The following is a 57,671-nucleotide window of genomic DNA, read 5'->3' as shown; positions in this document are numbered from 1 at the left end:
CAAAATTTCCCGAATGATTGTACCAAGCGGAGTGCCCGACTAATCCCCAATCTTGATTTAGAGAAAGTGGCTTTCCTATTAAACAGTTCGGATGGTTACAATAGCCATCATAAATAATTTGGGTTTCTTGATTAGTAGACCAATAATCGTGATTTCCTGGAACAAAATATAAAGGGATGGTTATGGCTGCTTGTAAGTCCTTAATGAATGAAAAAACTAAAGACTGATGATTCGCTATGTCTCCAGCTATAATTAAATAAGACAAATTCCACTCATCAGTTTCTTTAGCCAGTAAATCAATAATTGTTTGAGCGTAGGGCTCTGCTTGTAAATCAATATGGAGATCAGAAATAACACCAATCTTCATTTTCTATCTCCTCACAATTAATTTAAACCACTTAGCGAAACACTTTCCCCGATCTTACATACTTCGGTTCTGCTTGATTATTAAGGTGGTTAACTAAGCGACCACCTACAAACAAATAATCGGAAAGCCGATTAAGAAATTTTAAGACATTCGGATTTAACTTTTCAGAAATTGGTAGGCTAACCAGCCTTCTTTCAACTCTACGAGCAATACTACGAGCATATTGAAGTTGACTGGCTTCCATGGTTCCTCCAGGCAAGATAAAAGATTCAATAGGGTCAACTCTTTTATCGTAAGCATCAATTCGTTCTTCTAACCAAGTAATAGCAGTCTCTGTGGTACGATAAGGAATCTTTTCATCTGCGTTTGCAACATCTGTCCCACAATCAAATAGTAATTGTTGAATTTCTAATAAATCTTGACGAATTTCATCGGCTAAATTAGGGCTTGCAATAAGGATACCAATATAAGAATTGAGTTCATCAATACTTCCATATGCCTCAACTAAGGGGTTGTTTTTGGCTACCACACGGTTGCCAATTAAACGCGTATTCCCTTGATCTCCTGTTCGCGTATAAATTTTCATTGTTTTCTCACCTCTTTGATAGTTACTGAATCAGGTCGTTAAAATATTTCCAATCATGATAAATTATTTTTTTACGTGTAAAAGTAATTTTTTTCTCTTGAGTTAAATCTTTAATGACTCTTCCTGCTGTCTCTCTTGTCGTACCGGCTACTGTCGCCGCTTCGTTAATAGTCAATGGATGTGGAATAACCACATGATCACCCATAAAACGCCCCATATCATACATCCATAAAGCCAGGGTCTGAATTACTCGGCTAGAAGCACTTGGTATAGCCGTCATTTGCACACGTTTTTCCAAATAATATTGGACACTGGCTAAATTTTCATAAAGAAATTTGAATTGTTCCGCATTTTTAAAGACAATATTTTCCATTAGGTTTTTGGGGATGTAAGCTAAATCAACATCTGTAGCTGCATAGGCATCATAAAGATGGTGGTCTTTAAAAAAGAATTCCGCATAAGGAAAAAAACTTTCCTCCGCCACATAATCTAAGTAACAAAACTCTCCTGAAGCATTTTCTCTTTCAAGACGAACCAATCCTTTAAAGACGAAATAACAATAAATATTTGGATCATCTTGAAAAAAGATTAACTGACCTTTTGGAATGTGATGAAAAATAGAGTTAGAAGTAATTTGATTGACTTCATCAATTGAAAGTCGATTGAAAAAATCATAGTTATATATATCGTTAATATAATTTTCAATTGCCCGATTAACCATAAAGACCCCTTTCTTTGTCAAAGTAAATTGTTTACTGACGATAAAAGGAGTCTTTTGTATAGAAATTTAGTTTTCAATTTTCAAAATTCAATTCAAAAGATGCCACTATATTTACTCACCTTTTATGTCATTTATTCATAGATATTATCTCACTTGTGAATATATAAATCAAACAATGAAAGGTGTCCAATAAATGTTAACAGGAGGTTCTCATTACATCTTTTCAGGAGCGCCAATACCTAACAATGATAATGCATCTTTTAGAACAATCGTAATCGCTTTAACCAATTGAATTCTTGATTCTAACTGATCATTTTCTTCCAAAATACGGACTTTGGCATAATACTTATTGGACAATTGTGCTAATTGAATAACATATTTTGCAATGACTGATGGTTCAAAATGCTCAGCTGCCTTAATAATGACTTCTGGATACTGTTTAATTAATTTAATGATTTCCCATGAGTGTTCATGATCTAAGTTCAACTCTTCCGTTGGCTTTATTTCCTTACTATATTTATTAAGCACTGTATTTAAACGCGCATAAGTATACTGAACATATGGACCAGTTTCACCTTCAAATTGAACGATATCATCTAAATTAAAATCAAAAGAGTTGAGACGATCTGCTTTTAAGTCATGGAAGACAACAGCCCCCACACCCACTTGTTTAGCAATCTCAGCTTTATTTTCTAAGTCAGGGTTCTTAGCTGTGATCTGTTTATCGGCAATTTCAATCGCTTCATTAAGCACTTTTTCAAGTAAAACTATCTTACCTTTACGAGTGGATAACTTTTTACCATTTAAAGTAATCAAGCCAAATGGAATATGGTGCATATTTTCAGCCCAATCGTTACCCATTTCATTTAAAACAGCTTTTAATTGTCTAAAGTGATCACTTTGCTCATTACCAACAACATATAAACTCATCACGAAATCAAAAGTACGCTTGCGATAGTAAGCAGTCGCTAAGTCTCTAGTCAGATACAAAGTAGCTCCATCTGATTTTTTAATTAAAGCAACAGGTAAGTGATACTTTTCAAGGTCAACAATTGTGGCTCCACGTTCGATTTTAGAGATATTATTATCTGCTAAATAATCTAAAACTTCGCCCATCTTATCATTATAGAACGATTCTCCAGTATAATGATCAAATTTAATATTTAAAAGATTGTAAACACGTTTAAATTCATTAATAGACTCTTCTTTAAACCAAGTCCATAGTCTATGATACTCTTCATTGCCATCTTCTAGGGCTCTGAAGACTTGTCTTGCCTGATCTTCTAATTCGGGATTTTCTTCAGCTTTTTCATGGAAATCAACATATAACTTTACTAATTCATTAACTGGATCTTTCCTTACTGTTTCTTCATCACCCCAACCTTGATAAGCAACAATTAATTTACCAAATTGCGTTCCCCAATCACCTAAGTGGTTAATACGAATAGGATTATAATTTAATTTTTCCAAAATTAAGGCAATCGAATTCCCTAATACGGTTGACCGTAAGTGTCCCATTGACATTGGCTTAGCGATATTAGGAGATGACATATCAATTGGAACGTTACCTCCTTTACCAATATCTGTTTGACCATAGCTTTCACCTTGTTCAAGTACTTCTTTTAAGACTTTGCTAGCCAAGTCGTCGCGCTTAATATAAAAGTTGATATAAGCTCCGACTACTTGAACTTTTTCAAATGCAGAAGTATCAATTTTTTTTGCTACTTCTTCAGCAATTTGATGGGGGGCTTTGCGAAATATTTTAGCCAAAGAGAAAACTGGAAAAGCATAGTCTCCGTGCTCATTATTATTAGGTTGTTCAATTAAATTTTCGATCTGTTCTTGGGTCAAGTGCTCTGATAATACAGGATATAAAGTTTCAACAATTTGCTTTTTTACTAACATAAAATCTTCCTTTCTATACAAAAAAGCCTCTAGAATTCCTTCTAGAGGCATATGGTTATACGCGGTACCACTCTAATTCACCTTAAATTTTAAGGTCTTAAATTGATAACGCAGTTGCCTACGTGATGAACTACTCATTTCATTCACCCAAATAATAAAGTGCGGTTCAATTAATTAAGACTCATCGGCTCCCATCATCCCAACTTGCTATTCAGTCTTGCATAATCTACTCTCTTTAAGATTTAATTATTAATTTTGTCTCATTGTATATTAATTTTAAAAAAATGACAAGCTCTTATTTTTTAATAATCGTTCCTGATTCATTTTCAATTAATGCTTGAAGATTTTCTAATGAAGTAATGACAGCCTTACCATGATCTGTATTTTCAACGAATGCAATAGCTGCTTCAACTTTTGGTAACATAGATCCCGGTGCAAACTGCTCTTCTTTAATATATTCTTTCAAGCTTTCGATCGAAACTTTTTCTAATTTTTTTTGATTTGGTTTGTTGTAGTTGACATAGACATAATCCACACCTGTTAGAACGATAAACAAGTCAGCTCCGAGATCGTTAGCTAGTTTTTGTGAAGCAAAGTCTTTGTCAATAACTGCTTCTACTCCAACTAATTGGCCATTGTCTTCAAGTACTGGGATACCGCCACCACCAGTTGCAACCACTACATTACCAGCATTTACTAAGGTATTGATGGAATCAACTTCTTTGATAGCAACTGGCTTAGGTGAAGCAACAACTTTACGCCATCCACGACCAGCATCTTCTTTAAAGCTAGCATCAGTTTCAGCCATTTGTTGTTTGGCTTCTTCTTCACTGTAGAATGGTCCAATTGGTTTTGATAAGTTATCAAAAGCTGGATCGTTTTTATCTACAATAACTTGAGTGACCAAACTAACTACTGGCTTATCGATACCTAATTTATTTAATTCATTTTGCATGGCATTTTGTAACCAATAACCAATTGAGCCTTCGGTCATAGCCACTAATGAATCTAATGGGAAAGCTGGGTTTTTCTCAGAATCAGCTGCAATATTTTGTAGCAATAGATTTCCAACTTGGGGACCATTACCGTGAGTAATAATAACCTCGTCTCCATTTTGAATTAATTTCACTAAATGTTTTGCTGTTTCTTTTAAAGCGTCTTTTTGTGCTTGAGCGCTTGGGTCGGAAGATAGAATCGCATTCCCACCTAAAGCGACAACAATTTTACGTTTTTTCATATATTCAATCCTTTCATTAGGCCTTAGTAACTAAAGCCTTCAATGCATGGGCATAGATTTCCATGGTTTGATAGAAATTATCGAGTGGCATTCTTTCATCTATTTGATGCATTGTATCTTCTACCCCTTCTTGAAGGGCACCAAATGCCACACAATTTTTCATTGTGCGAGCAAAGGTAGCGCCACCAGAAGAAATTGGTTCAGTCATATCGCCAGTTAAGTCGCGATATACTTTTAACAAAGTAGTTACTAACTCAGAGTCAACTGGAACATATAACGAAGCTAGATAATCAAACTCATTATACTTGAGTTTGTACTCTTTTGCTACTTTAGCTAATTGTTCTACCAATTGATCTTTGTCAGCAGTTACAGGAATACGCATATCAATACCTAGTTTAGACTCTTCTGCCGTAACCTCTAGGTTAGCAATGTTACATGTTAGGCTGCCAGATGCTTGGTCTTCAACCTCACCAAAGATACTCTTACCATTAACATCATTAGCAAAGTGATCTTTAACAAATTTTAAGACAGGATGGTCATATAATTCAGACATTCCTTCAATTAGATGCGTTAAAGCATTGTCTCCTTTTAAGGAGTCTTTAGAGTGAACGGATTTACCTAAAACGGTTAAAGTTTCACCGTCTACTTGGTATTTGTAGCCTAAATCCTCAAGAATTTGTACTAATTCATCTTTTTTATCACCCTTGTAAATAGCTTTATCAGGCACCACATTTAGGGCTCCTTTATTTTCCATTTCAAAAGCATCTGAACCTGGACCGGTGATGTGCAACTGTAGTAAGCCTTTTTCTGCATAGGTTAGAGGGAAAGATGAGTCAGGAACAATACCCATTGTTACTTGCTCTTCTTTTTCATTGTAACGGTTTAACCCACGCCACAAGTTCTCTTCGTCTGTTCCAAAGATAAAGCGAACACGTTTATTTAATTCATGTCCTTGGTCTAATAAAGCTTTTAATGCATACAAGGCAGCAATAGAAGGTCCTTTATCATCTTGTGTTCCACGACCAAATAAGGCTCCTTCACGGATATCCATTTCAAATGGAGGCGTTGTCCATTCATCTGGGTTTAAAGCTGGAACCACATCCAAGTGACATAGAACACCAAACAACTCTTCACCCTGACCCATTTCTGCATAACCATAATAACCCTCTGGATCAATATAGGTTTCCATGCCCATTTCTTGACAAGTTTTTAAAGCAAATTCTAGCATTTCTTGAATGGGTTGACCAAATGGAGTTTCCGCATCATTTTCATCTAATACAGATGGAATAGCAACCCATTGGCGCAAAGTTTCAATAGCTGGTTCTTGATGATTTTTAGTTAATTGGTAATCCATTTAAACACTCCTTTAAATTCCTAAGTAAGCTCCAATAAGTAGTAAAACAATGGTCACTACAAAGACTATGATAATCAAATTGCGCATAAATTTCCACCAAGTTGATAGGTCAATATTTGCAATTGCTAAAGCACCCATTACGACACCTGATGTTGGTGTAATTAGGTTAACAATACCACTGGCAGATTGGAAGGCAGTGACGACAATACTTTCTAATACATCAGCAAATTGGGCTAATGGCGCCATGATACCCATAGTAGCTGCTGCTAGACCAGAAGTCGATGGAATTAAGAAGGACATTGGGATATAGAAGATATAAGTTAAGACTGTGAAAACACCTTTTGGTAAATTCGCTAACCCTTGTTCTCCCCAGTGTAATACAGTAGCGGTGATTTGACCATCATTCATCACTACTTGAATACCACGAGCGACTGCAGCAATTAGAGCTACTGACATTAAATCTTTTACTCCCGCGATAAAGACTTCTACGAAACGATCTTCTTTAATTCCATAGTATGCTGCGATAATAACTGACATTAAGAAAAAGAGAACTGAAATCTCAACTAGATACCACATACCAAAAGGTAGGTCTTCTAAAGATTGTCCAATCAAATCTCCAATTACTGGTATGCCTAGTAGGAACTCATGAGCATTTTTAAAGAAAGTAAAGTTATTATTTAAATCTGTCCATGGAATTAAAGCTAAGATCATAATAACAAATGTAAGCGCAAATAACCAAAGAACGCCCTTTTGTTTTTTAGTTACTTTCGGTACATCATCTGGGACTTTCCATTTTTCTTTATCGGCTTCCATATGGTCAGCAATCATAGAGTTATTCTTATCAGCTAAAACTTTCTTAGCATAACGAGTTACATACATAGCTCCAATTACATAGGTAACAGCTAGGAAGATAAAACGTAGTAACATACCGTCAGCCATAGAAATTCCCGCCATATCGGAAGCAATAGTTGTTGCAAATGGGTTAACTGTTGAAGATAGAACCCCTAAACCTGCACCAACTAAAATGATTGCGACTGCCACCAAGGCATCCATTCCGATACCCACCATTAATGGAATTAAGAGTGGATAGAAGGCAATAGTCTCTTCGGCCATACCATAAGTAGAACCACCAATAGCAAAAATACCCATTAAAATCCAAATTAAACCTGTAACATTATTCTTATTGTTTTTGATGGTAGAGGCGATTCCGGCGTCAATAGCACCTGTTTCCGTAACAACTCCCAAAAATCCACCAACGATCATAACAAATAGCGAAACTTCAACAGCTCCCGGAGTGGTTTCAGTACCTAAAAACCCACGAATAGGTGCAGCAAATAAATCCCACAACCCTTGACGTGTACGCTCTACTGTGTGATAAGTTCCAGCAATAAAATTTCCTTCAGGATCCACCTCATAGGCGCCTGATGGAATAATCCACGTTAATACAGCGATAACCGCCGTAATAATAAATAGTATCGTAAAAGCATTCAGCATCTTTCGTTTCTTCATCTTTTCCATTTTCTTCCTCCTCCTTTTTAAAACAAAATCCGATTGCGGTTCATGGCCACAATCGGATTTCATGCCCCGTTTCACTTTTTATAGGGTAATGTTATTGTTATTAAGCTTTAGGAATGAACAAGTTCCCGTTAGTAACTGCCATAATCGCTTTGATTGAGTGCATACGGTTTTCAGCTTGTTCAAATTGACGGGCTTGTTTACTGCGGAATACTTCGTCAGTAATTTCCATTTCTTTAACACCGAATCTTTCTGCTACATCTTTACCATATTTTGTTTCTGTATCATGGAAAGCTGGTAAGCAGTGAAGGATAATATAATCTCCCTCAATTAAGTCAGTCAATTCTTTATTGATTTGGTATGGTTTTAATAAGTTAACACGTTCTTCGAACTTGTCTTCTTCACCCATTGAAACCCAAACGTCTGTATATAATGCATCAGCATCTTTAACAGCGGCTTTAATATCAGATGTAATTTCAATAGTAGCGCCTGATTCTTTCGCGTACTCTTGAGCTTTTGCTACCAATTCTTCATCTGGGAATAATTCTTCTGGTGAAGCGATGGTCACATTAACACCGATAATAGCCCCAGTGATGAATAATGAATTAGCCACATTATTACGACCGTCACCACAATATACTAACTTTTTGCCCTTTAGCTCTCCAAAATTTTCTTTTAAGGTCATATAATCAGCAATCATTTGAGTTGGATGCCATTCATCAGTTAAACCGTTCCACACAGGAACTCCAGCGTATTTACCTAAGTCTTCGACCATCTCTTGACTGAAACCACGGAATTCAATACCGTCGAACATGCTACCTAAAACGCGTGCTGTATCTTCTACAGATTCTTTTTTACCTAATTGAATGTCATTAGCACCTAAGAATTCTGGAGCCGCACCTAAGTCATTAGCAGCTACTGTAAAGGCTGCTCTTGTACGAGTAGATGTTTTTTCAAATAATAGACAAATGTTTTGTCCTTTTAAATACTCGTGTGGAATCCCACGTTTTTTCAAGTCTTTTAAGTGAATTGAGAAATCAATTAAGTAGTTTAATTCGTCGGCAGTAAAGTCGATTTCTTTTAAAAAGTTTCTTCCTTGGAACATAAATTCCCTCCTATATCTATGTGTTTATCAAAAAAATTAAATATCTTCGCGAACAAATGGCATTGACATGCAACGAGGACCACCACGACCACGTACTAATTCACTACCTTCGATTTGGTGAATCTTAATACCATTTTCAATCAATAATTTGTTGGTTACAGTATTACGGTTGTAAACAATTACTTCACCTGGTGCTACCGTTAAGGTGTTGGCACCATCGTTCCATTGTTCACGTGCTCCAGCTACGATGTCATCACCACCACAACGGATTAAGGTAACTTTTTCTAAACCTAAAGCTTCTGCTAAGATGTCTTCTAACAGCCCTTCTTTTTCAGTTACTTTGATTTCACCATTTTCACCAGGAGTTACTGAGAAGACTTTTAATTCGCCTTCAATTTCAGGGTGGATAGTAAATTTATCATAATCGATCATAGTAAATACAGTATCTAAATGCATGAATTTACGGTTGTTATCGATTAAGAATGCTAATACTTCTTTGAATTCAGTCTCTTTAAATAAGTTGCGAGCTAATTTCTCGATTGAATATTTATCAGTACGTTGAGAAATCCCAACTGCTAGAGTGTTTTTAGATAAAACTAACTCATCTCCACCTTCGATACGTGTATCTTCATCACGTTCATAATAAAGGGTAGTTCCTTTATATTCTGGGTGATAGTTAAAGATATATTTTCCATATAATGTTTCACGGTTACGTGTATCTGAGTACATGTGGTTAAGAGAAACACCGTTACCCATCGTTGCAAAGGGATCTCGGGTGAAGTATAAGTTTGGCATTGGGTCCACTAAAAAAGGATAGTTTGACAGCAATTCATCAAAACCATTTGATTCATGCTTAATCTCACTCTTCTTGAATCCTTCCATCGTTTTTAATACCATTTCATAGGTATCTTCCATATCCATTAAATACTGTTTAACTTGGTCATAATTTTGGCCTGGCTCTAACCCTGTTTCAGCCATCCACTCATCAACAAATTGTTCTTTCAATCCTTCTGCATCAATTGCTTCAGCCACTAATTTTTCCAAATAAAGTACTTCAACACCTAGGCTTTCTAATAACTTAGCAAATTCATCATGTTCTTTTTGCGCTGCTTCAAGATAAGGAATATCATCAAACAATAAGCGTTCGAGGTAATCTGGCATCAAATTTTCTAATTCTTTACCCGGACGGTGAAGCATTACTTTCTTCAAGCGACCAATTTCAGAATTAACATTAATACTGTGGGACATTTTATTTCCTCCTTAATTATTTGTTAACTCTAGTCTAACATACGATAGAAAACGTTTCCGTTAAATCGGTCACTTCGATAAATTGAATTGATAACATTCTAAATGAGATATTCATCACATTTATCCCTTAAATTTTAGAATACCACTATCTTTCGTCAGAAAGATAGTGGTATTAATAACTACTTCAAATTTTAATGGGAATTATTTTTTAGCTTTTAATTGTAAATATAACTCACCCAATTGATCGGTCGAAACATGACTTGGTGCATCTGTTAATAAGTCGTGACCACGACCATTCTTTGGAAAGGCAATGACTTCACGAATATTAGGCTCTTGAGCAAGTATCATCACTAATCGATCTAAGCCTAAAGCGATACCACCATGAGGAGGGAAGCCGTAATCCATTGCTTCTAATAAGAAACCAAATTGACTTTTAGCTTCTTCAGCAGTAAATCCTAATAATTCAAACATTTGATCTTGCATCTCACGTTGATAAATTCTTAGAGATCCACCTCCCACTTCATAACCATTAAGAACAATGTCGTAGGCTTTAGCTTTAGCATCCGCTGGATTGTCTTTTAATGCTTGGACATCGTCGTTTTGCGGAGCAGTAAACGGATGATGCATAGCAACATATCTTTGATTATCTTCATCATATTCAAATAATGGCCAATCGGTAACCCACAAAAAAGCTAACTCTTCAACATCGTATAAGGTGTGTTTCTTGGCTAAATGATTACGTAAAGCGCCTAAGGAATCAGCAATGACACTGGCTTGATCAGCCACAAAGAAGAGGATGTCTCCCTCTTTAGCTTCCAACGTCTCTTTAATCTGGTCTTGGTCTTCTTCAGTAAAGAATTTAGCGATTGGTCCATTAAAGCCTTCCTCTAATACTTTAATCCACGCTAAGCCTTTAGCTCCATAGGGTTTAACAACTTCTGATAAGGCATCTGCTGTCTTGCGTGTGTATTCATCAGCTAAGCCTTTAAGGTTTATGGCTTTGACTTGCCCTCCATCTTTTACAGCATTTTTAAAGACGCCAAATTCACTATGTTCAGCCCATTGAGAGAGGTCTTTTAATTTCATGTCAAAGCGAATATCTGGTTTATCTGACCCGTATTCTTCCATTGCTTGAGCATAAGTCATGGTTGGGAATGCTTGCTTAATTTCTACTCCTCTTGTTTCTTTGACAACTTCTTTTAGCATCTCTTCTATATATGATTGAATATCTTCTTGACCTAAAAAGCTGGTTTCAATATCGACTTGGGTAAATTCTGGTTGACGGTCACCACGTAAATCTTCGTCTCGGAAGCATTTAACTATTTGATAATAGCGATCCATGCCTGCACCCATCAGCAGTTGCTTAAATAGTTGGGGTGATTGAGGTAACGCAAAAAAGGATCCCCCTTCACGGCGAGTAGGTACTAAATAGTCTCTAGCACCTTCCGGAGTGGATTTGGTTAACATAGGTGTCTCAACATCAACAAATCCTCTTTGGTCTAAGAAATTACGGATTGTTCGCGTTACATTATGACGTAAGCGAATATTTGCTTGCATTTTAGGACGACGTAAGTCTAACATACGATTTCTTAAGCGAACTTCTTCATCCACATCCAAATCATTTTCAATATATATAGCAGGCGTTTTAGCTTTAGTATAGATGGTTAAAGCATTGGCATACAGCTCAAAACGTCCTGTTTTAACTTGCTTATTCATTTGATTGTTTTCTCTTAATGCCAATTCTCCAGTCACTTCAATAATGTATTCTGAACGAATCCGATTGGCTAGCTCAAAATCTTCTTTTGAAAGTCTCTCAGCATTAAAGACCACTTGACAAAAGCCTTCACGATCACGTAAATCAACAAAAATTAAACTCCCTAAATCTCTTCTTTTTTGTACCCATCCTTTTAATGTGATCTCTTTACCAAGGTACTGTTCATCTACTAATCCACAATATACAGTTCTTTCTGTCATTTTATTCACCCCTAAAATATTTATCAATTACACTCGTATCCGTTGTTAAACGGCGATAAACGCCATAAAAATCAGACCATAAGTCGCCTTTTGAAATCTCGGTCTCAGTCCCATTTTCTTGATTTTTAACGACTAATATCTCAGACTCAACTTCTTGCTCACCCAACATAATAGTTAATTTGGCCCCTAATTTGCCGGCTGTTTTAAACTGAGACTTTATGCTTCTAAATAAGTAATCTCTTTCTGCAATCAATCCAGCATATCTAGCCTTTTGAACTAACTCGGTTGCTAATTGATTAACCGACTCATCACGGCATAAGACATATAAGTCTAGAGGCTCATATGGTGGAATGTCAATCTTTTGTTGATCCATTAATAACATGAGACGTTCAAGCCCTAATCCAAAACCAAAGCCAGGCTTCTCAGGTCCGCCTATTTGTTGAACCAGTCCATCATAGCGACCACCACCACAAACCGTTGATTGAGCACCAATCCGATTATCATCTACTACAAACTCGAAAATAGTATCCTGATAATAATCCAAACCTCTTACCACCTTGTCATTGACTTCAAAAGGTATTTCTAGTTGCTTGAGCATGGATTGAACTTGTCCAAAATGGTCCTTACTCTCTTTAGATAAATAATCTAAAATACTTGGAGCCTCTTTTACATAAGCTTTATCCTTAGCATCTTTTGAATCTAGTACACGCAGTGGATTGTCATGCAGTCTTTTTTTAGAATCATCACTTAAATTATGAATATGTGGCTCAAAATAAGCAATAAGCGCTTGACGATAAGCCTGCCGATCGTTTGGCTTTCCTAGTGAGTTAATTTGTAAAGTAATATTTTTTAAACCTAACTCTTGAAAGAAATGCCAAGCTAAACTGATAACTTCCACATCCGTTGCTGGATTTTCTGACCCGAAAACTTCGACGCCCATTTGATTGAACTGTCGTTGACGTCCTGCTTGGGGTCTTTCGTAACGAAAGTAAGGACCTAAATAATAAACCTTAAAAGGCTGTGCATGTTCTGGACCAAACAATTTATTCTCAACGTATGCTCTCACAACACCCGCAGTCCCTTCGGGGCGTAAACTAATATGTCGTTCTCCTTTATCATAGAAGTCATACATTTCTTTAGAGACAATATCTGAAGTATTACCAACTGAACGTGAAAATAAATCATAGGACTCAAAAAGCGGTGTCCGTATTTCACGATACATATATTGATCAAATAAATCTCTTGCTACATCTTCGACATATTGCCAACGATAACTATCCTCTGGCAAGATATCAACGGTGCCTTTCATCTTTTGAATCATTCTACCCCTCCTAATATAAAAGCGCCCTAAGTTTTCACTTAGGACGCATTAACGTGGTACCACCTATATTTGTAATGAATTTATCCATTACCTCTTAATCGTAACGTGATTGACGGAATAACTTTTGATTATTCTTCTCCATAGTGTCTTCACTCTCAAATGCAACTTTTCACTCAACGTTGCTCACTGTATATTACAGAGCTACTTGTCTATTTCACCGAATTGATTAATTATGTTCAGATTACTCAATGATGATTGATTTGTCAAGTTGAATTAAAATTCTTCTTTAGTTTACTTTATAGCAAATGATTAACAATCTAGTTACTATTGTGTAACAGTCCATCTAGAGTTGACCTTTAATTCAATTAATCAACTATAATGCAATTAATAGAGGAATAGTGGAGGAATATAGGATGGCTATCGTTTGGACCAAAAATTTGAAACACTTAACTAAAAAGCGACTTACTCCTTTCTTATTAACACTTATAATTAGCGTCATAACAGTATGGGGAATTGTTAATCTTAGCAATTTAAAAGCTTTACCAATTGATCGTCAAGGAATCGTTCTGCACTCTTTTCCAACTACTAATTCCGAGGTTTTAACCGAAATTGATCCTGACTTTCCTATTGAAATTATTCAAGAACAAACCGGTTGGCTTAAAGTGCGCTATCAAGGGAAAGTTGAAGGTTGGTTACCCAAGTGGCTAATCGAAAACAAGGAACTTAAAAGTGACCAAGATTTAGCAGCCTCTTTTGAAAAATCAACGGCTCTTTATCAAAAAGCTGATTCTAAAAGTCCTATTCTCTCAAATATTCCTAAGGAAAGCCTCATCCCTATTAATTATATAGAAAAAAATTGGGCTCAAGTTAATTATCAAGGTAAACCAGCCTTTGTAAACATAAACGAGATAGAATTATTGAATCGACAAGACGCGGAGCGTTTAATTGCCGAAAAGAATGCTTTAGATAGCAGTATTAATAAAAAAGAAAAAGAAAAAGAAAGCTTGAAAAACAAGCTTATCATGCGCAAAAAAGAAGAATACTTATTAGAAGAAGCAGACTTTTTTTCTAATATGATTTATCAAACGAATTACTTACAAGAATTTACAAGGCTTGATTATGTTGAATATAGTCCTCAGGAATCATTTTACTACGTAGAAGATAGTCAAGGAGTTAAAGGATATATTGATTCCTTCTCTCTATCTGAGCCTTACTATTCAATTGACCATCGCTTTCTACCTATTAAATCTGAACTCCAACAAGCGACCATCATGCTAGACCCTGGCCATGGTGGAGAAGACCCAGGTACATTGAGTAAAGATCAAAAGTATGCTGAAAAAAGCTTTACCTATAAGATTGCTAAAGTATTAAAGAAAACACTTGAAGCTTTCGGGGCTAAAGTTATCTTAACTAATGAAAGCGACCAATTTTTAGACCTCGCTGAAAGGGTTAAAATCAGTAACCAAAAACAGCCAGACTTATTTCTTTCGTTACATTTCGATTCCTCCTATGACACTCAGGTCAAAGGTGTTCGTACATATTTCTATCATTTAAATGACGAAGAATTTGCGAAGACCTTACATTCTGGGTTGATAACATCTGGTCGACCTAATTTGGGTGTGGAGTATGGAAACTTTCATGTTTTACGCGAAAATACCGTCCCCTCCCTCTTGCTCGAACTCGGTTATATTACAAACAGCGAAGACTTGGAGTTAATGTTAACGGATGACTACCATCAAAAATTAGCTGATGCTATTACTGAAGGACTCTCAACTTATTTTAATCAAGTTGGAAATCAATTAGAAATAAATACCCCTGATAGATAAGGTCTCTATCAGGGGTATTGTTTACTCATTGGAGTCCAAAATTATTGTAACAGGTCCATTGTTTTCAAATTCAACTTTCATGTCAGCTCCAAAAATACCTGTTTTAGCTTTAAAACCTTTTTTGTCAAGCTCTTGGTTGAAATAATGGTATAATTCTTCAGCCTGGTCTGGTTTTGCAGCATTGGTAAAGCTAGGGCGATTCCCTTTCTTACAAGAAGCGTACAGGGTAAATTGACTGACTGAGAGAATACTGCCGCCAGTATCTTTCAACGATAAATTCATTTTTCCTTCTTCATCGTCAAAAATCCGCATAGTTACAATTTTTCTAGCACAATACTCACAGTCTTTAACCGTATCTTCAGGTCCAAATCCGACTAAAAGTAGAAGTCCTTCTTTAATGGCTCCTACTACTTCTTCATTAACTGTTACACTGGCATGGTTCACTCTTTGAATAACTACTTTCATTTGACCTCCTAATTGCCTTGACGTTTAACTTCGTAAACATCTGGGATGTTCTTTAATTTAACAATTAATTCATGTAATTGTTGTGTATCAGCAACTAAAACCTTAAGTTTGATGATGGCTTGACTTTGATCATCAATGCGCCCATTGACTGCTTTGAGGTTTTTGACCGTATGGTTGACAACGTTTAAAACGTCGTTAATCATACCCGACCGGTCAAAACCAATGACTTGTATTTCTGTTTCATACTCATGTTCTTCTTGCTTTTCTTCGGACCAATGCACTGCAATCGTTCGATCATCCAATTCAATTTCACTTTTTAAGTTGGAACAATCTTTGCGGTGAACAGAAATGCCTCTACCTCTTGTTATATAACCAACTATCTCATCACCGGGAACCGGGTTGCAACAACGACTAAGTCGCATCATTAAGTTATCAACGCCGTCAACCACTAATCCTTTTTCATTTCCTACTTTTTCTTTGTTAGAGTCAGTCTCCCTATCTTTAGAAATGACATTAGATAGCTTTACATTTTTGTCGACTTTCTTAATATTCCAAAAATGCATAATAGAAGTCGGTGAGATTTCTCCTAAGCCGATAGAAGCATAAAGATCTTCCATCTCATTGAAGTTAAATCTCTCAAGTAAGTCTTTTTCTTTGTTCTTTTTAAGTTCTATTTTTAAAGATGTTTCGTTTTCTTTCAGGGCTTTTTCAAGTATTTCCTGTCCAATTTCGCTATTTTTCTCACGCTCTTGCATTTTAAAATAACGTTTGATCCGATTGCGTGCTTTAGAAGTTTTAACAAACTTGAGCCAATCACGGCTAGGGCCAACAGAACTCGGATTGGTTAATATTTCAACAATATCTCCATTTTTCAAGCGATAATTAAGAGGAACGATATTACCATTAACTTTTGCTCCAACCGTCTTATTTCCTATTTCAGTATGGATATGGAAAGCGAAATCGACTGGACCTGAGCCTAATGGTAATTCAAAGACGTCGCCTTTAGGAGTAAAGATATAAACTTGATCTTTAAAAACATCTTCTTTAATAAATTCCATGAATTCACTAGCATTCCCTGCATCATCTTCATACTCAACAATATCATGAAACCATTTTAACTGTTGTTGAATGTTATCTCGTGGTTGCTCATCGACTGTTTTCCCTTCTTTGTAGGCCCAATGAGCTGCTAGTCCGTACTCTGCCACTTCATGCATAAGGTGCGTTCTTATTTGAACTTCAACAGGTTTGCCTTGAGGTCCAATAACAGTCGTATGAATTGATTGGTACATATTAGCTTTAGGCATAGCAATATAATCTTTAAAGCGTCCTGGCATCGGCTTCCATTTTGTATGAATAATGCCTAAGACTCCGTAGCAATCCTTAATCGAATCGACTAAAACGCGAACCGCTAATAAATCATAGATATCATCAAACTCTTTTTTCTGATCGACCATTTTACGGTAAATGGAATAAATATGTTTCGGTCTTCCATAAACAGTAGAGTCCATGGACAGTTCGTCAATCGCATCTTTTATCTGATCAATGACAACTTGAATATATTCTTCGCGCTCATCTCTTTTTTGGTCCATTTGATGGACAATATCATAATAGGCTTGAGGATTAATATATCTTAAAGAAATATCTTCTAATTCCCATTTAATGACACTCATACCAATTCGTTCAGCCAAGGGTGCATAAATATCTAATGCTTCTTGAGACTTTTCAATTTGTTTGTGGGGTTTTTGAAATTTCAAAGTGCGCATATTATGTAAACGGTCAGCTAATTTAACCATTACCACACGAATATCTTTAGCCATGGCAATCAACATTTTACGATGATTTTCTGCTAATTGTTCTTCTTTACTTTGAAATTTAATCTTACCGAGTTTAGTAACGCCATCTACTAAGAAGGCGACGGATTCTGAAAATTCTTCCTGGATTTTTTCCAAAGTGTAGTCCGTATCTTCCACTACATCATGTAAAAAGCCAGTAGCTACTGTATCAGGGTCTAATTTAATATTCGCTAAAATACCTGCTACTTGAATTGGATGATTAATATAGGGTTCTCCTGAGAGACGTTCTTGCCCTTCATGGGCCTTGGTTGCTACTGCTAATGCCTTTTTTACAAAAGCTACTTTACTGTCATTCATATAAGATCGACAAATTGCTATAACTTCTTCACCAGTATAGACATCATTTCTACCCATATTATCACCACTCTTTCTAGATAATTTTTCTACTATTATAACTTAAATACTCACTATAAAACAATATTAGCCTCTTTAATACTATCAATCTTAGCTTATGCTAAAAAACAACTGGTCGAAAGACACAGTTGTTTTAAAATTTTATTCAGAAACAATTTTAATCCCTTTAGAAGCACCAATACGGTTTGCGCCTGCTTCAATCATTATTAATGCAGTTTCTTTATCGCCAACGCCTCCAGAAGCTTTGACTCCCATTGTTTCACCAACAGTCGAACGCATTAGAGCAATATCTTCTTTCACAGCTCCTGCTGTTGAAAAGCCAGTGGAAGTTTTAACAAAATCTGCTTTGGCTGCTTTGGCTGCAAGGCAAGCTTTCACTTTTTCTTCTTTTTCAAGTAAACTAGTTTCGATGATAACTTTCACAATAATTTCTTCTGGAACAGCTTGAACGACTTGACGGATATCCTCTTCTACTGTTTCCCAATCAGCAGCTTTAGCCGCTCCGATATTGATTACCATATCAATTTCACTAGCCCCATTTTTCACTGCTTCTTTTGCTTCAAAAGCTTTAGTAGATGAAGTATTCGCTCCTAAAGGGAAACCAATCACTGTACAGACTTTGACGTCTGAATCCTTCAACAAATCACTCGCATAAGTAACCCATACTGGATTAATACAAACTGACATGAATTGATATTCCAAGGCTTCTTGACAAATTTGCTTAATTTGGTCTTTGGTTGCATTTGCATTTAATAAAGTATGATCGATATATTTATTTAATTCCATTTTAAAACTCCCTTTCAATTTCAGTGACATACGATAGGACACTTAAAAGATAAATAGGTGCCGTCTCTGCCCGTAAGATTCTTGGACCTAAGCTACAAATCTCAAAGCCATTTTCTACTAAGAAAGATACCTCTTGTTGTTCTAATCCACCTTCCGATCCAAATACCATAACTATCTTTTTATTCTTTTCGATATTTTTTAATATTTTGGCTAACAGATGGTGTTGACCTTCTTTAGCACTTTCTTCGAATGCCACTAGTTTAATGTCATGAGTACGATACTGATTAACAAAGTCTTTTAAATTTAAAAGCTGCTTAACTTCAACCTTTTTTAAACGTTTTGACTGTTCTGCAGCACTATCAGCAATTTTTTGTAGTCTTTCAACTTTTTTACCAGCTTTTTTCTGGTCCCATTTGACTACATCACGTTTTAAAGCTAATGGTTGAAAGCTGCTCATGCCGCATTCTGTAGCTTTTTGAACAATTGAATCCATTTTGTCATTTTTGGATAAACCACAAGCTACAACTACCTCGACCGGTAACTCCGTTTGACTGAGAGTCTCACTTAAGGGTGACATGATTTCTAATAGAGCATAATCATTCTTTTTTTTGAGATAAGAAGCTAGATACTTCTTTTGATCGTATACAACTATTAACTCCTTCCCTTGCTTAGCCCTTAAAACATTGACCAAATGATGACTGTCTGATGGATTCAAAACAACTTTCTTGCCAATTTCTACTATTTGATTCGAATCATCGATAAAATATTGATGCATAACTCACTCTTTCTTCTGAGCCGTGATACCAGCCCATCCTTTATAATAATTAATTTGGATTATTTCCCACTGATCTGTTGATAAAGAATCGATTGCTTGTTCTGCCTTCTCAGTCAGTATGCCTCCAAGAATGAGATAGCCACCCTTTTCTAAAAGCTGATAGGCATCCTGATAGAGCTTGAGTAATATATGAGGTAGGATGTTTGCCATGATGATATTTACTTTTTCTTCAACACCTCTTAATAAATCATTGACATGAAATGATATAGGTGGTTGAAAATCATCAGAATAGCCCATATTTTGCCATTTTTGATAAGTAAGATTTTGTTTAGCAGCTGCGATTGCTTGAGGATCAAGATCGTATCCCACCACTTTTTGTGCGCTGAGAGCAAAAGCTATCAATGCAAGGATACCAGATCCCGTTCCAACATCATAAACTTTCTCGTCACCTCGCATAACCATTTCTAAAGCTTGCGCGCCGAGTCGGGTTGTCGGGTGATCACCTGTTCCAAAGGCAACTCCTGGGTCTAAATAAATAACTTTCTCATCCTTATATTTTGGAGAATAAGCATCCCATACCGGAACAACTTTTATAAATCGTGAAATTTCTTGAATTCGGTAGTTTTTCATCCAATTTTTTTGCCAATTTTCCATTTCAATCGGCTCTTTTTCCCAACTATAATCGAAATAAAGGTTATCTTCTAAATAACTATCGAACAAGTCTTTTTCTATATCTTGTTCAAAAAAACCTAAGACAAGCCCCCGTTTATCTTGTTCTTTAAGGGATGGAGCTAAAGGAATTTCTCCAAATAAATTTTCTTTATTTTCCATATATCCATCGACATTTATAAGCTGCGTCCCTTTCGCCCCCCACTCAAATAAGAGATGAGAAACATATTCCACTTCATCAGGCTTCTTAGTTTCAAGATAGATAGTCACTTTTGTCCAATGAGTCATTAAACCCCCCCCAGTCAATGCATCTAAAAAATTTAAAGCTGAGCTTATTCACATTATGGAGGACTGTTTATCTTTTTTCAATCAAAAGAAGTTATTTTTTCAAGATTAAGTCTAGCTATTTTAATAAGGGCATGTAATAATAAATAATAGACTTTAGAATATTTGTAACTTTTTTTGAAATTTTCAAAAGAAAAGGATAAAATAGTAGTTGATATTCTATTTAATATAAAAGCTAATAAACGAGGTGAACTTCATGGCAGAAAAAAACTTAACAGCAAAAGATATCTTACAAAAAGAATTTTCTCGTTCCATGCGTGGCTATAATGCTGCTGAAGTCGATGAGTATCTCGATAGTATTATTCGTGACTATGATTCTTATCAAAAAGATGTAGTGTTCTTAAAGAATGAAAATGAGCGACTCATTGCTAAAATAGATGAATTAACTAAGCAGTTATCATTAGCTAAGAAAAACGTTTCAACAACTCCAGGTTCTGGCGTAACCAACTTTGATATCCTTAAACGTTTATCTAACTTAGAAAAACATGTTTTCGGAGCCAAAATTTCAAACACAGAGTATAGTCAAAATTAATGATCATAGTAAATTTCAGGTAATCGCGGTCAATTCATTTGGCTGAGGAAAGTCCATGCTCGCACAAGCTGAAACGCTTGTAGTGTTCGTGCTTAGCGAAACAATAAGCTAAGGTAGCCTTAAGGTGAACGGCGAGTGAATATTCTAAGGCTTAGCTAAGAATAAGTAATTCATAAAGTGCCACAGAGACGATCTTTTTGGAAACAAAAAGCTGAAACGCGGTAAACCCCTCGAGCGAGCAACCCAAATTTGGTAGGGGCACTCTCTGTATGGGAAAATGCGTAAGCATTGCTTAACTGAAAGAGAGACAAGTTATCTTGTAGATAGATGATTACCCTTTATTTATTCTTGCCTATGGAATAAATATTGACAGAACATGGCTTATCGAAATTTACTAATATAGGTATTTATAGATGCATATAGTCAACAACACGATTCTGAGCCTAAAAGCTTGTTGAATCGTGTTTTTTTAAAAGGAAGGATTATCCATGAAAACATATCACTTAATTGCTACAGCAGCGGCAGGTATCGAGGGAATAGCTAATCAAGAACTCAAGGATTTAGGCTATGAAACACAAACAGAGAATGGTCGCGTGCGCTTTAAAGGAACTGCAGAAGATATTGCTAAAACAAACCTATGGTTGAGAACAGCTGATCGAATTAAAGTAGTGGTTGGCGAATTTAAAGCAACCTCTTTTGAAGAATTGTTTGACCAAACCTATGCGATTGCCTGGGAAGACCTCTTACCCATGGATGGAGAATTTCCTGTTTCAGGTAAATCGGTGAAATCAAAACTTTATTCTGTCCCTAACTGTCAAAGAATTGTCAAAAAAGCCATTGCCAAACGGCTAATGGATCACTATGCTCGTAAAATGCCTTTGAGCGAAACAGGTGATTACTACCCTATTGAAATATCGATACTAAAAGATGTGGCGATGATTACTTTAGACACAAGTGGAAGCAGTCTATTTAAACGAGGTTATCGAACTGAAAAAGGTGGCGCGCCTCTAAAAGAAAATATGGCAGCAGCTTTAGTCAAATTGACTACTTGGTTCCCTGACCGTCCTCTTTATGATCCAACTTGCGGGTCTGGAACAATTTTAATTGAAGCTGCCTTAATGGGACGCAATATTGCTCCAGGATTAAATCGGTCATTTGCAGCAGAAAAATGGGAGTTCTTTAATCCAGAAGTATGGTCAAAGGAAAAAACAAAAGCACGTCAAAAAATTAACCATGAAATAAAACTCAATATCTTTGGAAGCGATATAGATGGAAGAATGATTGAAATCGCCAAGCAAAATGCAGCAAATGCCGGTGTGGGAGAAGATATTACTTTTAAACAAATGCAGTTAAAAGATTACCGTCCGAATGAAGAATATGGCATTTTAATCTCCAACCCTCCTTATGGGGACCGCTTGCTAGATGAAGATAAGGTACACCAACTATACCAGGACATGGGTACTATTTACCGTTTGATGACCACTTGGTCGAAGTATATTCTCTCAAGTGATGACTCATTTGAGAAATTTTATGGTGAAAAAGCTAGCAAAAAACGCAAGTTATATAACGGTGCCTTAAAAGTAAATTATTATCAATTTTGGTCTACAAATAAATAAGGGTCTAAAGTCTTTACTTTCCCTTGTTTACGTAAGGCTTGTTTTGCTGCTTGATCAGCTGCTCGATTTTCTTTTTCAGGAATCCATTTTAGAAAAAGTAAAGGATAATGGTCCATTTCAAAGAGAATAACTTTTAAAAGCTTGCTAAAATAGTCTTTTTTGGCAAAACGTTTTTCAATCGATTGGAAAACAATCTTAGAATCGGTTTTAATTTGAATGAGTTGATCTGTTTTTAATTTTTCTTGCTTGATCCATTGCATAGCTAATCTTAAAGCAAAAAACTCAGCTTGGTGATTATCCAGACATTCATTAATATAAAATTTAAAAGTAGCAACTTTTTCACCATTGAATACCAAAAAAGCTAGGCCCGCTTCTTTAGTTTTAGGATCAAAAGCGGCATCAATTTGTATCCACATAGGTTTTTCACCCTCTCTATTTTGAAAGGAGTCTCCTCAATTGACAGATCTTATTCATATGCCAAATAAGAGCGAATATTTCTATCGCAAAGCCATGAATGCGCTTGAACAAAATGATTATGCAAGTGCATCTAACTTTTTGAAAGAAAGCTATCAGATAGAACCTTCCCTTAAAGTGTTTAAAGAACTAATTTCTATTCATATTATTCAAAATAAAAGTCAAGCTGTCAAAAAGTTATGGCAAAATTTTCTTTCAGACCACTCCATACAAGACCTTGACTATGAATTAGCGATGCTTTATGTTCATTCTTTACCTTATCTTTTTTCTCATCAAAAACTATTGATTCAGTTATATGAAATCAAAGAATATTTTGATCAAAAAAAATGGGATATCTCTTTGATTGTTAAACAAATTGAAAAAATTAAAGAAAAAGAAGCTCTTTCTAAAGAACTTCAACTCCTTATAAATACGAAGAGGTTAGATTCAAAGTTGAAACAATTGAAAGAACTAACCTTATATGAATTTTTAAAAGAAATCAAAAACTTCTATAGTTTAGATTACTCCCTTAAACATCCAATCTTGACTGCATTATTGGCTGACAAAGAGATAAGTCAATTCGTTAAAAGTGATATATTGCATCATTATATAGTTCGAAATTACCAGGCCCATCTGAAACTGACATGGTTTGAAGAAATTAAAATCATCGATAGCCTATCTCTAGTCCCTTATAAAGAAGATTCGACCTATTTACAAATAAAAGCTCTTCTTGAAGATTATACGGTCAATAATAATCCTCATATTTATGATGGTCTACTAGAAGAAATAAATTTATTGGTGATGGTATACTATCCATTTATCAAAGAAAAAATCTCAGACCCTGTTGCATGGTTTAATAGCTTTTTAAGTTATTACCATATAGAAAAAAGTGAAGAATCCGATCAAAATGAGCGAATGGATGAAATTCTCCAACAGGCTATCGATGAAATCAAACAACTAAGTCTATAGATAGAAATTTAAAGAAAACTTTCTAAATAAATTAGAGCAAGTCTATAGTAGACTCGCTCTAATTTTACTTCTCTTCTTCTGACTGTGTATCATTTTCCTTGGTGTTTTTATGGTGCACGGTAGGTTGTGGATCTAGAATGACATGCTTATCCTCTTCTTGTGGTGGTAAGGATATAAAATCAATAATATCTTTGAAATTGACTATGGTCTTCTCTTCAATAATATCTTGCATCATCATATCTGATTCTTGCCAATAAATATCTACAACTGCACTATTAGAAAGCAATTTTGTAATTATTCCTGTCATGCTACTTTCTCTAAATTTGAAAGTAATCTTATCCCCTATTTCTGGTCGAATTGCTAACTTTACTGATTCAATCATTTCAAGACCCGTTTCATAATCTACATCTAATAGCGAAGCGATACGTGACTTGCTTGTCCCGCGTCTTAACTCCTTTTCAATTAGACTTCGTTGCCCATCTGAAATTTTTTTCGACACGTTATCCCTCTTTTCTTAAATTGCCCTCTGTAATTGTTATTATACCACATTTTTCTTTTTTATTCTAAAGGTTACTCTTTCTCTACCTTTGGAACCCATACAGAAAGTGCTTGACTATGAATCTTAATTTCTAATGGTAAACTTGGGCCTTTATCGCCATCAATGTTCGCTTTTAGTTCACGTTCTTCATTCAAGGAAGCGAGTTTAATATCGAATGTTTTACCCTTTAACGACAAGATGGACTCATTATCTAATTCGTGTCGAGGCAAGCCTTTCTCTTCAATAAAAGTAGCTATGCTTGATATAGCCAATGAACCCTTAAAAGCATAAAGATGACCCAATCCATCAAATAGCTGGTCTTGTGAAAGAAGATTTTCCATTCCTCCCACACTAGTAGTGAGTGTTAATAATATAAGATTGGTTTTAAGGTGATGAGATTCCTTTCCATCGACACTAATGTCTAAATCAAAATCTTCCTCTTCAAACATCGCTTTAAAGCCATCAAATAAATAAGCTAATACCCCAATCTTATTTTTTACTTTAGATTCAGTTTCAAATACTGCTGAAGGAATAGCTCCTAGCGCAAGAACATTCGCAAAATACTGCTCGTTAACTTGCCCGATATCCAATTTTTTTAACTCTAAAGATTTAAATTGATTAATGGCTTTTACTGGGTTTAGAGAGATTCCTAAAGATCTTGCTAAATCATTTACAGTCCCCAAAGGTAAAAAAGCAAAATGAGGTGGTTGTGAATTCTCCATTAAACCGGATACCACTTCCTTAATAGTGCCGTCACCGCCCAAACAAATAATAGTGTCGTATTCATCTGCAGGGGTAGTTTTTGCCCAATCATAGGCATCTTGAGGTTTTTCAGTTGTTCGGTGTTTGACTTGAGCATCGTATGTATTAATTAGTAAATCAGCTAACTGCTCAGCATATGCTTTGGCCTTACCCTTACCTGAACCTGGATTAGCGATGATTAAAACGCTCTTCATATTAACCCTCCTTTTTTTACATTATACCACAAGTCCTCCTAAACGATTTTCCCTTCCAATTTCTTTGAAAGTAAGTTACACTGATGTATATCATTAGACAGAGTAAAAGATAGAACGTCAAGTGTTGTTGGATGGGATGTGGCCAACAAACGAAAAGAATTTATTCTTGCGATACTATCTTTGCATTCGCTGCATTAATATTATTTGTAGCGCTCTCTTGTCAAAAAAAGGAGCGTATTTTTTATGCAAAAACCTGATTCCCGTCGTATTATTTCATATGGTAATAAAGGAAAACTAACCACCCTACAATTAACTACCATGGCTTTATTATTAGCGTTTCGTATTATGTTAGCTTATATACCAGCGTTTAGAGTAGGTGAAATTGCCCAAATTGGAGTTGGCTTTATCGGTACTGCTATTTCCAGCGCTATAATTGGTCCATGGTAGGCTATCGTTATATCGGTAGCTAATGACATTATCACTGCTCTTCTAAATGGCTATAGCTTCTTCTTCGGTTATACCTTTAGTGCCGGTTTAGCTGGTTTCATTTATGGTTGGTTTTTGTGGCGTAAAGAACGTAATTGGAAAAATATTCTTATAGCAGTTGTTTTAGTAACCTTTATTGTAAACTTAGGATTTGGATCTCTATGGATTAAAATGATGCAAGGTAAAGCTTGGGCAGCATTCATGCCAATTCGTATCGCTAAAAACGCTGTTTCTCTTCCATTGAACACAATTATTTTAGTGATTATCCTAAAATTGCCTGTAATTGATCGTTTAATCAAAAAATTCCAATTTTAAACTTTATGGTAGCTCTTTTAGGTAGGTAACGCACTACTTACTATTTATGAATTATCTTATAAAATTAATAAAAAGGGCAGAAGTTTAAGCTTCTGCCCTTTTTATTAACGAAAATTTACTGTACTAAATATTATAAACTTCACTCAAAAAATCAAAAAAATACTAGTAAACTTATTTAACAATCAGATTAAAAATTGTAAAAACTTGTGACATTTACTATATTTACGTATAATATGAAGATATGAAAATAAATGTAGCTTGCAACTACAGGAGGTATACTATGAAGAAAAATTATCGTGTATTGTTATATTACAAATATCAAAGAATTGAAGACCCTGAATTATTTGCCAAAGAACACTTAGAGTTTTGCCGTCGTATCGGTTTAAAGGGGCGCGTATTAGTCGGTGAAGAAGGAATAAACGGAACCGTTTCAGGCACCCTAGATCAAACACAAAAGTATATGGACTATGTTCATTCACTAGAAGGTTTTGAAGATTTATGGTTTAAACAAGATCTTGCTGATGATTATGCGCATAAAAAGATGTCTGTGAGAACGCGTGAAGAAATTGTAGCTTTAAACTTAGATGATGATATTGATCCACATGAAATTACAGGACAATATCTATCCCCTAAAGAATTTAAAGATGCTCTACTTGACAAGGATACAGTTGTTCTTGATACTCGTAATGACTATGAGTATGATTTAGGTCATTTTAAGGGTGCGATCCGTCCTGAAATTCGTAATTTCCGTGAACTTCCTGACTGGGTGAAAGAAAACAAAGAAAAATTTATGGACAAACGCGTTGTTGTCTATTGCACAGGTGGTATCCGCTGCGAGAAATTCTCAGGTTGGTTACTTAAAGAAGGTTTTAAAGATGTGGGGCAATTACATGGTGGTATTGATACTTATGGAAAAGACCCTGAAACTAAAGGTGAGCTTTGGGAAGGTAAGATGTATGTTTTCGATGAACGTATTGCTGTCCCAGTTAATCAAGTAAATCCTACAGTAGTCGGAAAAGATTATTTTGATGGAACACCATGTGAAAGATACGTAAATTGTGCAAACCCAGAATGTAATGAACAAATATTGACTTCTAAAGCAAATGAAGATAAGTATTTACGTGGATGTAGTGAGGCCTGTCGTCGTCATCCTCGAAACCGCTATGTCGCTGAACATAACTTTTCCACAGAAGAATGGGAAGAAAGATTAAATGCAATTGGAGAAAGCTTAAGTAAAACACATTCTGCATAATTTAAGCCGATAAAGGGGATAATGAAATGACTAATAAAGAAAGCAAGAATCATCTGCCACCTTTGGAGGGTCATCATTTAAAAGATAGTAAGCCTAATCTCAATCAAAGGCGGCAAAGATTAATCGACCAGAAATCTTCTAACTATGTTAATAGCGAAGAAGCTCGAGCAAGAAGATTGAAAAGAATTAGTGAACTTGAAAATAAGAGCTTTAATAATTTTGATAAGGCTATTCCTCAGTCAAATGAGGATAGAAGACAGTTTTCTTCTAATCATTATCAATCGCTTAAAGTCAAAAAAGAAACTCCTATAGGTGAGTCAGTAAGCAATTTACACAATAAATCGATTAAAAAAGATCGCTCAGAGAAGAAAGTTATTAAAAAAACTGAAACTGACACTGATTTAAAGCTAGAAAATAAGACTAATAATCATACTAGCAGTAATAAATCTAGTAAGTTCAGTCGAGACGCTATAGAATCAAACAGACCTCAACAGAAGTCAAATCAAAAAACTGAAAGTGAAAGTGACAACCACTCAACGGATAAAAATCTTTTTCAGACTTACCTTGATAAAAGAAGAAAAAGAAAAAAAGAAGTGCGTAGTCAACTATCTTTGGAAGGTCTTGATCGGTTTTCAAAAATTTCCTTAGTCCTTTCGATTATCTTTAATGTATTTAGACGTCTATTCATCTACTTTGTAGTTGTAGGTCTTCTTTTTGGCTTTCTCTTATCAGGTGTTGGATTAGGCTACTTCACTTCATTAGTATCTGATACGACTCCACCAAGTAAACAAGAGATGGCTGAAGCTATTAATCAAGTCGAACAACAATCTAGTTTATATTATGACTCTGGCGACCTTATTGCTGATATAAGATCGGACGTCGTTAGATCTGTTACTAATTTAGAAGATATTTCACCCTATATTAAAGAAGGTTTAATTTCCATTGAAGATCAAGCTTTTTATGAGCATTATGGTGTTAACCCTAAATCAACACTTAGAGCAGTGCTTCAAACGCTTATTACCGGGTCTGGTACTGGAGGATCAACATTAACTCAGCAATTAGTTAAGCAGCAGTTATTAACAAATGATGTTACTTTCTTTAGAAAGGCTAACGAAATTCTCTTGGCCTTAAGAGTTGAAAAATATTTTACCAAAGACGAAATATTAAACGCTTATCTCAATGTTTCTCCTTTTGGCCGTAATAATGAAGGAGATAATATTGCGGGAATTCGTGAAGCTTCTGAAGGCATTTTCGGCAAAGAACCAAATGAAGTTAATTTAGCTCAAGCTGCCTTTTTAGTTGGTTTGCCTCAAGATCCTTATAGCTATACTCCTTATAACTATAACAGTTCACTTAGAGAGGATTTCAATCCTGGTATCAATCGAATGAAAGCTGTGCTATTCAGTATGTATCGTAACAAGGCTATTACTAAAGAAGAATACGAAACTGCGATTGATTATGATATTAGTAAAGATTTTATTAAACCTGAAAATCGTCCAATCGAACGCCAATCCTACCTGTATCAAACCGTCATGAATGAAGCCATTAAGAAATTAATGGAAATTAATGTCAATGACGATGGAAATCAGATGAGCGATGTTTTACAAGACATTGAATGGTATAATCAATATTATTCTGAAGCAGAAAACCAGCTGCGTACCGGGGGCTACAAAGTATATTCAACTATTGATAAAGAAATTTATGATCAATTACAAGAAACTGCTAAAGAAAACGTAGACTCATTAGGAGTAAGCTATGATGGGGTTTATACAGATCCTAGTACCGGTGAAGAAATCTATTATGTTGAAAATATTCAAACTGGTGTTGTGGTGATTGAAAACACTAGTGGAAAAGTACTGGGCTTTGTGGCTGGGACCGATTATGATAATAATCAAATTGACCATGCCTTTGCCACTCGCCGCTCTCCTGGTTCAACCATCAAACCACTTGCAGTCTATGCACCAGCAATTGAGAATAATCTTATTGCTCCTGCCACAATTGTACCCGATACACCATTTGTAGAAACTTATCCCGATGGAACTGAGTGGAAACCGACCAACTACGGCGAATCAATTTCTAATAAGTTTATCTCTGCCAGAGAATCATTAGCTAAGTCACTGAATTTGCCAACTATTCGAATTTATCAAGGGCTTATACAGCAAAACGTACCAGTCTATGATTATCTTGAACTCATGGGCTTTAAAGATGGCTTTGCATATGATCAAGAAGAAACATACAACCTAGCCTTTTCCATTGGTGGAGTGAATACCGGACCGACTGTTTTTGAACAAACATCTGCTTTTTCAACTTTTGCCAATAATGGTTATTATATTCAAGGGCATATTATCAGTAAGATTGTCGATTCATTTGGAAATACTGTATTTGAACAAGAAGTAGAGCCACAAAAAGTATTTAGTGAGGATACAAACTACTTAATGGTAGATATTTTAAGGGATACAACCGAATTCGGTTCAGGACAATATGCCAAAGCTAATCTGCAAGTTCCAGGAGACTGGATTGCCAAATCCGGAACTAGTGAGAATGCTAAAGATCTATGGTTTATTGCCTCTACTCCTTCTGTTACCATTGGTACATGGGCAGGCTATGATTCACAATATTATGAATACTTTGTTAACCCAGATGATGGACTTGGCAATGAATCGGTTCGTTCACAAATATACTGGGCTAATATCGCCAACGCCTTATTCAGAGTTCGACCTGATATTTTTGGATCTAATGAAGTCTTTGCACAACCCGCTTCCGTTGTTAGCCAAAATATTGTAGCAATGACAGGAACTTTACCTGGAAACATTACCTATAATAACCGAATTGCTAGTCTAAATGGCCCTATTAAACAAGATTTGTTTAAAAATTCAAATCCTGCTGCTCCACTCTCTTATAACTTCATGTTTAACGCTAGTGATCAAGATACTGCACGTTTTTGGAATGCTTATATGGAATCTATTGAGGAAAAGACAACATCAACGACCTCTGCTGAAGAAACAACGGATGAGGATGATGAGTCTCGTTCTGAAAGCACAGATGAAAATGGTAATCTAATACCGGCGCAACCAGAAAATAGCGAGACTGTTACTGAAGAAGTATATTATGAATAATTTTGCAAAATAAAGGCTCTATAATAAAAAGCTATGAGTTAAAATCTCATAGCTTTTTAATGTTTTTATTCACTCAGTGTTGAACCACGGTGTACTAATTTATGGGGAAGAATGATTTGACGCTGCTCGATACCCTCATCATTCATAATTTTCGTTAGCAAGCGCATTGCTACCGCTCCAACATCATATAAAGGATATTGTAAAGATGATAGTTGAGGACGCGAATATTTTGTAAGGACTGAGTTTTTACTAGTAAGTACTTGAAAGTCTTCAGGTACTTTAATATTTCGATCAGTTAGGGCATTTAAAATGGCTACTGCTAAGAAATCTTTAGTAGCGATAACTCCGGTAGCTTTAGCAGCTAATAATTGATCTACAATTATATCTCCTTCATCATCAGTAAAGTCACTTTGGATAATCAAATCTTCATCTACCGCTATATTATGCTTAGCCAATGCTGATTTATAACCAGGAATCCGATGCACTCGATTGACATAATACTTTTCTGAATCGGTGATAATAGCTGGTCTGTTACCCTTTTGAAGTAAGAAATCTGTCATTTCTTCTATTGCTAATCGAATATCAATTGATACTGTATAGAGATCAGGATCTTCACTAATCATACCCGCAATAACTACAGGTGTTCTTGAAGTTTTAATTAATGACTTAAGTTCTTCGCCGACATTATAACCCATATAGATAATACCATCTACTTGTTTAGCTAATAAATTATTAAAAACATTAATTTCTTTGTCGACACTTTCGTCGGCATTTGCTAAAATAATGTCATATTTGTACATAGCTGCTATATCATCAATTCCGCGTGCCAATGCCGAAAAGAAGATATTAGTAATGTTAGGAATAATAACGCCAACTGTGGTTGTTTTTTTACTGGCTAGTCCTCTTGCTACAGCATTAGGTCTATAATCTAAACGTTCTATAACTTCTGAGACTTTTTTTCTAGTACTTGGCTTTACATTTGGATTACCATTTACAACTCGAGATACGGTGGCCATTGATACGCCAGCTTCACGAGCTACATCATATATTGTAATTGTTTGCTTTTCCATGCCTACCCTTCTTTCAAATTTTTAATTTACTCTTTGAATTTAACATAAGCAGACAGATAGTGCAAGCGTTTTCTAGCTTTATTCTCAAGTTTTCACAGTTTTTTCATAAATAATGAACTCGCTCATTAGAGGGTGTTTGCTGTCTTCTCCAAACCAAAAGATAGGTTAACACTGATTTCATTTGTAGAGCAGTTTATCCTTCAACTTTTTGGATGGTCAGTGACACCAAATATGGCAGTGAGGAAAATTTAACTTAATTAACCTACCATGGGAATAAGCACCTTATCAAATATAATCTATTCGAGAAAGAAGAAACGAAGAAACATCATCGGAGCTTTTAATTTATGGGAATCGCCGAATCGAGCGCAATGACAGACCATCATACTGCTTAAAGGAAGTAGTTATTATTAATAGCATTCAAGATTTTTAAAATACGCAATGATTATGAAAGTACGAGCGATGTTTACCGACCGAAGGAGACAGACACGGCACCTCAAAAAGCAATCTACTACAAACCGTCTTATGAATCACTCAAGTTTAACGAACGAGCCAAGCTCTTATCTGACGAAGGAAAGACACTCTACAGTCAACGAAGAATTGCTGTAGAGTCTGTATTCGATCATGTAAAGACAAATTTAAGCTCCTTCTTCGCCTTAGAGATAAGGTGAAGACTATTGTAAGACTGGTATTAATGGCCAATAATCAAGCAAATATGCAAAGCAGCGAGCTTAGAACGAAAAACACCTTTCCATTCTAAGCTCGCTGCGTTTTATGTAGCGGGTGAAGAGGCCTTTTGTCCAGCCTCTAAATTTATTTTAGTAGTTCATCTGTTTGCTTCTCGACTTCTTTTTTCACATCTTTTAGTTCTTCTTTTGTATCAACTTCAATATCTTCAATTTTGGCACTCAAGATGTCTTTAGATTGACTGAGGTCTTCTTTTACATGATCCCATTCTTTGCTTGCTTCTTTCTTTAATTCTTCAGCAGAACGTTTAATATGATCAGCTGAAGTTTTAAGATTTACACGGAAATCTTCACTCGCATCAGAAGCTGCGTCATACATCTCTACACCTCTTTCCACGGCATAGTCTGTATAATCATTAGCCCGATCAATCCAATAATCTAATTCTTCATTTAAATCTTCACGTAACTCTCTACCTGATTTAGGAGCATATAAAAGAGCAGCTGCCCCTCCAATAAGAGCGCCTAATAAAGCTCCCGCTAAAAATCCATCATTATTTTTCATATTATTTTGCCTCCTTTAAATTAATTGAAATCTCACCAGCTGTTTTAGAAGGTTTTCCTTGAATAAAGGAATCTAAGCTTCTCTTTTCCTGTTTAGCTGGATCCTTAGCCAAAATCTCTGAATTTTTGGCTTGTGGCTTCACTTTGAAACGATTTACCATTCGCGATGCTTTTTGAATTGAATCAATTGGTGATTTTTTCTTGTTTTTCTTAAGCATATTTGAAACAAAGTTCGATGTCATTTCTTTAGTCGAGTCATTTAATTCTGAAACGGATGTTCCGACATCACCGATAGCAGTAAATAACGGATCGGTTTTTCCTAATTTAGCATTTAAATCATCTACAAGTGTATTTGACTTGTTCAGTAAACCTTCTACCTCAATTGATAGATGGTCAACATCTTTAGTCACCACATCAATGGTATTATTTAATTTGCTCACCGTTTCCTTCAGATTTGTCAGAATTTCACCAATTTTCATCAAGGTCATCGATAAGAATACAACGAGAATTGCAAAGGCTAAAGCTGCAATCATGGCTGCAATTTGACCAATTGTCATATCTAATCCTCCTTTGCTAAGTTACTAGCTTAAATATATCATGAAAGCGCATTTAACTCAAAGATAAGGGCTTAGAAATGAGCTATTTATTTATTAATTTTTTCTCACGCCCTTGTTGGAAGTTTGAAACCCTTAACTCTTTTAAACTTGTACGATGCAAGAAAGCATTTATTCGTTTTAAAATCATATTTCGAGTAATAATACCAATGAATTTCTTTTCTATATGGTTTTCAACCACACATAAAAAATTATTATCTACCAGTTTATGCAAAATTGATTCGAGCTTTTCGTTCATTGTTATAAATTCTGGTTTCCTTAAGTCTAAATGCTTAATTAATTTATAATTAAGGTTGTCAAAGTCTATGTCTTCTAAAGTAATAGCTTCTTTAACAATCATGTTAATACTTACTAAGCCCACTATTTGACCATTTTGATTGACCACAGGAATCATTGAATAGTCGACTTGATTAAGGACTAATAAGCCGTGAATTAATGAATTAAAGTCATAAAGATAGACTACATTATCAGCCGGGATAATAACTTCTTTTAGATTTTCAACAATATTTTTTGATAAGTTAGGATCTATCAAGATCAATCAGCTCCATCTAGTTTAAAATAATAAGACAAATCTTCTAACTGTATTGCATGTGAATTATAATAATCAACCTTAATAAAGTCATCGGAAATTTCAACTATAGAAAATGTTTTTTCTTGAATTTCGCCCCTTGCTTTTGCAATGGAACCAGGGTTCATAAATAAGATTCCTCGCTTCATTTCAGCATATAGGCGATGTGTATGGCCGTGGAAAACATATTTGGCATTCTTTTGTAAAGCTAATTCTAAAAGATTAATGTTTCCTTGATTTACTTGATACAAATGGCCATGAGTAATCAAAATTTTTCCCTTAGGGGTCGATAAAATTTCGCTAGATGGATAGCCTGGAGAAAAATCCATATTTCCTGCTACTTTAACATCGACAGCCTGCCAAATAGGATCATCAAATGAAAATTCTGAATCACCACAATGAATAATATAATCTACTTTATCCCTAAACTGCTGAATGATGTTTTTTACAATAGAGTAATTTCCATGATTGTCACTTAATACTAACAATTTCATCTCTATCCCTCCAACCAATCATTTAGTTTTTCTTTTAACTTCTCCACTGCTTGGCCTCTGTGAGAAATTTGGTTCTTACGTTCCGCAGAGATTTGAGCAAAGGTTTGTTGATCTTGAGGATAGTAAAATAGTGAATCATAACCAAAGCCACCCTCACCGATAGGCTCTTTGGTAATGATTCCTTCTACATTACCTTCAACAACTAATGAATCTTTTTGTGGATCTGCTAATACGATAACGGTTGTGAAATAGGCTTTTCGTTGATCACCGTTAAATTCTTTCAAATTTTCTAAAAGTTTCAAACGGTTTCTTTCGTCATTTTTTTCTTCTCCAGCATAGCGAGCCGAATAGACACCCGGCTCATTATTCAGTGCTGGAACACATAAGCCTGAATCATCTGATAGGGCTAAGCAGTTCATTTCCTTAGCGATTGTTTCTGCTTTTAAACGTGCATTCTCCTCAAATGTTGTACCTGTTTCTTCTACTTCTGGAATTTCAGGATAATCAAGCAAAGATTGAACTTGTAAATCAAAAGCTTCAAAAAGAGCTTTAAACTCTGCTATTTTTCCTGGATTATGACTAGCTATAATCAGTTTCATAAATTACTTCTCCTTTAATTTCACATTTTCTGACATCAAGATCTTTTCGGGCTAGCCAGTCGCTAGCCATTCGATCAAAGTGTTCGATGTCTCCTGTTGTATAGAAAGTTTGTGTAGGAGATTGTTGTAAGGCATCATTTGCTGTTCGACTTAAGTTAAAATAATCCAACAGCATACTAACATCATTAATTGTTTCAACTCCTGAATCAATCAGATGAACCTTAGGACCAACTACTTCTTGAATTAAACCGCGCATGATTGGATAGTGGGTACAACCAAGTACTAATGTGTCAATTTCTTTTTTTAATAGCGGGGAAAGTTCTTGCGACACTTTTTCTTTAGCTTGGCTACTATAAATTTGGCCAGTCTCTACCATTTCAACAAAAGACGGACATGCAAGTCCTTCTACGACCACATCATTTTTTTTATTGATAATCGTTTTTTCATAAATTTTACTCTGAATAGTTCCGATTGTTCCAATCACACCGATTTTTTTATTATTAGTTTGGATAATGGCAGCTCGACTACCGGGTTCAATTACGCCAACAACAGGTATGGGTAAAGTTCGCTTCAAATCTTCTAAAGCTGCAGCAGTCCCAGTATTACAAGCAATCACAAGCATTTTAATGCCTTTTTCACGCAAGAAATTGCTGAGTTGCCAAATATACTTCTTAACTTCATTTAACGGACGCGGACCATATGGACAACGAGCATTATCACCAATAAAAAGAACGGATTCATTAGGAAGTTGTTTTAAACTCTGTTTAACAACTGTTAATCCGCCGAATCCAGAATCAATAAAACCGATGGGTAAGTCTTTCATAAAATTCTCCTCACTTCACAATTATTATTTTAACATATCTATGCAAAAAAAGAATGGAAGTCATCTTGTTATTTACTAAAAAACAAGGCCCTTAATTAACAACCTACTGAAGTTGTTTGCAAGGCCTTGTTTTAAAATTAATTAACTTTTTTCTCGTTTTTCCATATAGCAAAGGACTTTTTAAAACTACCAATTAATCCTTTTTCACTATAAACTAGAACATTTGATTTATAGAACACAACCGATAACCAAATCGATAAGGCTAAGAAAACAATCGCAACTAATACCGATAACCATATTTCACTAGTGGCAACTGTGTCATTAGCCAAACGGAAAGGCATAATAAAAGGCGTAAATAATGGGAAATAAGAGCCTAAACGAACAATGGCTGAGTTAGGTGACTGCATACCGTATAAGGCAATATAAAAGCCTGCTACTGCTAATAAGGTGATTGGGGTGGTCATTTTATTGACGTCTTCAGTTTTAGAAACTAATGAACCTAAGAAAGCTGCAAGTATTGAATAAATTGCCATTCCTATAACAGCAAACAATATTCCATATAATATCACCGGTCTAGCTTGTGAAATATAATCGCTGATTATGGCCGGATCAAAACTTTCGCTCATGGCTTGTGTGCCAGCTTGAATATTTTCCATATTTTCAGATGAGTTTACAAAAAATTGGGCTAATACTAAGCCGGATACATAGGAAATAATAACTCCTAGTATACCATATATGACTAATTGAGTAAGAATTACCAAGCCCACTCCAATCAGCTTACCTAAAAAATGCTGGGTAGCGGTGATACTGGAAAGAATAATTTCCATGATTTTAGAGCCCTTCTCTGCCGCAATTTCTTGAGAGACTATGGATACGTAACTCATAATAAACATTAAAACCACAAAACACACTACATAAGCCACTCCAATTTTAGCGGCAGTTACTGGATCATTTTCTGAAACCTCTGTAACAGCGCCATCATCGTCTGGTTGGATGCGAATAGTTTCAATGTCAACAGCACTATCTTTTAATTGATTCACTTCTTCTTGTTTTAAATTAAATGCTTCTGCTTGTTTTTGAATGCGATATTCTGAAAGTACTTCTTCGATATTATAAGTGGCAATATTCTTGCCTGAATTATGGCGATAGAACTTAGCATTAAGATCTACATTTTCGCCTTCAACAACTAAATAACCATCAATTTCTTCTGCAAATAAGGCTTCTTCAGCTTGCTTTTCATTTAAGTCAAATTGGTAGTCATTTTCATCTTCTATTGCAGCAATCAATTGATTAATCTCTGCATTTTCAGATACAATTCCAACATTGCCGACTGAAGAGCTGGATTGGTCAAGATAAATAAAATAACCGATTGCTAAAATAACCAACCCCATAATAATGGGGCCTGCTATCATCCAGAAAAAAGCCCAAGACTTCACATTTTTCCGATAAACCTCTTTTGCTACAAGCCACATTTTATTCATGAATTCGGTCACCTACTTTCAACTTAAATATTTCCTCTAAGGTCGGTGGTTGTTGAGAGAACATTGGGATAAATTGTCCTTGAGTGATTGTTTGGAAGATGCTAGGACCAAATGATTCATCGCTAAGATTTAAGGTGTAATGATCAGGGCTGGTACGAACTACCGAATCTACCCCTTCAATTTCTAGCAGGCTAGCTTCATTCCACTTTTTACTTTCAATATAAATGCGAATACGTCCAAACTGTTCTCTAACTTCATTAATCGAACCGTAAAGAACTTGCTCACCATCAAGAATCATGGCTAACTTATCACATATTTGTGACACATTTTCCATATTATGACTAGAAAAGATAATGCTCGATCCACCTTCTTTTAATTCTAAGATGCCTTGTTTTAAAAGGTCAGCATTGACTGGATCTAGGCCAGAGAATGGCTCATCTAAAATAACTAATTTAGGTCGATGGATTAATGTAGCAATCAATTGTATTTTTTGCTGGTTTCCTTTAGAAAGCGTATTAATCTTATCTTTTCGTTTACCTTTTACGGCAAATTTATCCATCCATTCATCTATTTGAGTGATAATATCAAGGTATTTCATTCCTCTAAGGCTAGCGAAATAGACAATTTGTTCTTCAATAGTCATCTTTTCATAAAGACCACGTTCTTCTGGTAAGTAACCAACTAAATCATATAATTGATTATTAATCGGCTTTTGATTCCAAGTAACTAGTCCCCCAGGTTCAGGATTTAAGAAATCTAAAATCATTCGAAAAACAGTTGTTTTCCCTGATCCATTTGGACCAATAAATCCCATAATCGTTCCCGATTCAATGTCAAAAGAAACATTCTTTACAGCTTGAAAACTACCAAATTTCTTGGATAGGTTTTTTACTTCTAACATTATATCCTCCTCTTAACTTTTTATGATTATTCCACATTGTCTAGCAGCGGATCAGTATCTTCACTGGTTGGAATCACTTCTTCTTGAGCCGCTTTGTCGCCAAATATTTCCGTCAAATCGACTAAATGAATGTTTGATCGATCATCTAATTTAAGCGTGATTGTTTGTCCTTCTTCTACAAATGGTAGGTAATCATTCAATTTTGCAGGCACTTGATAAACATTACCATCTAACATGAAATAATAGAAAGTTTCCCCCTCTTTTATAACAGCTTGGATTTTTTCAACTTTTCCGGTTACTTTTTCTAATGTGTCCTCATTGATTGCCTCTAAAACCACAGGATTATCTTCCCCATACTTTTGGATAAGCTGAGTCATATTGCTAGCAATGTAGACTTTCTGATAATCTTGAACATCTACTAAGCTATAATTTTTAATAAGACCGGAAGAGTCTTTTAAAGTTAAAATATACATAGGATTGCCTTGTAAGTTAATCAAGAGAGGGAATGTTGCAATATATCCTTTTTCTTGAACAGACCCTTCAGCTGAAGCCATAGCAGAGAACTCTTCGGCAGCAGATAAATTGTACATAGTAGCTTCTTTGGTTCTTAGATTAACTAATACAAAGCCAATGTTTGATTCATCTGATACAACAGAAGTGATACCAGTATAGAGGTAAATATCATCATTCATTGGTAGATAATTATAACCTTTGGAGGTTTCTGTTACGCCTTCTTTGGCAAAAACTGAGTTCCAAAAACCATTTTTAAATTTACCGTTTTGGTCTAACTGGTGCATGATTAAGTCAGCAGAATAAACGCGGTCTACCCAAGATGGGATCTCATCCATGGAGTATTTTTGGTGTTCTCCTGTCATCGCATTAACAATAATTAATCCATTAGGTTCTGGCTCATTAAGAAAGAAATTTCGTCCATAGCTAGTAGCTATATAATAAGGATTGCCCTCATCATCGATTTCAAAGTCAGGGCTTTCAAAAATACTGAATGGATAATTGAATCTTAAATGTCTAGAAATATTCCGACCGAAATGATCTGAATAAGAATATCTAATCGGTTTTTCAGGTGTTTTTACTTCCACTTTTCCAGTAACATTATCAACTTGAAGATAATGTGGGATTCCTTCTGAAAAGTTGTTTAACCACTTAAACAGTCCTGCATACTTCAAGGGAGTTACCCGGTAGGGTTCTGCTTCAATATTGATTTGGGTATATTCATCCGATACTTCAAATTGAGAAACAAGCTCAGTTAAAGCTCCTAAATAGCGATCTCCAAGGCGCACTGCTGTATCTCGATCCACTAATGGCACATTATCAATATTAACTTCAGGAAAAGTGGTCTCGAAATCTTTATTGACTGGTGAGATCATTTGACCATAATCTTTTGCCATAAAGAAAGGAGAAAAAACAAACTTCCCAATTAATCCTACTAATAAGACAATAACAACCGGCCAATAGAACAAGCGGTATTTCTTTGGCAATTTGCCGAATTTAATCTCAGTAACTTGATTAGGATTATTCTTGATCTGCTTGAACCACTGATTGGAATCTTTAATCAATTCGATGGCAAAAACACCGGCCACAATTAATAGAAGAAAAAACCAGCTTTGATAAGAAGCGTAATGGATAGGTGGTAGTGTGAGATAATAATAAACAAAGATAGCCAATGCTAATAATACATACAAATAGTTTGGATTAAATGAACGCTTGTTGGCTTTTTTATTAATCGTTTTTTCAGGTGTCACATCTTTAATAATCAATTTAAAACCCACTTTCTTTTTTCTGACTGAAATATGTAGAAATTTCTTTTATAAAAGGCTCAAAATGAATAGGACCCACATTACTTTCATTTTGACTAATAGAAAAAGGAATCATTTTCTCAATAATATCTGCTGTCAATCTAACAGAGTCTTTCAAGCTGTCACCAGCGATTCGACTGGCAGTAATGATTGAAGCAACAGTGTCTCCAGTTCCAAATATGTAACCATCAAAATACTCGTGAACTACAAGTCCTTTTTCACCCGATTGGCTGGCATAGTAGAAACCTAAGCGATTATTATCACTTCGATCATCTTTAGCTCCTGTAATAATGACATTTTTACAACCTAAAGTTAATAATTCATCGGCGATATCAGCAATCTCATTTAATCTGAAGTCCTCTTTGTAGTCTCGTCCTAAAATCAAACAAGCTTCTGTTAGATTGGGCATGACTAATTCTGCATACGGTATTAATTCACGCAAATGATGAGCGACGTCTTGATCAAAACCAGCATAGAACTGACCATGGTCCCCCATAATCGGATCCATATATAATGCAATGTTTGGATTGATTTCTTTTTCTTTTAAAAGATAGGTTTTCAAATCATCTATCTGCTGAGTATCAGCAAAATAACCCGTTAAAATTGCATCAAAATGATAGTCAACTTGCTGCCAATGGTGCAGCATTTCTTGATAAGCATTTCCCATGGAATAACGAACTAAATCCCCTTTTTCTCCAGCATGCGAAGAAAGGATTAAAGTTGGCAAAATAGTAGCTTCTAATTGGGCAGCAGCTAAAACTGGCAAATTAATTGAACCCGCTACTCTTCCGGCACCAGGAATATCATTAACAACTAAAATAGTATTTGAATAATTATTGCGATTAAGTGAAAACATAAGAACCCCCTACATTTATATAATCATAGTACCTCTTTTAAGCAAATAAATAAAGATAATTCATACTAAAAAAATAGCAGAGACATTGTCTCTGCTAGGGTGAGTAGTTTATCTTGTTTATAAAACTGTTTCAATATCAAAAAACTCTCTGTCTTGCGATTCAGCCACGGCAATGGATGTTAGATGTCCAAGATAAGTATTGATACCTAATAAAATCGCATCATTTTGCTTGGCAGCTTCTTTAATGCCTGCCCTAGCAATTTCTTTAGCATATTGTAAAGTAGCATTGGTCAAAGCAATGGTGGAAGTTCTTGGGACAGCTCCTGGAATATTAGCCACTGCATAATGAATAATATCATGTTTAAGGAAAATCGGTTCCTTATGAGTAGTTGGTTTAGTTGTCTCAAAGTTTCCACCTTGGTCAACTGCAATATCAATTAAAACGGAACCTGGTCTCATTTCTTGAATAGTTTCTTCTTTAACAAGAACTGGTGCACGGCGTCCAGCTATTAAAACTGATCCGACAACTACGTCTGAATCGATCACAGCTTTATGAATGTTTGTTTCATTCGACATCAATGTCTGTACACCATTACCAAGAATATTTTCAATCTCAGCCAAACGTTGTGGATTAATATCAAGAATTGTCACATTAGCACCTAAACCGTAAGCCAATTTAGCGGTATTAAAACCGACAACCCCTCCACCAATCACTGTCACATTGGCACGACGAACACCTGGTACACCACCAAATAAAATACCTGGACCACCGTGGTTCTTTTCTAATAAACGCGCTCCGATTTGAACAGCCATTCGACCGGCTACTTCAGACATGGGTGTTAATAAAGGAAGTGTCCCCTTATCGGCAACCGTTTCATAGGCTACTCCAATCACACCCTTATCGAGCAAGGCTTGTGTTAATTCTAGTTCAGGAGCAAGATGTAAATAGGTAAATAGAATGAGTCCTTCATAAAAATAGTCATATTCCTCTTTAACTGGCTCTTTCACTTTAATAACCATTTCTGCTTTCCAAACTTCTGCAGCTGTTTCAACGATACTTGCTCCAGCATCAATATATTCATGATCAGTAAACCCTGAACCCAATCCAGCCTCTTTTTCAACAATTATCTCATTTCCAGCTGAAACAAGTTCTTTAATATTATTAGGGGTGAGTCCTACACGATCTTCATTTGCTTTCAATTCTCTAGGTACTCCAATTTTCATTAATAAATCCCTCCTTTGTTTTTTTATTATACCACATGCTCTTTTCATCACAAATAAATTATATGATTATATCTTAAAATTTAAAGGGCCCAGCTTCTGAAGTTGGGCCCTTTTCTTAGTTATTCTAAATATGCTTTTTAAGCACCTCAGTCAAACGATCTTTATCATGAAAACCGACAAGTTTTTCTACAACCTGTCCATCTTTTTTTATAACCATGGTTGGAATGGACATAATACCGAATTCACCGGCTATTTTAGTTTCTTCATCGACATTCATCTTGAAGAAATTTACTTGTCCTTCCATCTCTTCTGATAATTCATCAATAATTGGAGATTGCATGCGACACGGTCCACACCATGGTGCCCAAAAATCTACAATGCTTACTCCTTGTGCTGTTTTCGTTTGAAATTCTGAATCTGTAATTGCCTTAACCATCTTAAAGCCCCTTTCACTAATCACGTTGATAGATGTATCTTAGCACATCAAAAAGGTCTTTGACTATTTATATGCTTACTAACTAATCGAAGTAAACCCTTGTTGAACCATCTCCTCCAGCGTTTGGTGGGGAGTATTCGAAGTGATCGACATGAGGATGATTGCTTAATTGATCTTTGACACCCTGTCTCAATGCTCCTGTACCCTTACCATGGATAATGGTGACCAGTGAATGGTTGGATAGAAGAGCTTGGTCTAAATACTGTTTCAACTTACTCATCGCTTCTTCGTACCTCAAACCACGTATATCTAAAGTCGTTTTTACCTTAGATCCAGCTTGCCTTTGTACATTAACCTTCTGCTTAGGCTCAACCTTACCAATCGGTTTTAGCTCGTCAGCCGCAATCTTCATCTTAATAATGCCCATTTGAACAACATACTCATTTTTTTCAACTTGTTCAAGCACAGTTCCTCTTTGTCCATAGGATAAGACCTCGACATCATCGCCCACCTGAATCTTTTTAGACTTTTTAACCCGTTTTAAGACTTTATTCTTTTTCAAGTTTTCTGGTTGTTTTAATTGATCAAAAGCCTTTTTCTTGTCGATTAAAACATGTTCTTTAATGGTTTGATTTTGTCCTTGGACTAACTGTAAGTCTCGAATTTCTTGCAGCAATTCTTCGGCCTCTTTTTGAGCTTGTTCCACTTTCTCATTAGTCTGACGCTTAGCTTTTTCAACTAAGTCATGCTTTTGCTCAAGATAGCGGTCATATTCAGTTCGTAAATCTTGCCATAAGAGTTCTGCTTTTTCTAAGAAAGCTTGAGCTTCTTTATTTTTTAGCTCACTTTCTCTTCTTTCACGCTCTAATTTAGCAACCATTTCGTTCAAAGATTGACTATCTTGTGAAATTCCTTCTTGAGCCCCCTCTAATATATCTTGTCTCAAGCCTAATCTTCTTGAGATTTCAATAGCATTGGACCGACCAGGTACACCTATCATTAAGCGATAAGTTGGCGATAAGGTCTGAACATCAAATTCCATAGAGGCATTAATTGTTTTTGCTCGTTCATGGGCATAAACTTTTAATTCCGGATAATGAGTTGTTGCTAAAACAGTAGCCCCTACTTTCCTTAAATAATCTAAAATAGAAATAGCTAAGGCTGCACCTTCTTGCGGATCAGTTCCAGAACCGAGTTCATCAAATAAAACGAGGGATTGATAGTCTGCTTCTTCGACTATATTCACAATATTCGTCATATGACTGGAGAAGGTAGAAAGAGACTGCTCAATGGACTGCTCATCTCCAATATCAGCATAAATCGATTGGAAAACGCCTAATTGAGAACCAGAATCGCAAGGAACATGAAGTCCTGATTGTCCCATTAATTGAATGAGACCAATCGTTTTTAAAATAATCGTCTTACCACCGGTGTTAGGACCTGTGATTAAGAGAATATGATAGTTTTCACCAATTAATATATCATTTGCTACAATATCGTCCGAATCAATTAAAGGATGTCTGGCTTGCCATAGAGCTACTTGGTTATCAATTGAAAAAACAGGCTTTGTCGCCTTAATCGCTTTAGCATACTCAGCTTTAGATTGAATAAAATCTAATTGGGCAATCATGGATTGATTATGTTTAATTTCTTCAACATAAGGCGCAATCATTAAAGATATTTCAAGAAGAATTCTTTCAATTTCGGTACGCTCATCTATCTCCAATTGGGCTAAGCGATTATTTAACTCCACAACAACCTTCGGTTCCATAAAGACTGTCTGACCAGTTGCTGACTGATCATGAATGGTACCACCAAATTGACCTTTATACTCCGCCTTAACGGGTAGAACATAACGATCGTTCCTGATAGTTATTAAGCGATCGCTCAACTGATTCCCTTTAGTTTTTAGTAATTGATTCAGTTGGTTGCGGATTTGATTTTCTGTTTGACTTTGATTTTTTCTAATAGCTGCCAATTGAGTGGATGCGGAATTTAAAACCGCCCCCTCATCACTTACAGTTGATTGTATTTCTTTGATAACTTGTGGAAGACTCACGCATTGATCCACCCAATACTTCAATGAAGGATAGATTTTTTCTTCAGCTTCTAAATCAGCAAAAAATTGTGTTACTTGATTGGTAGTAGTCAATAGGCGGCCAATTTGTCCTAACTCCTTAGGGTTTAAAGCAGCTGAAATCTCCAGCCGTCTAAAGGCCATACTTAACGCTACTAAGCGAGGAATAGGTATGTTCTTACCTTGTTGAAGAATTGCTAAATTTTCTTCCACTTCCTCTTGCCATTTTTGAATTGTTTCCAAATCGGTGGATGGCTGCATTTTGAGAATCTTAGATTTAGCCATCTCGGTATTTGCAAAGTGGGAGACTTGCTGAATAATTTTATGATACTCTAATTTCTCCAAAGTTTTACTATTAGTCATCAAAGATTCCCCCTTTCCTATTAATAATCATTAGGATCCCAAGCCAAACTTCCCTACAAAGTCGGTCAAAATAGGCGTGGAATCCACCATTCTAAAAATCAATGGGTTGTTAACAAATTGCTGTTGGATAAATTCTATAGGAATTAACGATAATAAGTATAAAACCATAAATACGATAAAATAGACAACAGCGAAATTGAGTACACCACCAATTAACCGATTACTAATATTTAAAACACTATAATAAGTTACTTTGGTAAATAAAATGGATAATACATTCGTTAACAACCAGCCGATTAACCAGATAATTAGAAAAGTAATCAATTTATAGAAAGTTTGATCGAGTAGAAAAGTTTGAGCTTCCGTATATAGAGCGAGTTGACTATCTGGTTGGACAGCTGGAAATGGTATAATCATCTCCACCCACTTGCTCAAAACATCAAAATATTGTGTAGCAATGATATAGGTAATAATATAACCTAACAATCTTACAATCTGCATAATCATTCCTGACCGATAGCCAGAGTAAAAGGCGAAGGCCAAAATTAAAATTACAATAACACTTAACATAAAGTACCCCCTCTAATGATTTTCTCATTAGTCCTGTTCAAAAAATTCATAATCATTCTATTTCTTTAAAAATTAGCCTAAGCCTAGTCTTTTCTCTAGCGCTGCAATTTTTTCTTCTTTTGTAATCTGGTCTGAAATAGCATTAATTGCCATCAAAATAGCGCGATCTTCTTGAGTCAAATTGGGATCAAGTTCTTTTAATTGTTGTAATTGTTGAGTCAGTAATTGAACAACTGCATCCATGTGCTCTCTCGAACGATGACCCACAATGGTATAGACTCTGCCTTCAATCAATGCCTTATAACGGTTCTTCTCTTCCATGTAATCTCCTCTTTAAGCTTGATTCTCCCACTATTTTACCAAAAGTCCCTCTATAATGCACCTTTCCTATACGAATATTAAAGAAGATGGTAAACTGATAATTATGATAGCCAATTCATAAAAGGTGGGATATAAATGAACAGCGTCACTCTCGAAGTAAACCCAGCAACTCTTAAAGTTATGGAAGAAAATTACCAAAGACACTTAATTGACCCCGTTCCCTATAGCCTCTTTAGAGCTAAATTAGCTTATGTAACCATTACAGCTTATAAATCTGGCAAAGTCCTCTTTCAAGGAAAAGCAGCTGAAGAAGAAGCGCGAATATGGGCTAAAGACTTGCCTCAATCAATCCACACGAATTTTCTCGAAAACAACACTCATTTACCTGACCGGATTCAATTTAAGAATTTAATTGGGTCGGATGAAGTGGGAAACGGATCTTACTTTGGACCCTTGACTGTATGTGCAGTCTATCTTCCTTTTGAAAAACAAGAATTAATTAAAGAACTTGGCGTAAAAGATTCTAAAAATTTATCTGATCATGAAATCGAAAGCATTGCGGCTAATCTCATACACTCAGTTGATTATCATTTAACAATTGCTAATCCACAAAATTACAATCAAATGATTAAAAAATATAATGCTAACGGACTTAAGGCGAGATTACATAACTTTACTATTAAAGAACTATATAAAAAACTATCTCCTGAACAGAAAAAGCAACTTGATGGAGTAATAATTGATCAATTTACGTCAGAAAAGAATTATTACCAACACTTAAAAAACGAAAAGGAAGTTTATCGCGCCCATGTCTATTTTGCTAAAAGGGCCGAATCTATTCATCTGGCCGTTGCTTGTGCTTCCATTATTGCAAGAGATGCCTTTGTTAAAAAACTTCATTCGCTCGGTGAAACTTTTGGCGGCAAACTACCTTCAGGGGCAGGCAGAAATGTTGATCTTTATGCATCAAAATTAATCGACCGCTATGGGATTGAAAGTCTCAATCAAACAGCTAAACTCCATTTTGCTAACACACAAAAAGCTAAAAAGTTAAGCAAAAAATATCGTCATTAAGAAAAAGCTGCCGATTTTTATCGACAGCTTTTTTATAGTCAATGCGAGGGGCATTTATCTAGTCAATTGTAGTTTCAGGAATATTTTCCAGTTGATTGATTAATTTTACATAGCGAATAAATTTAGCTATACATTTTTCTAAATGGTCAACTGTTTTAGGGTCGGTAATGTTCCCTTCAGCATCAAATTTATTTTTAGCACCACCTAGTAAAAATTCATTTCCAGGGAAGACATAAGCATCCACTCTAGGAGACTCCAAAATTTGATCCATATGTAATTGAGCACGCGAGGTCCCTTGTTCCAAATAGGATGCTCCAATAACATACACAGGCTTATGAATAAAAGGTGTAACTTTATAAGATAGCCATTCAATTGTAGATTTTAAAGCAGGTGGAACAGTATGGATATGTTCTGGGGTGGCTATTAATATACCATCCGCTTGAAGTATTTTTTTATTTAATAACTGAATCGCCGGATGATCTGTTTGATCATTACTAGCATCAAACATCGGAATTTGGTTAATTTCAAGAATTTCTAATTCAAAATATTCAGCAAAGTGCCGCTTTATATACTGTAATAATAAACGATTAGACGAAAATTCTGCATTAGAGCCTACGATTCCTACTAATTTCATATTATCCCCCCTTACTCTTTAGCTTCGAACTGTTGATGATAGAACTTGCGAGCTTCATCCACATTTGCTTGATGCCTTTCTTGTAATAGTTCTGTGACACCAATAAATTGAAGAAAATCATTAAAATAAGCTTCTAACTGATTGACCTTATCTGGGAAAACTAAATTCCCTTCTTTATCAAAAGCCTCTAAAGAGTTCCCCATTAAAAATTCACAACCAGGCATAAGCATTGCACGAATAACTGGTGCATTCATAATTGAACGCAGGTGTTGTTGGGCTCTAGAAGTCCCTAAAACACCATAGGAAGTTCCCACAATCATTAAAGGTTTATCCACAAAAGGAAATATATTATAAGATAACCAAGATAAAGCGTTCGTCAAAGCGGCTGGAATAGAATGATCGTACTCTGCAGTAGCAATAACCACTCCATCGGCTGCCTCAATTTTTTCAGCCATTTCAATGATTACCTCAGGTAATTTTCCATCCGCTGGTTTATTAAAGATTGGCAGGCCTCGAACTTCAAGTAATTCGATATTCGCTCTATCTTGAAAATGTTTTTGAATAAATTGTAATAACTTACGATTGGTAGATTCCGTAGAATTATTTCCAACGATGCCAACAATTTTCTTCATATTATTATACCTCCATAGAATAGTATTCCTAATTAGAATAAAGATAATAGCGTCAAGAAAATAGGGGGTAAAAAGATTGCCGGTGTATAATTTAAAATCTTTAATTCAGTAATATTTAAAATATTCATGCCTAAGCCAATCAATAATAGTGACCCTACTGCAATAATCTCATTTACCACTGCTACTGATAAAATAGGAGCTAAAAAGCCTGCTAAGATTACTAATAAGCCTTGGATGATTATTACTGGAATTGCCGATAGTAAAACACCTGCTCCCAAAGATGAACTCAATAGAATGGCGGTAATGCCATCTAAGATAGACTTGGTATAGAGCGTGGTATTATCACCGGTTAATCCACTTTCTAAAGATCCTAAAATAGACATTGAACCAATACAAAAGATCATTGCTGCTGAAATAAAACCTTGCCCTAACTGACTATCAGATCCTGGTTTTGATATTTTTTTTTCAATTAATGAAATCCCATAAGTTACCTTTTGATCAATATCAATTGATTCCCCAATCATTGCTCCTACAACAACTGACAAAATCATAACAATCGTATTTTCTCCAGCTAAGGTGCCATCAATTCCAATTGCGAGCACGCATAAAGCAATACCATGCATCAATCGCTCATGGATTTTTACAGGGATTCCTGCCTTTAAACCCATACCGATTAAACTACATATAACGATTACGATACCATTAATAATTACACCCATCTTAACAAATCCTTCACATAAAATTAAGAGCATCCAAAGGATACTCTTGCTTGACTGGCGTACTATCTCACCTTGACACTTAATTATTATAAAGATAAATTCATGATTTTTCCATAGAAAACCAAGAACTAATTTTATTTTAATAATTGATTGGAATTTAGTAATTTATCAACTTGATCTTCTGCAGCAAAACCATCCTGCCCATCTTCAACCAAACACATATCAATTAAAGTTTCTTTAGAAAGCGATTGGTTCTTTAAATCATCACCATATAAATTAGAGTGTTTGCGGTAAATACGATATAGTTCTGTTACGATCACTTTAAGTACTGCAAAAGCAGGAACACCTAGAATCACACCCGTTACACCAAATATGCGCCCCGCTCCTAACAGAACAATTAAAATTGTAACTGGATGGATTTTTAAATTCGAGCTAAGAATTTGCGGTTGAATAAGTCTTCCTTCAACTAAAGCCTCAATCCCTATAACCAATAAGACCTTTATTAACATAAAAGGAGAGGCAATTAAACCAATAATTATGGCAGGAATAGCGGCAATGACTGACCCAATATAGGGAATGACATTAAGAAAAGTAGCAAGTACTCCTAAAGTAATCGCATAGTCTAGGCCTATAATGGAAAAACCAGCAGCGAAAATCATGCCCACAATAATTGCAACAATAATTTGGCCACGAATATATTGACCAATCTGATAGTGAGATTGATAAATCATAGTCTTAGTCGTTTCTCTATAGCGATCAGGAATATAATAAAGTATTTTAGGGAATAGCTTATAACCTTCTAATAAAAGATAATAAAGTAAGACAGGAATAGTAACTAAGCCGGTTACAACCGTTGAAACCGTACCTATCACGCTACCTAATCCACCAAAAGTCGATGTAATTAGCGGTTGAATTTGCTGGATAAGTCCGTTTAAATCAACACTCCCCTCTTGATTAGCCAGATTAGGAAAGACTTCATTAAAATCAGGTAGTAAAGGAAGCTTGTTAAAAACATCTTGAATTCCTGCTACATATTTAGGTAAATCATTAATAAATGAGCGCGTCTGACTTTGTACTATCGGCACGAGTGTAGCTACACCCCAAGTTACTAATAATGAGAGGCCAATAAAAATTAACCATATTGATAAATGACGGTTTACACCGCGTCTAGAGAGTTTAACCACTAAGGGCGAGAACAGATAGTACATAATGCCCGTTCCAATGAAAGGAAAGGCAAAGAAGTTCAAGAAATCAAAGAGTGGTTGAAATAAATAAGAAATTTGTGTAAAAGCATAGATTGCCAAGACAATTAAAATAAATTTTAATAGCCGAATAACATTGCGATCATTCAAGAATTCTGACTTAAATAAAAACTGATTTAATTTTCGCATCAATACCCTCCTATCCTATATGAATTCATCTCAATCATACCACAAATAGAATTAAAATGATTGGCTTAACTACGATATAAATCTACCCTTATGCTATAATACTTTTGAAGAAGAAAGGAGTCCATCTTATGAAAGAAAAATATTTTTTAGGTGGTTATACCCGTCGAGTTAATGAAGGATTAACATCGATCACTTTTGATTCTCAAAAAGAAACTTTCACAGAAAGAGAGTTAATCGATACAATTCAAAACCCCACCTATCTTGCCCTCTCAAAAGATAATCGCTATTTATTTACAATTGAAAAAGAAGAACCTTTTTCAGGAGTGGCAGTATACAAAAAAAAGCATAATGATACCTGGATTAAAAAAAATTATTTTTATCACACCAAAGCAGCAGGATGTCATCTTTTCTATTTAGATTCTAAAAAAGTCCTCTACCTATCAAACTATCATGAAGGCACTATAGAAATCTATCACTTAAATGATGATGAAATAAAACATATACAGACTGTTACCCACGATGGTTCATCTGTCCATCCTAATCAAACTCAGTCTCGTATCCACTTTACCTCTACTTTCAATCAAGATAAGTTTCTTTATGTTTGTGATTTGGGTAGTGATAAAATTTATGTATATTCCTTAGCTGAGAATGGCTCAATCTCCCATCTTGAGCAATCTTTAAATATTCCAGCTGGAACCGGTCCACGGCATTTAGCAATCCATCCTAATCAGAAATTTATCTACATTATTGGTGAGCTGAATAATACCACGATTTTATGTCATCTAAAACAAAATGGCCATTTAGAGATTATTGAAAGTTATCATAATATTCCAACCGATAGTCACCCAGAAGCCACCGGAGCTGCAATTAGAATTTCAAAAGATGGTAACTTTTTATATGTTTCGACACGCTATCAAGATCAAATTACCCTCTTTGGAGTGGATAAAACTAGCGGTAAGTTAAGCCTTCTACAGAGTATTTCATCATATGGAAAAGTTCCAAGAGATTTCTGCTTATCGCATGATGAAAAATATTTGATTGTGGCTCATCAAGATTCTGATTACCTCACTTTATTTAAGAGAAATTCTGCAAGTGGAATAATTTCTTTAACCGATACAAAAGCTTATGCTCCTGAATGCGTTTGTATATTAGCATTAAATAATAAGTAAATTTCATTAAAAAATATATTCAAAAAGTTAGTGATTAGTTAAAAATCAAAATGATTAGCAGATTCAATAGAATTTGCTAATCATTTTTTTGATAACCTTTTACCTTAATGTCACATACCCAATTTCTTGTCCTTTAGTAACTGAACCGCTAGCAGTAATCTTAAACTCATCGATGACCTCTGAACCATTAACAAAGATAACTAACATCACATTATCCTTACCTGCTGCTTCAATTTCTTGATAATCAACTTCTGAAACAGCAGTGGTTGGTGTTAAGTTTTCCCCTTCATTAACCAAAGTATTAAAAGGCTTACCTTCTAATTCCACCGTATCTAATCCCATATGAAGTAGTAATTCTAAATTTTCTATTTGTATTCCCATCGCATGTTTAGTCGGAAAAACATTCATTAATTTACCCTGAACTGGTGAGTAGATGGTTGATTGACTCGGTTGAATAGCGTAGCCATCTCCCATCATTTTCTGAGAAAAAACTTGATCGTTGACTTCTTCTAAAGGAATTATTTGACCATCACAGACAGCATGTAGGCTGATTTTTTTAGCTTTTTTCTTAAATAACCCAAACATTTTATTCCTCCTCTTGACTTCATTTTATCATATTTCTTCACAGACTCCTATTTTAAGAATTGACCACATAGTGACATTTGTTTAATTGTTAGCTATAATAAGCGAGAAAAAGATCACGAGGTGATATATAGTGCAAAACCTAGAATGGATGGAATTATTAAAAATTATTTTCTTAAGTATTGTTCAAGGAATTACAGAGTGGTTACCCATTTCTTCAACTGGACACTTAATTTTAGTTGAGGAATTTATTCAATTAAATCTCAATCCAAATTTTGTTGAAATGTTTCGAACTGTTGTACAATTTGGTTCAATTTTAGCTGTAGTCGTCCTTTATTTTAATAAACTTAACCCTTTGGATTTTAAAAAGTCTAGCCAAGAAAGAAAAAATATCTGGGTAATTTGGTTTAAAGTTGCTTTTGCTACCCTGCCAGCAGGAGTTCTGGGCCTATTGATCAATGATTACATGGAAGAGTATTTTAATACTCCTTATGTGGTCGCTGCTGCCTTAATCATTTATGGTTTTGCTTTCTTGTGGATTGAAAATAAAAAGCCAGCTCGTCATGCTAAACAAGTTAATACTCTTAAAAAGATTTCTTTCCCTACGGCTTTTAAAACCGGTCTATTTCAGGCCTTGTCTTTAATTCCAGGTACTTCACGGTCGGGGTCAACCATCCTCGGTGGACTTTTATTAGGAATGGAAAGAACAGTTGCGACAGAGTTTTCTTTCTTTATGTCAATACCTGTTATGTTCGGAGCTTCTTTAGTTAAGTTAAAAGACTTTGGCTTTGCTTTTACTAGTGCTGAACTTGTTTACCTCTTGGTAGGTATGTTTGTTGCCTTTCTTGTTTCCTTAATCGTCATCCGTTCACTTCTTAAATTCATCAAAACGAATGACTTTAAACCTTTCGGTTACTACCGTATTATTTTGGGTGCCGTTGTCATTTTGTATTATTTATTTAAGTAATCTAAAAGAAATAAGAGTTGACCCTATAGTGACCCCAAGAAGTTGGACCAGAAAGATGCGTACATGTTATATGTGCTTGTCTTTCTTATTTTATTGTTTTCTAAGCAGCTTGAAGTGATTGGCGATAAGCAAATCGGGCTCATCCAGATCAGGCTTTAAGATACAAAATATATACTTCTAACTTGTTTACGTATAAGGACTTATTTTTATTTCAATTTTATGATTGTTTTTATCTTCTTTTGATTCGCATAAATAATAATTTTTTAAGTTGGTCCATCATACTCAAAGCCAATGGAAGCCCAAAAGCTAGACTTTCGGTCTCACGCTTGGACTTCGGCTTTAAAACTACTCATTAACTAAATTCATAAACGTTTGAATTTAATCAATAAGTTTAAGACCCTCTGGTTTAAGTAGATACAGTTGATGACATACCTCTTTTAAATATAAACGATCATGGGAGACGCTAATAATAGTTCCTGGAAATTCGCTTAAAACTTTCCGTATTTTTGGTTGTGAATTCGGAGAAAAATTTCGCGTCGGCTCATCTAAGAAAAGAAGATTCGCTCTCATCAAATCCATTTTTAAAAATAATAATTTTGCTTTTTGTCCTCCTGATAATTCATTGATAGGGTGAGACATTTCCTCAGGAAGAAAATTCATACTGGCCAAAAAAGTCATTATTTGTGTTAATTCTTCGCTGCTTCCTTCCTTAGCAAGTAATTGAATCGGTGTCAAATTCGTATCAACGAATTCACTATGATTTTGAGGCATATAGGCAGGTATAATTCCTTCTCTATCACCATCTTGATTGAATAAAAGCCACATATGCTTTAAAAGCGTTGATTTGCCCACCCCATTGGCTCCCACAATTCCTATTTTATCCTGTCCTTGAACCGTTAGATTAATGTTTGGTGCTAGTAAACGACCTTCAACCTTTAAATTAAGATTGCTTACCTCCATAATCTTGCGCGAATCAGCAATTGGAATGGAGTGGTTAAAAAATATCTTAATTGGGTCTTCAATTATCACTTGCTGACTTCCTTGTTGATGTTCGCGTTCAAGTCTTTTGCCCAATGACTTAACGGTCTTCATCTTTTTCGCTAGTAGTCGTCCGCTTGCTGAATCCTTAGTATGATTCAAACGATGATGCAAAGCTGACTCAAGCCTTTGTTGACGAGCAAACTTTTTAGCATATATTCTTTCATTTTGCTCAAAGTCTTTTTGCTGACTCGCGATCCTCTTATCACGATATAGAAGATAGTCCTTATAAGCTAATTTCGAAACTGTATGACATGGGTCTTTTCTATGCAACAATCGCTCTAAATGAATAATCGAAGTGGCTGTTGATTGTAGTAGCGATTCATCATGTGAAACAAATAATATTGCTTGTTTACTTTCGCTAATAAATTTTTCTAAATACCTTATTGAATCAATATCTAAATCATTAGATGGTTCATCTAGTAGAACTAAATCCGCTTGCTGAGCTGCTATCCTTAACAGTGATAATTTTATTTTTTCACCACCTGAGAGGGATCTCACTATTTGTTCAGAATGTAGTCGCTCCCAATCAAAACCTATTTTCATTCCAAATTTGATTATTTTATTATAATCCATTAAAAAGGGATCTACCTTTGCGAAAAAGAACTTTTCAATACTTAAACTAAGATCTTCCTCCTTCATTTGTTGAGGGAGGTATGCCATTTGACTGAAAGAATTAATTTTTTCGCCTTTAATAATTAGATAGTTACTAAGTGATTCATCATTCATTAACCACTTTAAGATAGTCGATTTCCCATTACCTTCTTCGCCAATAATCGCTACTTTTTCGCCGGGATGAATAATAAAAGACAAGTCATCAATAATTTTAACGAAATCCTTACGATGGTATAAGCTTAGACTATTTACCTGTAACATAAAAAAACTCCTTTCTACTCTTGTGCCAAAAATCCATTATTAGCAGCTTAGAATAGAATAGAAGTATCCCCTATGTAACATTTGATACTTTCTAAAAAAGTTCACACTAAATAGAAGTCACTTCTACTCATGCTGCTTTCTTAGAAATTGTTCAAATGTAACACTCCTCTTAATAAGTTACTTTAATTAAAGCATATCTTTTTTTAAAATTCAAATTTCACACTCTAAATACTTATACAAAAAGCTTTCCTTAAAAAAATTTAAGAAAAGCTTTGTATATTATCCCATTGCATTCTCTTTGGTAATTTCAGTCACTCCACCCATATAAGGTACCAATACTTCTGGAATTTTAACACTGCCGTCCGCTTGCTGGTAGTTTTCTAGGATGGCTACAACTGTTCGACCAACAGCTAAGCCAGATCCATTCAAGGTGTGAACATAATTCAACTTGCCTTCAGCGTTGCGGTAACGAATCATGGCGCGTCGCGCTTGGAAAGCTTCTGTGTTAGAGCAAGAAGATATTTCTCGATAGGTATCTTGAGCTGGAACCCAAACTTCAATATCATATGTTTTAGCGGCTGAAAAGCCCATATCTCCAGTACAAAGGGTGATTACCCGATAAGGTAGTTTTAAAGCTTGTAAGATACCTTCAGCATCTTTGACCATAAATTCTAATTCTTCATAAGAACTTTCTGGATGGGCAAATTTAACCATTTCAACCTTATGAAATTGGTGCATACGAATCAGACCTCTAGTATCACGACCGGCTGATCCGGCTTCTGATCTAAATGATGGAGACATGGCGGTAAATTTGACCGGTAACTCTTCCATTGCAATTACTTCATCTCGATAGTAGTTGGTTAGAGGAACTTCCGCTGTTGGGATTAAGACAAATTGACGATCATCACTCAACTCAAAAGTATCTTCTTTAAATTTAGGATATTGTCCTGTTCCAAACATTGACTTTTCATTAACTATATAAGGCGGTATAACTTCGGTATAACCATTTCTAGCCGTATGAGTATCTAACATAAAGTTATAAATAGCGCGCTCCAACCTTGCGCCTAACCCCTTATAGAATACAAAGCGTGAACCTGATACTTTGCCTGCTCGTTCAAAATCAAGAATGCCTAAATTCTCTGCAATATCCCAATGATTTAAAGGTTCGAAATCAAAGTCTGTAATCTGACCCCAACGGCGATTTTCAACATTATCTTCTTCATCTTCACCTATTGGTACTGATTCATGAGGTAAATTAGGTAATCCATGTTCAATTTGAGCCAAAGCAATGTCTAGCTGATTTAAAGTCTCATCTAATTCAGCTATTTCTTGCCCTATAACTTGCATGGCTTGAATCTGTTCATCCACATTTCCTTTATTGCGCTTAATAGTGGCAATTTCTTGCGAAACTTTATTACGGACCCCTTTTTTCTCTTCTACTTGAGTTAATAGAGCTCTTCTTTTTTTATCCAACTCTTTAAATTCATTTAAAATTTCTGTTTTTACTCCGCGATGACTTAATTGCTCAACTACTTCATCCATATGGTTTCTCAAATAGCGCCTATCTAACATCTTAATTCCTCCTTTATGTAATAAAAAAGAGACCTCCGTCTATTTGGGACGAAAAGGTCTCTTGTTCCGCGGTACCACCCGTTTTTAAGAATTGATTTAAATTCTTACACTTGTATCATAACGGCGATGACCGGCTTTATTTATGCTTAGCTTTCATAAAGCAGAATGAATACGTGGATTCACTGAATAAGTGATTAGCTCTCATCAACCGCTAACTTTCTGCTTGACCCTTATTTCAGATACTATTCGTACTAACTATTAAATTTATTATATTAAATAGATTTTATTTGTCAAGCTATTACCATTTAAGTCTTTGAGCCTTTTCAGTATCACGATAATGATGTATGGCTTCCAATCCTTCATAGTTCTGTTGTCTTAGAGCTTCATAAATAATAATATTAGCCGTATTAGATAAATTTAAAGAACGAATATGCTGATCATTCATCGGGATTCTTAAAGATTGATCTTTATGAGCTTGCATAAAATCTTCAGGTAGCCCAGTCGTTTCCTTACCAAAGATAAAAAACTGCTCATCAATCGTTGAATCAGCTAAATTAGCTTCGCTATAAACTCTTGGTGCAAATTTAGAAATCAAGTACAATTTACGATTACCTAAAAACTTCATAAAGGCTGGTAAACTGTCATGGTAAGTAATGTCGACATGCTCCCAATAATCTAGCCCTGCTCGTTTAAGCATTTTATCCTCAGTAGAAAAACCAAGCGGTTCAATCAAATGTAAACTAGTATTAGTTCCTGCGCAAGTTCTCGAAATATTGCCAGTATTAGCTGGCATTAGGGGCTCATAAAGTACGATATGGTTTTTCATCGTTTAACTCCTTTTAGACTTTAACTCTTTTTTATTTTTGAGACGTTCAATAGCTTTTTTCATTTCTTTGATGGTTTCTGGTTCAGATTCCTTCTGC

The 57,671-nt window shown here is 35.4% G+C and carries 55 protein-coding genes, 1 other RNA gene, 1 riboswitch and 2 other annotated features (2 of these 59 cut by a window edge); of the genes, 12 read left to right on the top strand and 44 right to left on the bottom strand.

The window, feature by feature from the left end:
• From ACQV2O_RS00535 to hisS, 11 genes are all read right to left on the bottom strand, one after another.
• Window positions 1-367: the beginning of a metallophosphoesterase gene (locus ACQV2O_RS00535; RefSeq protein ID WP_428874668.1), read on the bottom strand. 455 nt of this gene lie to the left of the window's left edge; 367 of the gene's 822 nt are visible here — the first part of the coding sequence; the start codon lies at window positions 365-367; its stop codon lies off the left edge, out of view.
• Window positions 368-398: 31 nt separating this feature from the next.
• A complete protein-coding gene (locus ACQV2O_RS00530; RefSeq protein ID WP_428874667.1) occupies window positions 399-953 on the bottom strand; it encodes a cob(I)yrinic acid a,c-diamide adenosyltransferase in 555 nt (184 codons plus the stop codon).
• Window positions 954-975: 22 nt separating this feature from the next.
• Window positions 976-1,674, bottom strand: a complete 699-nt coding sequence (locus ACQV2O_RS00525) for a Crp/Fnr family transcriptional regulator (protein WP_428873830.1) — start codon at window positions 1,672-1,674, stop codon at window positions 976-978.
• Window positions 1,675-1,887: 213 nt separating this feature from the next.
• Window positions 1,888-3,579, bottom strand: coding sequence for an arginine--tRNA ligase (argS, locus tag ACQV2O_RS00520; RefSeq protein WP_428874666.1), 1,692 nt, complete (start codon window positions 3,577-3,579; stop codon window positions 1,888-1,890).
• 295 nt (window positions 3,580-3,874) lie between these two features.
• Entirely contained in the window at window positions 3,875-4,816 is a 942-nt protein-coding gene (gene arcC, locus ACQV2O_RS00515) for a carbamate kinase (RefSeq protein WP_428873832.1), read from the bottom strand.
• A 16-nt stretch (window positions 4,817-4,832) separates the two neighbouring features.
• Entirely contained in the window at window positions 4,833-6,170 is a 1,338-nt protein-coding gene (locus ACQV2O_RS00510; protein WP_428873833.1) for a M20 family metallopeptidase, read from the bottom strand.
• 12 nt (window positions 6,171-6,182) lie between these two features.
• Window positions 6,183-7,688, bottom strand: coding sequence for a YfcC family protein (locus ACQV2O_RS00505; RefSeq protein ID WP_428874664.1), 1,506 nt, complete (start codon window positions 7,686-7,688; stop codon window positions 6,183-6,185).
• 100 nt (window positions 7,689-7,788) lie between these two features.
• A complete protein-coding gene (gene argF, locus ACQV2O_RS00500) occupies window positions 7,789-8,790 on the bottom strand; it encodes an ornithine carbamoyltransferase (protein WP_428874663.1) in 1,002 nt (333 codons plus the stop codon).
• Window positions 8,791-8,826: 36 nt separating this feature from the next.
• On the bottom strand, window positions 8,827-10,038 hold the full coding sequence (arcA, locus tag ACQV2O_RS00495; RefSeq protein WP_428874662.1) for an arginine deiminase: 1,212 nt from the start codon (window positions 10,036-10,038) through the stop codon (window positions 8,827-8,829).
• A gap of 201 nt (window positions 10,039-10,239) precedes the next feature.
• A complete protein-coding gene (gene aspS / locus ACQV2O_RS00490; protein WP_428874661.1) occupies window positions 10,240-12,012 on the bottom strand; it encodes an aspartate--tRNA ligase in 1,773 nt (590 codons plus the stop codon).
• A gap of 1 nt (window position 12,013) precedes the next feature.
• Window positions 12,014-13,333, bottom strand: coding sequence for a histidine--tRNA ligase (gene hisS / locus ACQV2O_RS00485; protein WP_428873001.1), 1,320 nt, complete (start codon window positions 13,331-13,333; stop codon window positions 12,014-12,016).
• Window positions 13,334-13,369: 36 nt separating this feature from the next.
• Window positions 13,370-13,560: a binding site (T-box leader), on the bottom strand.
• Window positions 13,561-13,746: 186 nt separating this feature from the next.
• On the opposite strand from hisS, the gene ACQV2O_RS00480 reads away from it, so the two are divergent.
• Window positions 13,747-15,159 (top strand): N-acetylmuramoyl-L-alanine amidase, encoded by a 1,413-nt coding sequence (locus ACQV2O_RS00480; protein WP_428873000.1) that lies wholly within the window; start codon window positions 13,747-13,749, stop codon window positions 15,157-15,159.
• Between the two features lie 21 nt (window positions 15,160-15,180).
• On the opposite strand, the gene dtd is transcribed toward ACQV2O_RS00480, so the two are convergent.
• The 5 genes from dtd to ACQV2O_RS00455 all read right to left on the bottom strand — a co-directional run bounded on the left by dtd (window position 15,181) and on the right by ACQV2O_RS00455 (window position 20,349).
• Window positions 15,181-15,624 (bottom strand): D-aminoacyl-tRNA deacylase, encoded by a 444-nt coding sequence (gene dtd / locus ACQV2O_RS00475; protein WP_428872998.1) that lies wholly within the window; start codon window positions 15,622-15,624, stop codon window positions 15,181-15,183.
• 8 nt (window positions 15,625-15,632) lie between these two features.
• A complete protein-coding gene (locus ACQV2O_RS00470; protein WP_428872997.1) occupies window positions 15,633-17,831 on the bottom strand; it encodes a RelA/SpoT family protein in 2,199 nt (732 codons plus the stop codon).
• Between the two features lie 141 nt (window positions 17,832-17,972).
• Complete coding sequence (gene deoC, locus ACQV2O_RS00465) at window positions 17,973-18,617, bottom strand: deoxyribose-phosphate aldolase (protein ID WP_428872995.1); 645 nt, start codon at window positions 18,615-18,617, stop codon at window positions 17,973-17,975.
• A gap of 1 nt (window position 18,618) precedes the next feature.
• Window positions 18,619-19,392, bottom strand: coding sequence for an RsmE family RNA methyltransferase (locus tag ACQV2O_RS00460; protein ID WP_428874660.1), 774 nt, complete (start codon window positions 19,390-19,392; stop codon window positions 18,619-18,621).
• Window positions 19,393-19,395: 3 nt separating this feature from the next.
• Window positions 19,396-20,349, bottom strand: a complete 954-nt coding sequence (locus ACQV2O_RS00455) for a 50S ribosomal protein L11 methyltransferase (protein ID WP_428874659.1) — start codon at window positions 20,347-20,349, stop codon at window positions 19,396-19,398.
• 253 nt (window positions 20,350-20,602) lie between these two features.
• Here ACQV2O_RS00455 and gpsB point away from each other — a divergent pair, with 253 nt between their 5' ends.
• The 3 genes from gpsB (at window position 20,603) to ACQV2O_RS00440 (ending at window position 22,554) form a co-directional block, all read left to right on the top strand.
• Window positions 20,603-20,938: a cell division regulator GpsB gene (gene gpsB / locus ACQV2O_RS00450; protein WP_428872992.1), complete on the top strand. Its 336-nt coding sequence runs from the start codon at window positions 20,603-20,605 to the stop codon at window positions 20,936-20,938.
• 11 nt (window positions 20,939-20,949) lie between these two features.
• An RNA gene (gene rnpB, locus ACQV2O_RS00445) (RNase P RNA component class B) lies at window positions 20,950-21,327 on the top strand.
• Between the two features lie 99 nt (window positions 21,328-21,426).
• Window positions 21,427-22,554: a THUMP domain-containing class I SAM-dependent RNA methyltransferase gene (locus ACQV2O_RS00440; protein WP_428872991.1), complete on the top strand. Its 1,128-nt coding sequence runs from the start codon at window positions 21,427-21,429 to the stop codon at window positions 22,552-22,554.
• Here ACQV2O_RS00440 and ACQV2O_RS00435 read toward each other — a convergent pair.
• Complete coding sequence (locus ACQV2O_RS00435; protein WP_428874657.1) at window positions 22,530-22,970, bottom strand: ribonuclease HI family protein; 441 nt, start codon at window positions 22,968-22,970, stop codon at window positions 22,530-22,532. The two genes, ACQV2O_RS00440 and ACQV2O_RS00435, sit on opposite strands and share 25 nt — an antisense overlap.
• Before the next feature lie 40 nt (window positions 22,971-23,010).
• On the opposite strand from ACQV2O_RS00435, the gene ACQV2O_RS00430 reads away from it, so the two are divergent.
• The gene (locus ACQV2O_RS00430) at window positions 23,011-23,976 is read left to right on the top strand and encodes a hypothetical protein (RefSeq protein WP_428874656.1); all 966 of its coding nucleotides are present in this window, start codon (window positions 23,011-23,013) and stop codon (window positions 23,974-23,976) included.
• 64 nt (window positions 23,977-24,040) lie between these two features.
• Here ACQV2O_RS00430 and ACQV2O_RS00425 read toward each other — a convergent pair whose 3' ends face one another.
• Window positions 24,041-24,475 (bottom strand): DUF2187 family protein, encoded by a 435-nt coding sequence (locus tag ACQV2O_RS00425; RefSeq protein ID WP_428872988.1) that lies wholly within the window; start codon window positions 24,473-24,475, stop codon window positions 24,041-24,043.
• A gap of 71 nt (window positions 24,476-24,546) precedes the next feature.
• Window positions 24,547-25,470, bottom strand: coding sequence for a diacylglycerol/lipid kinase family protein (locus tag ACQV2O_RS00420; RefSeq protein ID WP_428874655.1), 924 nt, complete (start codon window positions 25,468-25,470; stop codon window positions 24,547-24,549).
• 96 nt (window positions 25,471-25,566) lie between these two features.
• A riboswitch (THF riboswitch) is annotated at window positions 25,567-25,664 on the top strand.
• A 49-nt stretch (window positions 25,665-25,713) separates the two neighbouring features.
• Here ACQV2O_RS00420 and ACQV2O_RS00415 point away from each other — a divergent pair.
• The 4 genes from ACQV2O_RS00415 (at window position 25,714) to ACQV2O_RS00400 (ending at window position 30,639) form a co-directional block, all read left to right on the top strand.
• Complete coding sequence (locus tag ACQV2O_RS00415; protein WP_428874654.1) at window positions 25,714-25,917, top strand: hypothetical protein; 204 nt, start codon at window positions 25,714-25,716, stop codon at window positions 25,915-25,917.
• A gap of 3 nt (window positions 25,918-25,920) precedes the next feature.
• The gene (locus ACQV2O_RS00410) at window positions 25,921-26,271 is read left to right on the top strand and encodes a folate family ECF transporter S component (protein WP_428874739.1); all 351 of its coding nucleotides are present in this window, start codon (window positions 25,921-25,923) and stop codon (window positions 26,269-26,271) included.
• A gap of 280 nt (window positions 26,272-26,551) precedes the next feature.
• Entirely contained in the window at window positions 26,552-27,523 is a 972-nt protein-coding gene (locus ACQV2O_RS00405) for a rhodanese-related sulfurtransferase (protein ID WP_428874653.1), read from the top strand.
• A 26-nt stretch (window positions 27,524-27,549) separates the two neighbouring features.
• The gene (locus tag ACQV2O_RS00400) at window positions 27,550-30,639 is read left to right on the top strand and encodes a transglycosylase domain-containing protein (RefSeq protein ID WP_428874652.1); all 3,090 of its coding nucleotides are present in this window, start codon (window positions 27,550-27,552) and stop codon (window positions 30,637-30,639) included.
• A gap of 65 nt (window positions 30,640-30,704) precedes the next feature.
• On the opposite strand, the gene ccpA is transcribed toward ACQV2O_RS00400, so the two are convergent.
• From ccpA to zapA, 16 genes are all read right to left on the bottom strand, one after another.
• On the bottom strand, window positions 30,705-31,709 hold the full coding sequence (gene ccpA, locus ACQV2O_RS00395; protein ID WP_428872981.1) for a catabolite control protein A: 1,005 nt from the start codon (window positions 31,707-31,709) through the stop codon (window positions 30,705-30,707).
• A gap of 810 nt (window positions 31,710-32,519) precedes the next feature.
• Window positions 32,520-32,954 (bottom strand): YtxH domain-containing protein, encoded by a 435-nt coding sequence (locus tag ACQV2O_RS00390; protein ID WP_428872980.1) that lies wholly within the window; start codon window positions 32,952-32,954, stop codon window positions 32,520-32,522.
• Between the two features lies 1 nt (window position 32,955).
• The gene (locus ACQV2O_RS00385; protein ID WP_428872979.1) at window positions 32,956-33,510 is read right to left on the bottom strand and encodes a DUF948 domain-containing protein; all 555 of its coding nucleotides are present in this window, start codon (window positions 33,508-33,510) and stop codon (window positions 32,956-32,958) included.
• Window positions 33,511-33,592: 82 nt separating this feature from the next.
• Complete coding sequence (cbpB, locus tag ACQV2O_RS00380) at window positions 33,593-34,105, bottom strand: cyclic-di-AMP-binding protein CbpB (protein WP_428874651.1); 513 nt, start codon at window positions 34,103-34,105, stop codon at window positions 33,593-33,595.
• Window positions 34,102-34,629 (bottom strand): metallophosphoesterase, encoded by a 528-nt coding sequence (locus ACQV2O_RS00375; protein ID WP_428872975.1) that lies wholly within the window; start codon window positions 34,627-34,629, stop codon window positions 34,102-34,104. Before ACQV2O_RS00375 ends, cbpB begins: the two co-directional genes overlap by 4 nt.
• A gap of 2 nt (window positions 34,630-34,631) precedes the next feature.
• A complete protein-coding gene (locus ACQV2O_RS00370; protein WP_428872973.1) occupies window positions 34,632-35,228 on the bottom strand; it encodes an XTP/dITP diphosphatase in 597 nt (198 codons plus the stop codon).
• Window positions 35,209-36,051 (bottom strand): glutamate racemase, encoded by an 843-nt coding sequence (gene racE, locus ACQV2O_RS00365; protein WP_428872971.1) that lies wholly within the window; start codon window positions 36,049-36,051, stop codon window positions 35,209-35,211. The genes ACQV2O_RS00370 and racE overlap by 20 nt, the downstream gene beginning before the upstream one ends.
• A gap of 137 nt (window positions 36,052-36,188) precedes the next feature.
• Window positions 36,189-37,532: an ABC transporter permease gene (locus ACQV2O_RS00360; protein WP_428874650.1), complete on the bottom strand. Its 1,344-nt coding sequence runs from the start codon at window positions 37,530-37,532 to the stop codon at window positions 36,189-36,191.
• Window positions 37,525-38,433, bottom strand: a complete 909-nt coding sequence (locus ACQV2O_RS00355) for an ABC transporter ATP-binding protein (protein ID WP_428872967.1) — start codon at window positions 38,431-38,433, stop codon at window positions 37,525-37,527. The genes ACQV2O_RS00360 and ACQV2O_RS00355 overlap by 8 nt, the downstream gene beginning before the upstream one ends.
• A gap of 26 nt (window positions 38,434-38,459) precedes the next feature.
• A complete protein-coding gene (locus ACQV2O_RS00350) occupies window positions 38,460-40,208 on the bottom strand; it encodes a hypothetical protein (RefSeq protein WP_428872966.1) in 1,749 nt (582 codons plus the stop codon).
• Window position 40,209: 1 nt separating this feature from the next.
• Window positions 40,210-41,103 carry a bifunctional hydroxymethylpyrimidine kinase/phosphomethylpyrimidine kinase gene (locus ACQV2O_RS00345; protein ID WP_428872965.1) on the bottom strand — a complete coding sequence of 298 codons (894 nt, stop codon included), beginning with the start codon at window positions 41,101-41,103 and terminating at the stop codon, window positions 40,210-40,212.
• 117 nt (window positions 41,104-41,220) lie between these two features.
• Window positions 41,221-42,327 (bottom strand): alanine dehydrogenase, encoded by a 1,107-nt coding sequence (gene ald, locus ACQV2O_RS00340; protein WP_428872963.1) that lies wholly within the window; start codon window positions 42,325-42,327, stop codon window positions 41,221-41,223.
• A 124-nt stretch (window positions 42,328-42,451) separates the two neighbouring features.
• Window positions 42,452-42,763, bottom strand: a complete 312-nt coding sequence (trxA, locus tag ACQV2O_RS00335) for a thioredoxin (protein WP_428872961.1) — start codon at window positions 42,761-42,763, stop codon at window positions 42,452-42,454.
• 82 nt (window positions 42,764-42,845) lie between these two features.
• A complete protein-coding gene (locus ACQV2O_RS00330) occupies window positions 42,846-45,203 on the bottom strand; it encodes an endonuclease MutS2 (protein ID WP_428872960.1) in 2,358 nt (785 codons plus the stop codon).
• A gap of 30 nt (window positions 45,204-45,233) precedes the next feature.
• The gene (locus ACQV2O_RS00325; protein ID WP_428872958.1) at window positions 45,234-45,773 is read right to left on the bottom strand and encodes a CvpA family protein; all 540 of its coding nucleotides are present in this window, start codon (window positions 45,771-45,773) and stop codon (window positions 45,234-45,236) included.
• A gap of 72 nt (window positions 45,774-45,845) precedes the next feature.
• Complete coding sequence (gene zapA / locus ACQV2O_RS00320) at window positions 45,846-46,094, bottom strand: cell division protein ZapA (RefSeq protein ID WP_428872956.1); 249 nt, start codon at window positions 46,092-46,094, stop codon at window positions 45,846-45,848.
• 135 nt (window positions 46,095-46,229) lie between these two features.
• Here zapA and rnhC point away from each other — a divergent pair, with 135 nt between their 5' ends.
• The gene (gene rnhC, locus ACQV2O_RS00315; protein WP_428874649.1) at window positions 46,230-47,168 is read left to right on the top strand and encodes a ribonuclease HIII; all 939 of its coding nucleotides are present in this window, start codon (window positions 46,230-46,232) and stop codon (window positions 47,166-47,168) included.
• A gap of 58 nt (window positions 47,169-47,226) precedes the next feature.
• Here the strand turns inward: rnhC and ACQV2O_RS00310 are convergent, their stop codons facing one another.
• The 4 genes from ACQV2O_RS00310 to ACQV2O_RS00295 all read right to left on the bottom strand — a co-directional run bounded on the left by ACQV2O_RS00310 (window position 47,227) and on the right by ACQV2O_RS00295 (window position 50,544).
• The gene (locus tag ACQV2O_RS00310; RefSeq protein WP_428872952.1) at window positions 47,227-47,802 is read right to left on the bottom strand and encodes an NADPH-dependent FMN reductase; all 576 of its coding nucleotides are present in this window, start codon (window positions 47,800-47,802) and stop codon (window positions 47,227-47,229) included.
• A gap of 11 nt (window positions 47,803-47,813) precedes the next feature.
• Entirely contained in the window at window positions 47,814-48,434 is a 621-nt protein-coding gene (locus ACQV2O_RS00305; RefSeq protein ID WP_428872950.1) for an NADPH-dependent FMN reductase, read from the bottom strand.
• Window positions 48,435-48,466: 32 nt separating this feature from the next.
• Window positions 48,467-49,186 carry a DUF554 domain-containing protein gene (locus ACQV2O_RS00300; protein WP_428872948.1) on the bottom strand — a complete coding sequence of 240 codons (720 nt, stop codon included), beginning with the start codon at window positions 49,184-49,186 and terminating at the stop codon, window positions 48,467-48,469.
• 101 nt (window positions 49,187-49,287) lie between these two features.
• Window positions 49,288-50,544 carry an AI-2E family transporter gene (locus ACQV2O_RS00295; RefSeq protein ID WP_428872946.1) on the bottom strand — a complete coding sequence of 419 codons (1,257 nt, stop codon included), beginning with the start codon at window positions 50,542-50,544 and terminating at the stop codon, window positions 49,288-49,290.
• Window positions 50,545-50,672: 128 nt separating this feature from the next.
• Between ACQV2O_RS00295 and ACQV2O_RS00290 the strand changes: the two genes are divergently transcribed.
• Complete coding sequence (locus ACQV2O_RS00290) at window positions 50,673-51,713, top strand: lactonase family protein (RefSeq protein ID WP_428874648.1); 1,041 nt, start codon at window positions 50,673-50,675, stop codon at window positions 51,711-51,713.
• Between the two features lie 99 nt (window positions 51,714-51,812).
• On the opposite strand, the gene ACQV2O_RS00285 is transcribed toward ACQV2O_RS00290, so the two are convergent.
• The gene (locus tag ACQV2O_RS00285; RefSeq protein ID WP_428874647.1) at window positions 51,813-52,298 is read right to left on the bottom strand and encodes a PTS sugar transporter subunit IIA; all 486 of its coding nucleotides are present in this window, start codon (window positions 52,296-52,298) and stop codon (window positions 51,813-51,815) included.
• Between the two features lie 148 nt (window positions 52,299-52,446).
• On the opposite strand from ACQV2O_RS00285, the gene ACQV2O_RS00280 reads away from it, so the two are divergent.
• Window positions 52,447-53,262, top strand: a complete 816-nt coding sequence (locus ACQV2O_RS00280) for an undecaprenyl-diphosphate phosphatase (RefSeq protein WP_428873012.1) — start codon at window positions 52,447-52,449, stop codon at window positions 53,260-53,262.
• A gap of 378 nt (window positions 53,263-53,640) precedes the next feature.
• Here ACQV2O_RS00280 and ACQV2O_RS00275 read toward each other — a convergent pair whose 3' ends face one another.
• The 4 genes from ACQV2O_RS00275 to queG form a co-directional block, all read right to left on the bottom strand.
• Window positions 53,641-55,176 (bottom strand): ATP-binding cassette domain-containing protein, encoded by a 1,536-nt coding sequence (locus ACQV2O_RS00275; RefSeq protein WP_428874646.1) that lies wholly within the window; start codon window positions 55,174-55,176, stop codon window positions 53,641-53,643.
• Between the two features lie 279 nt (window positions 55,177-55,455).
• Complete coding sequence (gene serS / locus ACQV2O_RS00270) at window positions 55,456-56,748, bottom strand: serine--tRNA ligase (protein ID WP_428872942.1); 1,293 nt, start codon at window positions 56,746-56,748, stop codon at window positions 55,456-55,458.
• Between the two features lie 41 nt (window positions 56,749-56,789).
• Window positions 56,790-57,013 (bottom strand) — a binding site (T-box leader).
• Between the two features lie 33 nt (window positions 57,014-57,046).
• Window positions 57,047-57,574, bottom strand: coding sequence for a tRNA (uridine(34)/cytosine(34)/5-carboxymethylaminomethyluridine(34)-2'-O)-methyltransferase TrmL (trmL, locus tag ACQV2O_RS00265; RefSeq protein ID WP_428872940.1), 528 nt, complete (start codon window positions 57,572-57,574; stop codon window positions 57,047-57,049).
• A gap of 3 nt (window positions 57,575-57,577) precedes the next feature.
• Window positions 57,578-57,671, bottom strand: the 3' portion of a protein-coding gene (gene queG / locus ACQV2O_RS00260) for a tRNA epoxyqueuosine(34) reductase QueG (RefSeq protein ID WP_428874738.1). Its footprint extends 1,088 nt past the window's final position; 94 of the gene's 1,182 nt are visible here — the last part of the coding sequence; the start codon falls outside the window, past its right edge — the gene reads right to left on this strand; it ends in the stop codon at window positions 57,578-57,580.

Origin of the sequence: Facklamia sp. P13055 (assembly GCF_050409445.1) — a bacterium.
Taxonomy (GTDB): Bacteria; Bacillota; Bacilli; order Lactobacillales; family Aerococcaceae; genus Facklamia.
The sequence above is the reverse complement of the archived record's forward strand: the minus strand, read 5'-3'. Positions and strand labels throughout refer to the sequence as shown.

Coding starts and splice junctions, on each gene's coding strand:
- ACQV2O_RS00530 (WP_428874667.1), bottom strand. CDS start 953: ATGAAAATTTATACGCGAACAGGAGATCAAGGGAATACGCGTTTAATT.
- ACQV2O_RS00525 (WP_428873830.1), bottom strand. CDS start 1,674: ATGGTTAATCGGGCAATTGAAAATTATATTAACGATATATATAACTAT.
- argS (WP_428874666.1), bottom strand. CDS start 3,579: ATGTTAGTAAAAAAGCAAATTGTTGAAACTTTATATCCTGTATTATCA.
- arcC (WP_428873832.1), bottom strand. CDS start 4,816: ATGAAAAAACGTAAAATTGTTGTCGCTTTAGGTGGGAATGCGATTCTA.
- ACQV2O_RS00510 (WP_428873833.1), bottom strand. CDS start 6,170: ATGGATTACCAATTAACTAAAAATCATCAAGAACCAGCTATTGAAACT.
- ACQV2O_RS00505 (WP_428874664.1), bottom strand. CDS start 7,688: ATGGAAAAGATGAAGAAACGAAAGATGCTGAATGCTTTTACGATACTA.
- argF (WP_428874663.1), bottom strand. CDS start 8,790: ATGTTCCAAGGAAGAAACTTTTTAAAAGAAATCGACTTTACTGCCGAC.
- arcA (WP_428874662.1), bottom strand. CDS start 10,038: ATGTCCCACAGTATTAATGTTAATTCTGAAATTGGTCGCTTGAAGAAA.
- aspS (WP_428874661.1), bottom strand. CDS start 12,012: ATGACAGAAAGAACTGTATATTGTGGATTAGTAGATGAACAGTACCTT.
- hisS (WP_428873001.1), bottom strand. CDS start 13,333: ATGATTCAAAAGATGAAAGGCACCGTTGATATCTTGCCAGAGGATAGT.
- ACQV2O_RS00480 (WP_428873000.1), top strand. CDS start 13,747: ATGGCTATCGTTTGGACCAAAAATTTGAAACACTTAACTAAAAAGCGA.
- dtd (WP_428872998.1), bottom strand. CDS start 15,624: ATGAAAGTAGTTATTCAAAGAGTGAACCATGCCAGTGTAACAGTTAAT.
- ACQV2O_RS00470 (WP_428872997.1), bottom strand. CDS start 17,831: ATGGGTAGAAATGATGTCTATACTGGTGAAGAAGTTATAGCAATTTGT.
- deoC (WP_428872995.1), bottom strand. CDS start 18,617: ATGGAATTAAATAAATATATCGATCATACTTTATTAAATGCAAATGCA.
- ACQV2O_RS00460 (WP_428874660.1), bottom strand. CDS start 19,392: ATGCATCAATATTTTATCGATGATTCGAATCAAATAGTAGAAATTGGC.
- ACQV2O_RS00455 (WP_428874659.1), bottom strand. CDS start 20,349: ATGACTCATTGGACAAAAGTGACTATCTATCTTGAAACTAAGAAGCCT.
- gpsB (WP_428872992.1), top strand. CDS start 20,603: ATGGCAGAAAAAAACTTAACAGCAAAAGATATCTTACAAAAAGAATTT.
- ACQV2O_RS00440 (WP_428872991.1), top strand. CDS start 21,427: ATGAAAACATATCACTTAATTGCTACAGCAGCGGCAGGTATCGAGGGA.
- ACQV2O_RS00435 (WP_428874657.1), bottom strand. CDS start 22,970: ATGTGGATACAAATTGATGCCGCTTTTGATCCTAAAACTAAAGAAGCG.
- ACQV2O_RS00420 (WP_428874655.1), bottom strand. CDS start 25,470: ATGAAGAGCGTTTTAATCATCGCTAATCCAGGTTCAGGTAAGGGTAAG.
- ACQV2O_RS00415 (WP_428874654.1), top strand. CDS start 25,714: ATGCAAAAACCTGATTCCCGTCGTATTATTTCATATGGTAATAAAGGA.
- ACQV2O_RS00405 (WP_428874653.1), top strand. CDS start 26,552: ATGAAGAAAAATTATCGTGTATTGTTATATTACAAATATCAAAGAATT.
- ACQV2O_RS00400 (WP_428874652.1), top strand. CDS start 27,550: ATGACTAATAAAGAAAGCAAGAATCATCTGCCACCTTTGGAGGGTCAT.
- ccpA (WP_428872981.1), bottom strand. CDS start 31,709: ATGGAAAAGCAAACAATTACAATATATGATGTAGCTCGTGAAGCTGGC.
- ACQV2O_RS00390 (WP_428872980.1), bottom strand. CDS start 32,954: ATGAAAAATAATGATGGATTTTTAGCGGGAGCTTTATTAGGCGCTCTT.
- ACQV2O_RS00385 (WP_428872979.1), bottom strand. CDS start 33,510: ATGACAATTGGTCAAATTGCAGCCATGATTGCAGCTTTAGCCTTTGCA.
- ACQV2O_RS00375 (WP_428872975.1), bottom strand. CDS start 34,629: ATGAAATTGTTAGTATTAAGTGACAATCATGGAAATTACTCTATTGTA.
- ACQV2O_RS00370 (WP_428872973.1), bottom strand. CDS start 35,228: ATGAAACTGATTATAGCTAGTCATAATCCAGGAAAAATAGCAGAGTTT.
- racE (WP_428872971.1), bottom strand. CDS start 36,051: ATGAAAGACTTACCCATCGGTTTTATTGATTCTGGATTCGGCGGATTA.
- ACQV2O_RS00360 (WP_428874650.1), bottom strand. CDS start 37,532: ATGAATAAAATGTGGCTTGTAGCAAAAGAGGTTTATCGGAAAAATGTG.
- ACQV2O_RS00355 (WP_428872967.1), bottom strand. CDS start 38,433: ATGTTAGAAGTAAAAAACCTATCCAAGAAATTTGGTAGTTTTCAAGCT.
- ACQV2O_RS00345 (WP_428872965.1), bottom strand. CDS start 41,103: ATGTTTTCACTTAATCGCAATAATTATTCAAATACTATTTTAGTTGTT.
- ald (WP_428872963.1), bottom strand. CDS start 42,327: ATGAAAATTGGAGTACCTAGAGAATTGAAAGCAAATGAAGATCGTGTA.
- trxA (WP_428872961.1), bottom strand. CDS start 42,763: ATGGTTAAGGCAATTACAGATTCAGAATTTCAAACGAAAACAGCACAA.
- ACQV2O_RS00330 (WP_428872960.1), bottom strand. CDS start 45,203: ATGACTAATAGTAAAACTTTGGAGAAATTAGAGTATCATAAAATTATT.
- ACQV2O_RS00325 (WP_428872958.1), bottom strand. CDS start 45,773: ATGTTAAGTGTTATTGTAATTTTAATTTTGGCCTTCGCCTTTTACTCT.
- zapA (WP_428872956.1), bottom strand. CDS start 46,094: ATGGAAGAGAAGAACCGTTATAAGGCATTGATTGAAGGCAGAGTCTAT.
- rnhC (WP_428874649.1), top strand. CDS start 46,230: ATGAACAGCGTCACTCTCGAAGTAAACCCAGCAACTCTTAAAGTTATG.
- ACQV2O_RS00310 (WP_428872952.1), bottom strand. CDS start 47,802: ATGAAATTAGTAGGAATCGTAGGCTCTAATGCAGAATTTTCGTCTAAT.
- ACQV2O_RS00305 (WP_428872950.1), bottom strand. CDS start 48,434: ATGAAGAAAATTGTTGGCATCGTTGGAAATAATTCTACGGAATCTACC.
- ACQV2O_RS00300 (WP_428872948.1), bottom strand. CDS start 49,186: ATGCTCTTAATTTTATGTGAAGGATTTGTTAAGATGGGTGTAATTATT.
- ACQV2O_RS00295 (WP_428872946.1), bottom strand. CDS start 50,544: ATGCGAAAATTAAATCAGTTTTTATTTAAGTCAGAATTCTTGAATGAT.
- ACQV2O_RS00290 (WP_428874648.1), top strand. CDS start 50,673: ATGAAAGAAAAATATTTTTTAGGTGGTTATACCCGTCGAGTTAATGAA.
- ACQV2O_RS00285 (WP_428874647.1), bottom strand. CDS start 52,298: ATGTTTGGGTTATTTAAGAAAAAAGCTAAAAAAATCAGCCTACATGCT.
- ACQV2O_RS00280 (WP_428873012.1), top strand. CDS start 52,447: ATGGAATTATTAAAAATTATTTTCTTAAGTATTGTTCAAGGAATTACA.
- ACQV2O_RS00275 (WP_428874646.1), bottom strand. CDS start 55,176: ATGTTACAGGTAAATAGTCTAAGCTTATACCATCGTAAGGATTTCGTT.
- serS (WP_428872942.1), bottom strand. CDS start 56,748: ATGTTAGATAGGCGCTATTTGAGAAACCATATGGATGAAGTAGTTGAG.
- trmL (WP_428872940.1), bottom strand. CDS start 57,574: ATGAAAAACCATATCGTACTTTATGAGCCCCTAATGCCAGCTAATACT.